Genomic DNA, 57,671 nt, shown 5'->3' on the forward strand with positions numbered 1-57,671 from the left:
AGTGTCTTATTGGCCTTTGACGGACTGATCGAAACTTCGGCGGCAATCCGATCTAGATCGGGAATGCAGCGAACAGTCACGTTGAATCCGCTTTCGCCGCCAACCCCAGTTCCAACGGATCCTCCGTTACTACAAGTGCTTGAACTGTGCATTCGAAGAGTCTTCCTCTCCTCGCCACGTATCCATGAACGGAGCTCAACTCGCAGTTCGGCATAGCGAATGTTCCCATCCTTCGATGGAGTGTCGTCGGCTGAAGCGGAATGACCAGTCATGATCGAGAGTGCCATCATCAAGACTAGATGCCATGTCACATTCATTGCGTTTCTTCCCAAGTTTGGTATTTCGAGCTGGACTGAATTCGCCCTATCCCACACAGATAGGTCTCTTCGGTAAAAGCGAACTTCCCTGAACGGTTATCCTGGTAGTCCACATTGCTGGTCGCGTTGGCGGGCCAGACAGAAGCGGGCATAGAGGGCAGCGATTTCGATCGCACCTGAACCTCACCCACAGATTGGCTTGTTCCCCCTCGCAAAGTCCACCCGAGACCGATGCCAACCAGAAGAGACGCGGCAATCGCTGCTGGCAACCTAAACCGTTGTGATCTTGTGTCTGCGGAATCAATCGGTCGGATCAATTCTGAACTGGCTAACCCATCCAGTGCCGCAGCAAGAACATTGGCTTTGAGTTTGGATGGAATTTCCATTTCTCGGACTGTACGAAGCGCATCACGAAGGTACTGATCGTCGTTCCCGTCCAACTTTTCGTTGTTCATTTATGTGGCTCCGAATCAGATAATTCCTGTTTCAATTCTTGTTTTGCACGGTAAAGGTGACTTTTGACGGTCCCCATGGGCATTCCGCAGATCGTTGCAATTTCAATCATTGAAAGACCTTCGACGAAACGCAGCACAATGATTTCCCTCGCCACTTCGTTGAGTTGTCCAATCGCCTCGACGACCTTTGCTTGGCGTTCGTCGGCCAACAATCGCTCCATTGGTGAAGCCTGAGAGTCGGCGATCGCCATTGCGCGATCCATCGTACGCGCACTGCGTGATCGCATTCGATAACTATTGGCGCGAACGTGCCTTGCCGTCGAGAACACGAATGCACGCACCTGATCGTCACCACCGCGAAAGCTCGAAATGTTCTTGAGGATTTGAAAAAAAACCTCGGACGTCAGTTCTTCAGCTTCCGATGCGGTGGAGCCACGGCATACCAAGTATCGATAGATCGGCGCATGAAAGGCATCGACAACGGATTCGACCGCTTTCGATTCACTCCGCCGGAGGCGATCGGCGATTCCCGGCGCTAGTGGTTGTTCCATTCGACTGTTTTCCGTACCACGACGACGATCACCGGTCCCTCCGGCGACCTTACGTAGTGGCGGTCACGGCGAAAAGGTTGCACTGAAAACGATAAAGCAACCTAAAAATTACCAAGTTGAACGAAACCAATCGAGGATGAGACCGTGGTCAGCAGTAGAACAGCGATCATCGCGCCAGAACAAACCGGGCCATCCATGCGGTAACGGTCCGCTCGGCCGCAGCCCGCGAGGGACCGGAGGCACCGGTTTCATCGATTGCTAGCGAGGTGTGCCGCGGCCGAAATTGTTTGTGTGCTCAGAGGAAAAGCGTTGGGTGCCTAACCTGTATTCATACCGACTTGCATGCCATCGGGGGCGTAGATGCCACGTCCACCGTCGACCGGCAGACAGACGCCGTTGACGAAATCATTCTCGCAGAGGAATTGAACGGCGTGCGCCACATTCTGCGGCGTTCCGACTCGGCCGACCAACGTGCTTTCAGCAATCTTGCCACGCTTGTTGTCCGACACCGAATCGTCCAACAGCACGGGCCCTGGTTGGATGCAATTGACTCGGATTCCACGGTTCAACTGAGACAGTTCGACGGCCAGCGATCGCGTCATCACCTCGACCGCTCCCTTGCTAGGAAAGTACGCGGCGTGATCCAAGTACGGTCGACCGGTTGCCCAGTCACCGATGTTGATGATCGATCCGCCACGATCTTGTTTGGCCATGATCATGCCAGCGGCACGCGCACACAAGAACGACGCAATGGTGTTGATTTCAAAGTACCTTCGCATCTCGGCGGCGGTAACGTCGGCCAGCGGCGTGGGTCGCCATATCGCGGCGCTGTTGACCAAGATATCCAGTCGTCCAAAGTGGTCGCCAGTCTGGTCGACCAGCGACTCGGCGACGCCGTCATCGTCCAGTGCACCTTGCGTGACGATGACGTCCAGGGCGTGTTGCTGACGCAGTTCATCGGCGACCTGCTGGGCTTGATCGACCGAGGTGTTGGCATGCAGGGCCAGACGACATCCCAGACTTGCCAAATGCCGGGCAATCGCTCGCCCGACGCGCGGCGCACCGCTGCCGGTCACCAGCGCCACGGGGTCGGGAACACCAAAGGTCTCGAATAAACTTGTCATGATTCCTAATGTAGCGAGTTACCGGGAGAGTCGATTTCGGAAGTCGGTCGACAGCAACGATTGTGGCCTGCCGATCGAATCCAGGTTCCAATTTCGGCGGTAGCCGTTGGAGCGTTGTTCGTAGCGGAACTCGCCAATAGCTTGTCCATTGAATGAGCCGTTGGGCGATAGCCCCGGTTTCGTCACCCACGAATCGAGGCGATCGGCCTGCTGACTTAGTCGTTGCCGAGAAAGTAGCATTGGAATCACAACCCGGCGCGTAAGCGAGTGGCGACGTTGAATCCTCCGCTTACGCGTCGGCTCACGAAATCAGCAGGCCGCTACCGCTCAAACGGCTAACGCCGAAATTGGAAACTGGATTCAATCGAAAGTCTTGACGACTTCCGCTACGAAATGTTTGTATCGGTTGCAGGCGAGCATTGGCAGCCTACAGAAACTTTGCCAGTGCGTCGCCACGTGTCGCCCGCGCGTCGACCTTCGCTGTCACCTGCGGATCCTCGATCAATGGCGGGGCATGATGCGGTTTGATTCGCGCATCGATGACGAGCGAGCCTCGGCAACCCCAATGTTTGTATTCCGTACCAGCACCGATCCCATCCAGGTCGATGGCCGGGTTGCTGCGAGTGAATGTGGTCCAAAGCCAATTGCGAAAATGACTGGCCGCAAACTGGCTGTCGTCGACCAACGTGATCAAGGGGAATGAATCCAGCCCCGGTCCCGAATCACAGGTCGATGCAAAAGTTGCCAGCTGGCGTCGATCTTCCTCGGTGCGGCACGGGGGTGCTTCGATCGCCAAAATGCCAGGGATCACGACACGAGGATTGCGAAACCCATCGGGCAGCCTCAGATCGCTTGGCACGGTGTCGCCAAGTGTGCGGACGGGCGGTCCGGTTGCGGCGATCACGACTTTGGATCCTTGGTTGAAACCGCTGCCGCTGTAGTCCAAAGTATCGATCGTCGTTCGCGTTTGAAAATGCAGATCACGCCGCCAATCGACTCGGCTTAGCATGTGGTGAAAAAATGCGGCTTCGTCGTGGATCTTCAGCGTCTGGTCCGGGTCATCGGTGATCCACAGGAACTTGGCCAGCGATAGTTGGCCGTTGCCCAGGATCGCATTGGCCTGTGTCAACAATTCCTGGGGTTCGCTGCGTTGGATGTAGGGCATGTAACGCTCGCTACCAATCGCCAACAGCAACGGGTGCACACCGGCGGCATCGACCGCATGAACCGCTTTGACCCCGGGGATAACGGTGGGAATGATCGGGTCGGTCAATTCATGGATCAACTGCCCGAACGTCGTGTCTTCTTGCGGCGGGCGCCCGACCACGGTGAACGGCCAAATCGCGTCGTCGCGGTGCCACACTTTTTCGACGGACATCATTGGGAATGGATGCTGCAGACTGTAGTACCCCAGGTGATCACCAAACGGGCCCTCCGGTTTGGTGCGGCTGGGATCGATCGTACCGATGATCGCAAAGTCGGCATCGGCATACACCGGTGCATGCGAACCACGGACCATTCGGATCCGTCGTCCCGATAGGGCTCCCCCAAACGTCAACTCGGTCAATCCTTCGGGCAGCGGCATCACGGCCGCCAACGACATTGCCGGTGAACCACCCACCGTGATGCAAACCCGCAGCGGCTGATCACGATCCAGCGCCGCCCGGTGATGGACACCGATGCCACGGTGGATCTGGTAGTGCAATCCAATTTCGCGGTCGGGCACGTACTGATTCCCGCTGAGCTGGATTCGGTACATCCCCAGGTTGGCTCGCATCAACCGGGTTTGCTGGGATTCCCCCGCGGCGGTCGGATCGTCGCTCAGCACCTGGGGCAGCGTCACGAACGCGCCACCGTCGTCGGGCCACGATTGGATCGGCGGCAGGTCCGATATCTGACACTGGTTCGCTTGGACGGCGCCGCTGCGCACCGACCGAGGCAACATGCGAAGCGCCGTCATCGGCACGCCGGCATAGCGAAGCGGATGTTTCGGCAACACCGACGGATCCAGTTTGACCTCAATCAAACGACGCACCGATTCCAACGTGTCACGAAACAGGTACCTAGCCTGGTCCAAGGATCCGAACAGATTGGACGCTGCGGGGAAACGGGTCCCGCGGACACGAGAGAACAACAACCCGGGGCCGCCGCGGGCATAGACTCGGCGCTGGATCTCGGCCATTTCGAGGTGCGGGTCAACTTCGTCGGTGACCTCGATCAATCGACCATCACGGCGCAGGTCTTCGACAACGTCTCGGGTACTGCGGTGCTTCACGGGGGCCAAGGGGGTGATGGGGGCGGATTGCAGGGGGGCGGAGGACCAAAACCGAGCGTAACGGCGGAAGTTGGCCGGTGGCTAGGATAACCGCCAACCGAGCGCTAAACTAACCCGGTTCCTACAGGCACCGCATCGTTCGGATGATTGCGTTGCCGTCCTGAATCTCAACCCAACCCCACGCAATCGAATGCTTGAAAGCTTGCCGCTTCCTTCGCCCCAATTGACACTTTCCACCGATCCGCTCGGCGAAGACGCGGATGTTTTGGTGGTTGGCTTGTCTGGCACTGACAACGCGTCGCCGTTGATGGTGGAACTGGACAAACGAACCGACCATTGGCTGACGGGGTTGGTCGAAAAACAGCAGTTGAGGAGCAAAAAGGGCGAGATGAGTCTGATTGCGTCACCGCTTTCGACCGGGCCCACCATGTTGCTAGTCGTCGGGCTGGGCAACAAACCGATCTGCCGTGCCGATGCCTTTGATTTTGCGTCGGCCGCGATTCGTCATCTGTCGGATCGGCATCGCAAACGAGTCGTGATCGCGCTCGCAGAATCGATGTCCGATTCGGTGCATGATTCGCTGGTTGCCGGATCGATCGCGGGATGCGAAGGCCAAGCCATCTATCAAGCCGAACCGACCGCGAAAGTCCCCGTCGCCATTGCCTTTGCGGGCATCGAACAAGCATCGATCCGTCGTGGCGAAGTGATCGGGACATCGATCAACCACACTCGTCGTTTGGTCAACGAGCCGCCGGCGATGGTCTATCCCGAAAGCTTCGCCGCAGCCGCAACCCGCATCGCGGATGACTCGGGTCTGCAGATCGAAATCTGGGACGAAGCCAAACTAGAGGCCGAAGGGTGCCGAGCGATCATGGCGGTGGGCAAGGGATCCGCAGCCAAACCACGACTGGTCATCCTGAAACACAACGGCGGTGGCGACGAAGCACCGATCGCCTTGGTCGGCAAGGGAGTCACGTTTGACAGTGGCGGACTGTCGCTGAAACCTAGCGACGGCATGATCGACATGAAATGCGACATGGCCGGTGCAGCAACCGTGGTGGGCGTGATGCGGGCGATCGCCAAACTAGGCGTCAAGCAAAACGTGATCGGCCTGTGCGGCTTGGCCGAGAACATGGTCAGCAGCAACTGTTACAAGTTGGGCGACGTGATTGAAACGCGTAGCGGAAAGACGATCGAAATCCGCAACACCGACGCCGAGGGTCGAGTCGTTTTGGCGGACACCCTGGACGTCGCGATCCAGCACTCGCCGCGTTCCATGGTCGACCTAGCCACTTTGACGGGGGCCTGCATGGTCGCTTTGGGAAACGAAGTCGCTGGCCTGATGCCCAACGATGTTGAACTTTGCCGAACCGTCGAAGCCGCTGCCGCCGAAGAGGGCGAACCGGTTTGGCAGTTGCCGATGTTGGAACTGTACAACGAGAAAGTCAAAAGCAAGATTGCGGACATCAAGAACGTTGGCGAAGGCCGCTGGGGCGGCGCCATCACGGCCGCAAAGTTCCTAGAAAACTTCGTCGGCGACGTGCCCTGGGTCCATATCGACATTGCCGGTCCGGCGTTCGCCGATTCCGCAAAACCGAAGCGAGACGCAGGGGCCACCGGTGTGATGGTTCGCACGTTGGTCCGGTGGATCGAAGACGGCGGTGGCAAACCCGTTTCCAAGTAAGGTTTCGGGGCTGCCACGGCCCACCTCGGGTTACTGCTTGACGCCGGGCCAGAACTTTTTCCATTTGCTCTCGCTCGCCTTGGCTGGTTCTTCGCCAGCCTCGGCTGCGGGCGAGGAACCCTTTTCCAGCTTTTCGGCCAGTTCGCGAATGCCTTGAGTGATCGCCGCCTTGGGTGCCTGCACGATCAACGGGACCCCGTTGTTGCGGACTTCGACCATGGTGCGGTAATCGTTCGGAAGCAGCGCAAAGATTTCACGTCCCAGTGTTTCTTTTGCTTTCTTCAGACTGATTTGTCCGGTTTCCAGTCCGGCGCGGTTGACCACGATTTCGACTTTGTTGTGCAGGTCATCGATTTCTTCGAATCCCATCATCAAACGCACAACATTGCGCAAACAGGGCAGGTCCAACTGGGTGACCAGCACGACGCGAGTCGCGCTTTCGATGGCCGCCATATCGACACTGCTATAGGTCTTCGACAAGTCGATGATCAGGTGCGTGAACGATGCCTTCAGCAACCCGATGACTTTGCGAATGCTATCGTCGGTAATCGATAGTGTGTCTTGTAGTTCGACCGGTCGCGGCAACAGGTACAGACCGCTGCTGTGCTTGGTCAACGATCGTTTCAGCAGCTGAATGTCCAGGCGAGAAATGTTCTGGACGACGTCGGCCAAGGTGTAGTCGGGAATCGAATCCAAGAACACGTCGGCGTCGCCGAGCGCAAGGTCCAAATCCAACAGAGCAACACTGTTTTGTGGTTCCGATGCTAGAACGCATCCCAAATTGACGGCCGTACTGGTCGACCCAACACCGCCGGTTGCACCTGCAATCGCATACACTTCGCAGCTACGTCCGCCCGCATCGGCCGATCCGAACTTCATCTGACTGACACGTCGCAGCGCTTCGTCAAGGTCGTCGCTGGATAGCGGCAACGTCAAAAATTCGCGTGCACCGGCTCGCATCGTACGCAGGATCAACTGACCATCGGTCTGTTCGCTGGCTGCCAAGATCGCCGTGTCGGGAGCCGAGGTTGCCAGTCGCTGAATCAGCTCGATTGCCTTTTCAGGATTCGAATCCAACGTGATCACACCAACATCGGGCGCCGTCTGTTCAATGACGTCCGGAAAGAACTCGTAACGAGAACAGTCGGCTTCTAGCCAGATCGTATCCATGCCCAGAAGTTTACCCTTCAGGGCTTCGCGTGATCCGTCACTGGGATCGACCAGCGCGATTCTTAGAACGTTACTCATAGCGGGTGACCGATGGGATTATTCGAACGACAGGTGGGTGCAATGAAGCAAAGGTTGGTCGGCTGCGGACTAGCCATCCGGCTAGCCCTTGGACAGCGACAAGGTTTATTCGGGTGCACTGATGGTGACCCCATCGCCGACCTGAACCGGCTGTTGCCCCGGTACAATCGCACCCGGTGGCAGCACGACGCCACCGTGAATTTCGTTGGGCTGGATGCCCGAACCGTATCCATTGCCTGTGCTGTAGCCACCTTGCCCGGGGTAGTTGCAGTCTTGCATCAGATTGTTAGGCACTTCGATGTGTCCCTTCAGGAACAGTTCGCTGTCGGTGGGCGAGGTCGTATTCAAACCAGGTCCGCCGGGTGGCACTTCATGAGCATCCATGGCACTGACAAATTCAGGCGTCACGGTGATCAACAGTTCGATATCGTTGCGTTCTTCGCGAACACGGCGGAACATGGTTCCGATGAACGGCAGTTCGCCCAACAGCGGTGTGGCCCGTGTGACCGATTCCGTTCGGCTCTGCAGCAAACCAGCAATCGCGAACGTCTGTCCGGCTTGCAGTTCAACCGCGGTTTCGACATAGCGTGAACGGAATGCGGTGACCGAAACGCCGCTGGCCGTGATCCCGTTGGACGCATCCGGTTCCGAGACTTCGGGGCGGACTTCCAATCGAACACGTCCCGGTCCAACCACGAAGGGCAAGAAATCGACTGCCGTGCCGTACTCTTCGTACTGGACGGTGATCGAGCCGTTTCCGGACGGAACCAGGTAAGGCACTTTACCACCGACATTGAAACGTGCTGGGCGACCGTGCGTTGCAACCACGGTGGGTTCGGCCAGGAACTTGATCAAGTCTTGACGCCGCAGGGCAGCGATCATGGCGGTGAAGTCGCCACCACTGGCAAACAATCGGTTGGTACTGTTCAGCACGCCTTCGGTGGACGGCAGCAGACCGCCGGTGGTGCTTTGACCCAAGTCGACCAGACTACCAGGCGACGAATAGAAGAAACCATTTTCAGTAAAGCTTCCCCAGTCGATCCCCAGGTCGCGAAGTTTCGTTCGCGAGACTTCCATGATCTGCGTGTGCAGCAGGATTTGCTGGACACCGACCACACGGATGTTGTTGACCACGGTGGGATAGAATTGTTCGACGATGGCAACCGCACGGTCAACTTCATCAACGTTGGTCACCGATCCCGAGATGATGGCACTGTTGTTGATCGGCAGCACTTTCAAGGATGCAAGTGGCAACTGCATCGCCAGGATGCCTTCGACTTCCCGTGCATCGGGCATGACGGTGACGTCAACCGTGTACAGTTTGTCGTTGGTATCCCAAAGGTTTAGTTGAGTCGTGCCGGGCGCCTTCGCAAAGATCTGAACTTGGTTTTGCGAAATCGGCGTGGCGCCCAAGATGCCTTCGTTGTGCACTTGGAACTTTGGAATCCGATCTTCCAAGGTGAGGATACGGCTGCTCTTGACGAGCATTTCCAGACGTTCGACCGATTGCGAGATATTTCGGTTTACCGCCGAAGTATCCGATGCGAGTCGCACCGGATTCCCTTGAGCAAACGCGCTACCCGGGCTGACGCTAGCAGCGACAGCAAGCATGAGGATGGCGGCGAATGACCTTGCCGTCGATCGTTTCATTTCCATTGCAAAAGCATCCTTGCGAAACCTAAGTCGAATCCTTCCGACGGTAGATCACTTGCCGATCCTGCACAGATGGCAAATCATCAACGGTTTCAGTGGGTAACGATAGTGAATTGTAATAGGTTATCGTCGACTCAGCACAATGCCGTGGCGGCGACCCTGACGGGGCTCAATCAGTTGGTGGTCGTACTCGGGCCACTAGGCGGCTGGTAGAACGGACTGTCTTGTCCGGTCAGGTAGGCGCTGGAATCTTCTTCGGCGGTCGCATCGGCATCGACCGGGTCAACGGCATCGAGGACGGTTTCGGTTTCGGTCGTGTCACCGACTTCGCCAACTCGTACAGGCAATTTGCCAGGCACGATCCAATATTCGATCATCCGTCCTTCGGACATCTTGAACATGGCGAAACCATTCTCGTCACGCTTTTTGACGGCGACGGCTTCGGGCCGAGTGTTCCGGCTGGCTTCCATGGCGCGTCGTTCGCGTTCTTTCAGCAACTCGGCTTGTTCTTGTGCTGCACGATGATCTTCCAACCATGCCAAGAACTCTTTCCCGGCTTGGTTGGACCCATCTTCGGTGCTGTAGTCAGCATCGCTGCCCAGACTCAATCGGACGTTCCCTAATTCTTGGGCGTACTGCCAAGCGTCGGTGTCCTTTTCATGGATCAGCAACTGAATGTTTCGTAGGTTTTTGTTCTTGTCTTCGCCGGCACGACGCTCTGTGTCGCCGTCCAATGCGTACACTCGCACACCCATCAGCACGGTTTTGCTCATGCTTTGGGGGATCAAGTCGCTCTTGGTAAAGTAGGCCAGCACGTCGACCCGGTCGCCCGGTTGGATCAGGTTCGCGATCGAAACGTCCGTGGCCTTCAAAGCGACGACCCGGTATCCCTTAGGAACCGTGGTCCAGTTTTCGTCCATCAATTTGACGGGCATGATCGCTTCGCCAACATAGAAACGCTGCTTGGCGTACTTGCCCTTCAGCACTTCGAAGTCGCCGCTGGATCCCTGCGGGATGCGGTCAGATGGCCATTGTTCCAAGCGAACACGTTCGGCCGTGATCGCTTCGCCAATGTCGATGGCCGCCGTCGCGACGAAGATTTCGGTCATGCTGCCGCCACCCGCGCTGCTGGCTTGTGCCTTAAGCCACTGATTGGCCAGAACCGTAGCAACGGTTCCACAAACCAGAGCGATCAATAGGTAAAGGGATTTTCGCATGACAACTTTGTGGTCTTTGAGTTGCGGACCGTTGATAGTGCCGCAGCAAACGTTCCTCAAACGAGGGACGGAAATGGTCGGCTAAGGTAGTTGTTCGGTGCGGCAGGACCTTTCCCTGTAACCGTTGCGTTCCCTGAGGCACTACTGATACGACCCGTGGGGTCTACGCAACCGCGCGACCCCACGTAATCGTTAGTTCTTGACAACACGATCGAGGAATGTTCCACGACCGTGTCGAGCGTTTTCCCGTGGCCTAAACCAGCATTCCAGCGATGGCAAAGTAGAAAATCGATCCGATTGCCATCGGGATGCCGTACGGCAACAGGTACATCGTTGGCTTACGCTCGCGAGCGATCGCGGCGAGTGCCTTGGGCTTACGAACGGTTTTCCATTCGTGCAGGATCTTGTGGGCCATCGCAAAGTGCTTTTCCCATTCGCCTGATCGCCAGATCATCACAGCGGCCATGATGCCACCGACGATTGCGGTCGCGGCAAATGCGTACAAGGTGACCACCGCACCGAGCCAAGCACCGACGCCGGCCAGCAGTTTCACGTCACCGGCACCCATGCCGCCAACGTTTCGCAGCACTAGCAACAACATCATTCCGACGAATGTGCCCAACAGGCTGTACAACAAACCGTCGGTGCCGAATCCGCCCTGCAGCGTCCAGTGAACCCAGCCCATCATGATGAATGGGAAGGTCAACCAGTTCGGAACTTTCAAAATCTTGCCATCAATCACAGCGGCAACCACCAGAACGATGGTGACGAACCAAACGGTCCAGTTTTCGGCAATGCCGTTCATTAAGGTGGTCATCTCTGTATCCCCGTGAAATTGGTGTGAGGCCGTGCGTGCGGTAGGCCCGTCGTGAGTGCCATTTTCGCTGGCAAGCGTTCAAGTCAACGTGCCATGAAAACAATGGTCGACGGTGAATCGGTGGGTGTTTGGGTTGGATCAGATGGGCATGCCATCGGATCAGCTTTAGCGTGGACCGATCATCCAACTGAACATCGCGAACAAAAGCGTCACGAGACAGCAGGACAATTGCCAGGCGTAGGCGGCTGCATCAGCAGGTAGCAGTGGATAATTCATCGATCTTTTCTCCCGCTTTGGTGTGGATTGCGGGCCACGACGCGATTGCGTCTGATGTTCTGAACCAATTCTGACCGGTGCAAACGAGAGCTTCGTTCGGATCAGAACGCAAAGCATCCCGGCGCGACGGTGCGAGCCCTAAACAGACCCGCACCGTTTCGCGACGAGATATCTTGGTGGGCTGGCTCGAAAGTCAGCCAACGGCAACTAGTTGCCGATCGCGGTGCCGACAGCTTCGAACTTGGCGTTGGCGTTGGTACCGATAGTACCGACCGAAGCCAAGCAAACGACGACGATCAGTGCCAACATGACGGCGTACTCGACTGCAGTCGGGCCATCTTCTTCTTTCAGGAAGTTAACAATGCTTTCGGTGAAGTTCTTCATCTCAAAAATCTCGCGAGTGAGAGGCATATCACAATTGCGATATGCGACGACGACTTAAATGGATGCGATTAATCAAACGCAACCGGTTTAGGGGCAGCCCCGTCTTTCGACTTTCGTCCGACACGCCTTGGCTTCAGCCGCCACATAGTGACGACCATTCCCTTGGCAGCCCGGCATTCCTGAGGTCGACACGATTGCTCGTGAGACCCACGGACCCGATAGCTTTGCGCCCCGCCTTCTCAAACGGGTTGCCTTTGTCATGGAAAGCAAGGCTGACCGAAGTTCCCTCAAACACCACTTGTGATTGACTTCCCTTCGGCAGCAGATCGAACACCGATCCGCTCACTTCTACAGGAAACCTATGACACAAAACGCGACTGTCAAAAAACTCTGGTCGCGGAAACCTTAACGATCAGGAATTGGGCGCGGCTGTGACGGTTGTGCCGGCCAGGACAGTCCCAATGGCGAATCGCCGCCGATCCATCCCCCCAAACGTCCTATCTTCGGCCGGTGTTCCGACACAGCCCCGATCGGCCACGGCTGGAAAAACAGAAAACGTCGCGATTGCGTCAAGTTTGCGATCCAGACATCAAGATGAACCGGATAATCGGCTGTACCGGTCCAAGGCGTGCATCAGTACAGGCGTGCGCCCGCACCGACGGACTCGCGTAACGATCGAATTGCGTAGCGATCGAAGTGCGTAGCGATGGAATTGCGTAACGATGGAAGGCTCGGCAACAGACGGGCAAGCAAACGGCTAGGAACCGGCAGCCCGTTGGACTCGTCGTATTCCTAGACGGTTTGTCGATTGAGTCGAACTTTCAACGGCAATTGGTGATCCGCTGGCCGCGAGGCCCACGGGCTTGGGGGGGGATTCCCGGCCGCTCACGCGATCACGGCTCACTCAATCGACAAAGCGTAGCGGGGGGCCTGCGACCGAAAATGCGATCGGGGCCGACGACGGGCCTATCCCTGGAATCGCCTACAAGAATCGCCTAGAACGAACCCGGGAAACTTCGGTTCACCATAGAGAGCGGCACATCGGTTTGCCATCGTCATCACAGATGGTGCCTCGATCGATTGCATCGGTTGCCGATTGGACACCGCCAAGCGAGTTTGCTTCGCGGCAAACCGCATGCCTCTCCAGACGAATCAATCGAGCCAACCGATATCACCCGACATGATCGAGACCGCGATATCCAACCGCGGCCTCCGATCGTCTAGGCACCCACGTTTAGATGTCCACCTTTAGACATCCAGGTTGCGGACGTCCAATGCGTGCGTTTCGATGAACTCGCGGCGTGGTTCGACTTTGTCGCCCATCAGCAAGCGGAACATTTCGTCAGCCGCACCGGCATCGGTCAGATTGACCTTCAACAGCGTTCGGTTGGCGGGATCCAGCGTCGTTTCGCGAAGTTCTTCGGCGTTCATTTCGCCCAGCCCTTTAAAGCGAGTCACTTGCAGACCTTTTTCACCGGCCGCACGCACTTCGGGCAATAGGCCTCGCAGGTCTTCCAGTGGACGCCGGATGTCTTCGCCGCGAACCAGTTCGAATCGAGCGGTCGTTGAACCGGTACGCTCGGCCGGGATCAGGTCATCGATACTGAACCCAAGCACCTGCAGATCTTTCAGACCACTGTTGATGGTCCGAACCTCGTGCAGTTCGGCCAAGTGAGCCAGGTTATCCGGTGGCGTCACAATCTTCGGTTCCGCTGGCGTTTCGCTGGCTTCGCCCTCGACTTCGATGACTTCGTCCTCTTCCTCTTCGATCTCCAACGTCAGTCCACGTTGGTTCAGGAATTCTTCGACCGCGTCTTGGGTCATGAACCAATGCTCTTCGTTGCCGTGGGTCAGCAACAGAGCCGGCAGTTTTTCGGCGACCGGGTCGTAACGCATCGCGTGGATCCGCAGGCTGATGCCGCGTTGTTCCAGGGCCACGACCGCGTCTTCCATGGATGCCAAGGAAGTACACAACTCTCGCATTTTTTCGCCTTCGACGCGGCGACCATCCTCCGCTTCGAACACGGTGTCCGACAAACCTCGTTCCAACAACTGAGTCTTCATCTCGCCATCGGTTTGGATGTAATACCGATTTTTGCCCTGCTGGACGCGGAACAAGGGGGGCTGAGCGACGTAGACGTGGCCGCGAGCGACCAGTTCGTACATCTGACGATAGAAGAAACACAACAACAGCGTCCGAATGTGGCTGCCGTCGACGTCGGCATCCGTCATGATGACGATCTTGTTGTAACGCCGTTTGGTCAAATCTTGGTCGGCGCCGATCCCGGTGCCAATCGCTTGGATCATCGACTGGACTTCGGTGTTCTCTAACACCTTGGCTTCGCGGCTCTTGTAGGCGTTGATGATCTTACCGCGAAGCGGCAAGATCGCCTGATACTCGCGCATCCGGCCACCTTCGGCCGATCCACCGGCCGAATCACCTTCCACCAAGTACAGTTCGCAGACGTCGGGGTTCTTGCTGATACAGTCGCGAAGTTTGCCCGGAAGTCCGCCACCGGAAAGTGCGTCCTTTCGTTTCCGAAGCAGGTCTTTTGCCTTGCGTGCCGCTTCGCGCGCTTCGGCCGCCAACATGCCCTTGCGTACGATCGTCAACGCAACGCGAGGGTTTTCTTCCATGTACTTGGCCATCTGTTCGCCCACAGCACCGCTGATGATGCCGTCGACTTCGCCGTTGCCCAACTTGGTCTTCGTTTGGCCTTCGAACTGGGGTTCGGGGACGCGAACACTGATCACCGCGGTGATGCCTTCACGGAAATCGTCACCGCCGGGCGCCACGCCCTTGAACAGGTTTTCTTTCTTGCCGTAGTTATTCAGCGTCCGGGTCAGTCCACTACGGAATCCGGAAACGTGCGTTCCGCCTTCCTTGGTATGGATATTGTTGACGTAGGACTGAACGTTTTCGGTGTACTCGGTGCTGTACTGCAACGCGATATCGAACTGGACGCCGTCTTTTTCGCCCGCGATTCGAATCACATCGGCGTGGAGGGTATCACTGGCTCGGTTCAGGTGTTCGACAAACTCGACCAAGCCGCGTTCGTACTTGAAATCGCCGCCTTCGCCGTTGCGTTCGTCCAGAAACTTGATGTGCACGCCACTGTTCAGGAACGCCAGTTCTTGCAATCGCTTGTACAACGTGTCGTAGCTGTACTTGGTGACGTTGAAGATCTGGCTGTCGGCTTTGAACGTGACCTTGGTGCCGTTCTTTTTGGTGACCCGGCCCTTCGCGACCGGCCCAGTGGGAACGCCGCGCTCGTATTCTTGCGTCCAGGTGTACCCGTCGCGGCTGACTTCGACTTCGGCCCATTGGCTCAGAAAGTTCACAACCGTGACGCCGACACCGTGCAAACCGCCCGAGGTTTGGTAGGCACCTTTTTTGAATTTGCCGCCGAACTTCAGCACCGTCATCACGCCTTCCATCGTCGTGACTTCGCGGTCAAGTTCTTCGGAAAGCTGGTCGTGCCGCGTCACCGGGATGCCACGGCCATCATCTTCCACCGTGACGCTACCGTCGGTGTGGACGACGACCGAAACCGATTTGGCGAATCCCGCCATCGCTTCGTCGATCGAATTATCGACGACTTCGTAGACCAAGTGGTGCAAACCACCGGCTCCCGCATCCCCGATGTACATGCTGGGACGCTCGCGGACGTGCTCGAGGTCCGAAAGGTGCTGCAGGTCCTTGGCGTTGTATTCGGAACTGGCCGCCGGAATCGTCGAAGCCTGAGTCGTCGACGCCTCATTGGCAGCGGAATCCTGTGCCGGCGATGGGGTCTCGTCGGGAGTCTCTGAGGTGGCAGCGTCGCTCATGAAAGCCTGCAAAAAGACGAAGAAAAGGGACGGGTGCACGGGCGGTGTGCGAAGCCGGTTATTCTAGCGTTTTTTCGCGTTTCACGTAGGCCCAGACCGCCCCCGATGATCCGGAACAGGGGTGGGAATCAGGAAATCGCACGCCGGGGCTGCCAATGAGGGGTCAGCACAGGCCCATTTGGCCATTTCGGCGGCCCGATTTGCCGGTTCGGCGAACCGATCGCGTCTAACTCTTCGTCAGATAACGCTGGTAGGCCTGCACCGCCAACACGTCACAGCGTTCGTTTTCCACGTGACCGGCGTGGCCTTTGACGTGTTCGTACTTGATCGTGTGCGTCTGCATCAGAGCGTCCAACGCCTTCCACAGCTCGACGTTCTTGACCTCGGCAAGCTTTTTGCCCTCTTTTCGCTTCCAACCACGCGACTTCCAACCCGCCATCCAAGTCTTCATCCCCTGCAGCACATACGTGCTGTCGGCAAACAAGGTGACCTCGCAGGGTTCTTTCAGGACTTCTAAACCGCGAATCACCGCGGTCAATTCCATCTTGTTGTTGGTCGATTCGGGCTCGCCGCCGGCCCGTTCAAGCTCTTTGGCAGTCGAGTCACAGCGCAGGATGAACGCCCAGCCGCCCGGGCCAGGGTTTCCGCTGCAAGCACCATCGGTGTAGAGGCTAACTTTCTTCATGCCCGGCAAGTTACCGAAGATGCCTGGGCGGTACAATTCGGATGCCCAAATTGCCACACTCACCAGCCCCCCACCCCGCACGGGAATTCGCCTGAATTCCCCCGCCCCCCCCTTCAAGCAATCCTCACCTATCCGTTGGAAGACCATGATGCACCGTGTTTTGATTCTCTTGATTGCACTGCTTGGATCGACCGGCGCTAGCGCCATGGCAGCAACCGGCGAACCGCTGGCGCTACAGAAATGGCCGAGCGGCGAAATATCCGTCGAATCTCATTCGGGCCAGACCGTTCGAATCAACGACCAGGGCAAATGGGTCTCTGGCGACCAAGATTGGGTGCATTCGGTGTCCATCGGGACGGGCGACACCGCGGCCCAGAGTGCCGTGGCGACCGATATCCGCGGCGACGGGGTGACGATCCGGATGGTCAGCGCGTCAGTGACCGATCAACTTGGCGGCCAACAACTGCCCGCCGACGTGCAGCCCGCCGATGCAAAACTGGACGTCTTGATTTTGGCCTCAACCAATGCCGACGCGTTGGTATCACCTTCGATCCAAACGCTAGTGACTCGCTGGGATCCTCTCCTGGTCGTGTTCAGCGGCTTGCAGCCGGGCAGCGATAGCTTTGCCAGCGTCAGCGAGCAGTACCTATCGGAATCACAATCCCGATCGATTCCTCACAACACGTTGGCCATCTGCGCGGCGGATCCGGAAATGCCACGGACTCGCCAAGTGATCGCGATGGGCGACCAAGCTTGGCAGATGCCAGCGGACCTAGAGAAGTTGTTCGCCGCGATGGAATCATCCTGCGAAAATTCGCAACAGGTATTTGCCAAACTTTCGACCGCGCAAATGAACTTCAAACCATCCAACGGCACCCACACGCCGCGTTGGAACACCGAACACATGATGGGTCGCCAACTGCAGTTCTTCTCGCAAATTTACCACGCCGTCGACCCTGTGGTCCCGGTGATGAACTTGAATCCGAAACAGATGCCGCCTGATTATCAAGCGGCTCATCCGGAATGGGATGGTGCGGCAGAGGCCAAGCAGATGCAGTTGGTCAGCGACTTTTGCCGCCGGTTTGCCTACCTGTTGGATGGAATCGGACCGGATCAGAAGGCGCCCGGCAGCCGCTGGCCCTCGCTGCGTGCGTTATTGGTTCAAATGAATCATCACTACGACGAACACACAGCCAACACCGTCAAAAAGTTCGAATTGCCCGATTGGCCAGCCAAGTAGCCCGTAGCGCAAGTCGCCAAGACTTTCGGCCATTCCACCCAAAACCGCCCACGCGCACACGCCGCGGATCGCCCCCACTCAGACCGAAACTCTTGGCGAGTTGCGCTACGGCATTCACTACCCCCAAAACCGCCCCCGGCCACACGCACACGCCGCGGATCGCCCCCAATTAGGCCGAAACTCTTGGCGAGTTGCGCTACGGCATTCACCACCCCACCCAAAACCGCGTTCGGCCACCTGGCCACACGCATCGAAGGTCATGGGATTGATGATTGCCTTGATAGGCGCTAGCCTTGATGGCTGTCGCCGCTCCGTTTCTAACGACCCCAACAACGCACGATGCACCTGCTGGCCTCCGCGATCGAAGAAACGCCAATCGAGCCCTCGTCGGCAGGCATCATGATCCTGTTCGCGATGATCATGATGGCGACCTACGTCGGCGTGGCCGTCGAACGGTTCCACAAAACCGTCGCTGCACTTAGCGGTGCCGTGGTGCTGGTGGCACTTAGTTTGTGGCTTGGACTGTACGACTACCCAAAGATCTACGAGTTCTTGAAGGAGGACTTGAATATTTTTGGCGTCATCATCGGTACCGGCATCTTGGTCGATGTGGTGGGCAAAAGCGGGCTCTTCCACTTCATCAGCATGTGGATCGTGCGGCTGACCGGTGGCCGAGCGTCGACGTTGTTCCTGACGCTATGCCTGGTGACATTCGTCTTCGTGGCTGTGCTGACGATCGTGCCAGCGATGTTGATCCTCAGTTCGTTGGTGTTGGTGATCTGCCGATCGCTGGGCTACAAACCCGCCCCGCTGCTGTTAAGCGTCGCCATCTGTGCCAACAGCGGTGCGATCGCGACCTTCGCCAGCGGATTGCCCAACATCATGATCGGCACCGCAGCAGAGATCCCCTACGTTCGCTTTCTGCAGGTCTCGTTGCCATACGCCGTGATCAGTTTGGTGATCGCGATCGCCGTGCTGCGGTTCATGTTTCGAAACGATCTGCCCTGGCAACAATCGGCCGAAGAACAGCAACAACTGCGTGTCCAGATCGAATCCTTTGACCCCTGGGCGATGGTCGAAGACCGCAAAGTCCTCTATCGCAGCGGCAGTATCCTGATGGCGACCGTCGTCGGGTTTGTGTTCGCACAACAATTGGGCGTCGGCATGGACTTCATCGCCATGGTCGGTGCAACCGCGGCGCTGCTGTTCGCCGGCAAGGGTGTCGAGGATGCGATCGGCAAGGTCAACTGGACCGTGATCATGTTCTTCATGGGGCTGTTTGTGATCATCGGCTGTGTCAAACAGACCGGGGCCCTGGCGTTTGTCGCCCAGCAGGTGATCGCCGTCTCGGACAACCGAATGGAATTGCTGATCCCGTTGTTGGGTGTTTTTTCCGCAGTCGCCAGTTCGATCGTCGACAACATCCCGGTCGCTGCGACGTTGATCCCGATCGTGCAAGACATCTCCGGCAACGGCGTGCCCGCCGAACCGTTGTGGTGGACACTGATCATCTGCTGCAATCTAGGCGGCAACGGAACACCGATCGGTTCGATTTCGTGCGTGATCGCGATCTATGCGCTCAAACGCGAAGCGAACCAGCACATCGGATGGGGGACATTTCTAAAGCTCGGTGGTACGATCATGCTGTTGCAGGTCGCCGGCGCAATCGTCTACGTGATGATTGTTTACAACCAAGGCCTGATACCGGAGCTGGTGAGTCATGGGTAACGAATCTGAATCCAACGAAATCGACCGCGACGTTGACGAGTCGATGCGGATGTTCGAAAGGTCCAAGGTCGGAACGTCGCATGCAATCGCTCCGATTCGGCCGTCTCGCATCTTGGTGGCCTTGGATGGGTCGCCACAGGACGTGACGTCGCTAGATGCAGCGATGTACCTGCGCGAACGATTCAATGTCGAATCCATTCTTTTGGACGCCCGCGACAAGGCTGATGATGATTCGTCGGACCTGGCCATCGATGCGGCAACCAAAGTCACCGGATCACGTCCCGCGATCCGCAGCGAAGGCGATGCCTACGAAGCGATCTTGAAGGCGATCGAAATTCACGATGTCGATCTCGTCATCCTGCCATGCCCGTTCGGTCGCAATTTCGAACAGGTCGGCTCCGATAGCGCCGGCACCGTCGTCGATGTGATGCTCTCGCGATGCCCCTGCCCGATGTTGATCATCCGCCGCGACGACCAATCGCTGCGACGCTGTGCTGCCCAAGTCCGATTGGTGATCGGTGGTGAATGCGACGTCGAAGAACGCGCCGCCGCATGGGCATTTGGAATGGCCGATGCCGGTGCCATGGTGACGTTGAACTTGGTCGTCGAAAAGGAACAGTATCAGAACCTGCGAGCCATCTTAGAAGCACTGCAACCGGGCAAATCGATCGAACTGGCACAGTTCAGCGATGCCCTGACCAAGACTCATCAATCGCTGCACGGCGCGATGTCAAAGTCGGCGACAGAACTGGGCATGCAATACTCGCTGCGTCCGCAAGCGGGCGAAGTAGCACCGCCAAACCCATTGAACGAATCCAACGCGATGTTGATCGTGATGCCGATCGAAGTGGACGATCGATTCACCCAAGGATTCGTGAACGACCGTATCCGCCGCAGTCCTCATCCGGTCTTGGTGGTTCCCGGTCATGTGCCCAGTTGATCCTAGTGACGATTCCAGGGTGACGTGCCGATGACGTCGCTGGCCATTGAACCGATTTACGGGTCGTTGTTGCTGGCGATGTTCGCAGTCGCAGCCACCGTGGCGGTGATCGTGATGGTCAAACCGCCAACGACGGCCCCCAAGCAACAGCGCTGGCTGATCGGTTTGCGATTGGTCGCCGCTGCAACTCTGCTGCTGGCACTGCTGCGGCCGACCTTGGTGCGCACTGACAATCGCCCGGTGGATGCCGCGTTGATCGTTGCCGTGGACACGTCCCAAAGCATGACACTTCCCGATGGCGATGGTGGCGACCGCTGGACGACTCAGCAAACCGCTTGGCAGGAACTTGCGACCCGATTGGCCGGCAACGATGCCTCGCTGAACATCCGGCTGATGGGCTACGACGCTCTGTCGCGGCCGATCGCGGGAACCGACGTGGACGCCTTGGATAACGTCCGCCCCGACGGCAAACAAACCGACCTGCAGGGTGCGATGGCCGCGACCATCGGGGCCGCCGAGGGCCAGCCCATCGCTGGCGTTGTGCTGATGGGCGATGGAACGCAAACCACGCCGATCACCGGCGGTGGTGCCGGACGCGTGGTCGAAACACTGGATTCCCTAGGCGTTGCCCTGTGGACGGTTCCAATCGGGCCGGCCCGCAGTGAACAGGAATCCCGAGACGTTGCCGTCGATGCGTTGCCCCAGCAGTATCAGATGTTTGCTGGCAACCAAGTCGACGTTACCTTTCAAGTCCATTCGCGGGCCATGGCGGGAACCGACGTCCCCGTTCGATTGACGTGGATCGCCGAGGATGGAAGTCGCACCGAATCGGCGGTTCGAAGCGTGCTGGTCGATCGGGCGATGGATACCCAAGCGGTCACGATTGCGGTCACCGCGCCACCGCCTGGTGCCTATCAATTGGAGGTCCGCGCCGACGTCCAGGATGGCGAACTGGTGATCACCAACAATCGCCAAGTCGCTTTTGTAGACGTCCGCGAAGGCGGTGGTCGGATCCTGTACCTGTTCAGCAATCTGGACCAGGAACAGGCATTGATTCGGCGTTCGCTGCGGCGTTTCCCCGACCTGGACTTGACGTATCGATGGATCCCCACCGACACCCAATCGTCCTGGCCCGTCCCACTGGGCGATTGGTTCAAACCAGGGAAATTTGACGTCTACATGCTGGGTGATCTGGATGCCGCAGCGATCGGCAACCAACAACTGGACCAATTGTCGCAAGCGATCGCCGCCGGCGCTGGCCTGGTCACGTTGGGCGGTTTCCAAACCTACGACATCGGCGGCTATGCCTCGTCACCGCTGGCCGATGCATTGCCCGTGCGAATGGACTCGGCCCGGCGCCGCCCCGTCGGCAGCCCCCCCGTCGCAGAACAAGACGCTGCACCGGAAAAAATCCAATTGGCTCGCAATCACCCAATCACCGAACTCGGTGGCGATGACCCCGCATCGGTTTGGTCCCAGTTGCCGGCGATGCTCAGTGGCACACGCCTGTTAGGCCCGAAGGTTGCCCCCGGTGTCCAGGTGTTGCTGGAAAGCGAGCGTGGCGACCCGCTGCTGGTGATCGGCCAATATGGGCGCGGCCGTGTCGCATCGCTAGCCTTCGAATCGACTTGGCGTTGGCGACGCCGCGGCCAAGATGATGCTCACCGCCGCTTTTGGCGACAGGTGATGTTGTGGGTTCTTTCACGCGAAGAAACCGCGCAGAACAACATCGTCGTGCAAATGGACTCACGCCGATTCAGCGCCGAACAACCGCCATCATTTCGAGCGATGATCGACGGCAGTCAAGGCGTTTCGCTGGTCGCCGAAATTGTCCCTGCCGGCGCGACCGCAGAGGATCCAAATTCGCCGCCTGGAACCGAATCCGCCTCGGTTCGCCGGTTAGAGGTCACGACCGAGGTGCCCAGCGATTCGTCCGCCGACTCGCCGCGGCAAGCGATCCGTGGAACGTTGCCGGAATTGGCACCCGGCATGTACCGACTGCGGGTGCGATCCGCTGGGGCAGGAACGACTGGGACGGGCAAGACGATCCCGCCAACGGAACTGGCGTTCCAGGTCATCGACCAGAGCCGCGAACTGGCCCAACCGATGGCCGATCCGATGTACCTGCGACAGCTAGCGGGGCTGACGGCCGACCACGGCGGCGCGTCCTTCGATCCAGGCCAGATCAGTGAACTGGTCGACACCATCCTGGATCGCCGCAAACAGGCTCAATCGCCAGTCGTTGAAAAGCTGCGACTGGGCGACGGCCCCTGGACCGGTTGGCCGCTGTTCGGGATTTTTGCGGTGGCGATGTCCGCCGAATGGTGGCTGCGCCGGCGATGGGGCATGGCTTAGTCGACGCCTACGGGCCGATCGGCAGTGGCGGTATACTCGCGTTCTTACAGGCGTTCCCGATGCCGATCGTGGCCACAGGGACCTGATGCCGACCACCCACCCTGCACTTGAACTCTGCACTTTCTTCGGACCCATCTTCCATGGCAACCAAATCTCCTTTTCCCGCACTGACCGAATCACGCAACGCAGAATCGATTCGCAAGGCCATCCTGGCTGGCGAATTCGTACTGATCAGCGTGGCCGACGACGAAGTGGCTGATGAAGGCGGCGATGACGAAGCTTACGGTGCTCTAACGGCAGAGATCGAAGACTTCGAAGCTCTAGTCGTTTTCACCTCCGAAGAAATCGCCGGTGAATTCGTCAACCAACAGGAAGACCTGTTCGGCGAAGGCGAAGAAGTCGAAGGGATCGTGGTCGAAGGCAACGCCCTGCTGGAATACCTTCCCGAAGGTTACGGAATGCTGTTCGATCCCGAATTCGAAGACGCCAGCGTCGTGGACCCAGCCTTGGCCGCCGAAGTCTTGGCCGGCGGCGACGACGAGTAAGGATCGTGCGAGAACCCCCGATCCGAACCGTTCGACCAGAACCGCTAGACGGGTAATTTTTTTCTTGACCCGACACTGCGCACGCGTACACTTTCGACCGCCACTTTGGCGGCGGTCAATTCAGTACGCAATCGTAAGGGGATCGGGGCAATGGCGCGACCATCAGTATTGGATGTGGGGCTTGAAACGGTGACCGGCGACCCGAAACAGATCCTGGCTCAGCAATTCGGGATGGACCGCTTTCGCGATGGCCAATTGGCGGTGATCGAGCGGCTTCTGGGCGGCAAGAACGTCGCTGCCGTCTTCCCGACCGGCGGCGGCAAAAGCCTGTGCTATCAATTACCGGCACTGATGTTGCCCGGCACCACGGTGGTCGTTTCGCCACTGATCGCGCTGATGAAAGATCAATGCGATGCATTGGCCGCACGCGGCATCGGAGCGGCCCGCCTGGATTCCAGCTTGACGACCGAGGAATTTCGCGACGCCATGCAAGGCATCCGCGACGGATCGATCAAAATGCTGTACGTCGCCCCCGAACGGTTCTTTAACGAACGGTTCCTGGCATCGGTGGGGACGCTGGATGTGTCTCTGTTTGCAATCGACGAGGCGCACTGCATCAGCCAATGGGGCCACAATTTCCGGCCCGACTACCTGAAATTGGCGGAACTGGCCAAGCAGCTTTCGGCCAAACGTGTCTTGGCGCTCACGGCCACCGCGACCCCCGAAGTGTTGGCGGACATCCGCGACGCGTTCGCGATTGAACCCGAAGACGCGATCCGAACCAAGTTCTTTCGCCCCAACCTGCAACTGCGCAGCAGCGTGGTCGATTCGGAAACGCACTACAGTGTGCTGCTAGATCGGATCAGCACCCGCCCGCCCGGACCGACCCTGGTTTACGTCACGCTGCAGCGGACGGCCGAAGAAGTCGCCGAACAACTGGTCGCCGACGGACATCCAGCCACCGCCTATCACGCCGGGATGAAGCCGGAAGTGCGATCCCAGATCCAGCAAGATTTTATCCAATCCGACAGCGGGATTGTGGTCGCGACGATCGCCTTCGGAATGGGCATCGACAAGTCGAACATTCGCTACGTCTATCACTTCAATCCGCCCAAATCGATGGAATCCTACGCCCAGGAAATCGGCCGCGCCGGACGCGATGGCCAGGATTCCGTTTGCGAACTGCTGCTGTTGCCCGACGACCGCGTGGTGCTGGAAAACTTCACCTACGGCGACACCCCATCGCGTCACAACGTCGGCCGACTGATCGACCTGATCGCTGGCCAAGCCGACACGTTCCACGTCTCGCACTACAAACTGTCGTCCGAAACGGACATCCGCATCCTGGTCGTCCGGACCTTGCTGACTTACCTGGAACTGGATGGCTACATCAAAGCCACGTCGCCCCGCTACGACACCTACAAGATCAAACCGCGAGTGACTTCGCAAAAGATCCTCAGCCACTTCAAAGGCGAACCTCGCGAATTTGCCGCCGGCGTGCTCTCCTCACTGACCAAGGGCCGGACCTGGTTCCTGCTCAATACCGTCCTGGCCGCTCGCAAACTCGGCGCCGAACGACAACGTGTCGTCAAAGCCATCGAACACATGGCGGAACAGGGGTGGCTGGAGGTCCAGACGTCGGATCTGGTCCACGGGTACCGCTGGGTCAACCGACTGGACGATCCCAAGACGCTCGCCGATGACCTGCACGGCCGTCTGGCGCGGCGCGAAAGCGGGGAAGTCGGGCGACTGGAAGGCGTCTTCGATCTGGCGCGTTCGGAAAGCTGCCTGGCTGACCAACTGTCCCAGCATTTTGGCGAATCCCTCGACCAACCTTGCGGCCGCTGCACCGCCTGTCTGGGTGAAGGTCCGCAATCGATCCCCCAGCCACCGTCGCGGCCGCTGGGATCATCCATCCAGCGAGTGATCGAGAACCTGGTCCGCGAATACCCCGACCGATTCGTCACCGCCCGCGACCGAGCCCGATTCCTGTGCGGACTCTCCTCGCCCGGATTCATCCGCTCACGGCTGACCCGCCACGATAGCTACGGGGTTTGCGATCGGATCCCGTTCGCACAGGTCCTGACCCAGGTCGGCGGAACCAGCGACTAACCCCCGCCGTCGCCCAACAAGCACCACCCCAGCCAATCCGGTTTCAACTTTTCAGGTTAGCCGTTTGGGCGATCGCCCCGGTTCTTCGGTGACGAAACCCTGGCTTGCGCTTCAACGAAACGCTAGGAAGCATTTCGTAGCGGAAGTCGTCAAGACTTTCGGTGATCCCACAGCCCCGGCCAAAACTTTCGGCCGCCTGTTGATTGAGTCGAACTTTCAGCGGCAATGCTGGCTCGCTGGCTGCGAGGCCACTGGCATTGGGGAGGGGGGGGATTCCCGGCCGCTCACGCGATCGCGGCTCACCAAGCAACGATCGATCAACCACTGGCGAATTCTGCATGCAAAAACCGCCCAAAACGTGTGGATGAAATGCTTCCCAACGTCGGCCGGAACCGGCGAACCTAATCAACAGCCCGGAAAGCGTCCGGTCCTGCAACGTTCTGCCATGGTTCCATGGCCGGGTACCAGCGCGTGCTTACGGATGCACTGCGGACGTCACCAGGCCCCCACTGGAACGACTAGCGGCCTCACGAGCCACATCGGCGGCCCGCCGAATCAGCAGCCCACAGAGCTCCCTCAGCGGCTGACTCAAGCAAGCACCACCGGCACCCGCCCCCTATCCAGCGGGGAATCGTCGTCGGTTCGCAAAAAAGTCCTCCAACCGCCACTTGACGCACTAGAAATCAACCTGCTACTTTCTGCGTCTCTGGCGACGGCGCGAACCAACCGTTTTGGTACGTGTCCCAACCAGAAGCCGCTACCCGAAGCGGCAAAAACGGGGGATTAGCTCAGTTGGGAGAGCGCTACAATGGCATTGTAGAGGTCATCGGTTCAAGTCCGTTATCCTCCATTCAAAAAGCCGCTTGTGATTTCACAGGCGGCTTTTTTCGTGCGCCGATCTCCTCGCGCACCCTTTTCCGCACCCTAAACGGAACAGTCACGTGGCCACGTGAGCCGAAGCCCTACTCCCCCAAAACCCCAGAACCGCTGGGCCTGAGCGCCAGCTCGAAGACTCTAGCCGCAGTCAACAAGGCAGTTCCGGATCAGCTATCATCAAGGCTCGCTAAGCAACGAGTGATAGTCCCGACGTATGGCTGCTTATTTCAGAAGTCTGTGATGACCAACCCCTTTCCGCATCCGGATTCTGAACATGATGGCGAGCGTGAAACAGTTGACGAGAACCAAGCGGTCGGTGGTGATTCGGGGTTTTCAATCGCTGGCGAAGGCCCTTCGCAGCCGGCTTCAGTATCCGCAGAACTTGCCACTCATCCACGCTACGAAGTGCTTCAGGCAATCGGGCAAGGCGGTATGGGCAGCGTCTATAAATCGCGACATCGCCTGATGGATCGCTTGGTGGCGATCAAAGTCATCAAACCTGAGTTGATTCGAAATGCAAAAACGGTTCAACGCTTCCAGCGAGAAGTAAAGGCCGCGGCTCGGCTGTCCCATCCGAACATCGTCACGGCCTTCGACGCCGAACAGGTCGGTGAACTACATCTGTTGGTGATGGAGCATGTTGATGGTATCGATTTAGCCGAACTGGTGAAGCAGCGAGGACCTCTATCCATTCCTGTTGCCTGCGAGTGCATAGTCCAGGTCGCTGCCGGCTTACAGCATGCTTTTGAAAATGGCATGGTCCATCGCGACATCAAACCCCAGAATTTGATGTTGATGTCCGAATCGAAGAACCACCTTCGTGAGAGCCCTTTGAAGTTGCCTGGTATCACGATCAAAATTCTCGATTTCGGCTTGGCTTCCTTTGCCATGCCAGACGATTCAGGCGAAAACGCGAAGGCCGCAACCCATAGCATCACCGCGATTGGAACGTTCATGGGAACGCCGGATTATGTGGCACCTGAACAAGCTCAAGATGCACGTCAAGCGGATGTTCGCAGCGATCTTTACTCACTAGGAGCCACACTGCATTTTCTGTTGTACGGCCGACCGCCACGTGCGAAAAAAGAAGCGGAAGAGCTTGGCGTTGATCAAGCCAAAGCTGCTTCGCTTAAAGATGCGATCGATCAGCAGCAAGTGCCGGGCAGCTTGCGAGATGTCATCAAGCGGATGATGTCTCCTGACCCCAAAGATCGCTTTCAAACGCCCAGCGAAGTGATCGAAGCGTTGACTCCATTCACCACCGTCGATCAGGACACATTGCCGACGAGCAAAAACGACGATACTCCTGCGACCGCGCAACGATCGGTGTGGCGGCGGTGGGTGCTCGGGGCGGTCGTCTTGGTGTGCAGCGTCACTGTGCTCTTGCTGTTTTTCGGTCCTTGGCTCTTCAAATCAACAAAGGTCGGATCCTGGGCATCCAAACCGACACAACACGGTACGCCCCCTATGCCGGCGGCACCGAAAGCCAACCAAGAGTACCCACACATCGATGCGATCAAGAAGATTGACGTGGTCCGGGACAGCATCATTGGTCAGTGGCGAATTGAAGCGGATCAATTGATGACACCAGACTTCAAGCGTGGGCTCCGCGCCGTACTGGAACTGCCTCTCGACGTACCCGCTGAGTACGATCTGAAACTCGCAGTCGCACGTCGCAGCGACGCCAACGAACGCTTCGGTGGCTTGAACATTGCTTTCCCTATTGAAGACTCACGAGGCATGTTGGCGGTTGGTACTCACCGGGACGTTGGTGGCTGCTTCATCGAACGCATCGACGGAATCGCAGCGCACGAATTGTTACCAACCTGGACGGAAGGTTTCTTCTTTGAGATTGACGAATTACGCATCGTTGAACTAAGGGTCCGCACGCATGAAATCGTGGTTCTGATTGATGGTGCCGAAGCGATTCGATGGAGTGGAGAGCCAGCTCAAATTGAAATGCCACCGGGCTGGGAGATCCCCGACAGACGGTCCATTTTCCTTGGTGCGACTGGCGAATTCGCCCTAGAGAAAATTCAATTCACACCGGTTTTGAATTAACCCTGCAGAGTTGCAACCCCGCGACGGAAGGGCCAATTTTTTTGCTCAGTGGCGATTGCTCTCCCAGTGTCATTTCGATTCAAGACTCCTCTGGGACATCATCAAAAGCTTTTCTTTGGTTTCCCCAAGGCCTGGACCGTGTGAAACAACCTTACCATCAGAATCAACGAGGATGGAGTACGGGAAAAACGTTACCGGAAAACCTGCGATGGGAGCAGTAGGACCTCTCTCGTCGGTCGACAGGAAGGTAGGGTAACTCAGATTCATACGGTGGATCGCCTCTACAACCTCCGGCCCCTCCGTCCCGGCTGGGTGCATCCCGATGATCACGACATCCTCGCCAACCAAGTTCTGTAAATCGATAAGGTACGGATCACAGACCGAGCACCAGGTCGCCCAGAAGAATAGCAAACGAGGTTTGCCAGAAACGACGGGTTCTGTCCCGCCAACCCATTGCCCCCCAACGAAAGCTGGCGTTGATTGGCCGACCATTGCTTCCAGTTCTCGTTCTGACGCCGTCCATTGCTGCTGGGTCACCGGGTCCATTGGCGGTCGGAGGTAAGGAAACCCAAGCAGAAATGCGAGCACAGCAACGGTGCACACGAAGATCGATGCAAGCAGCAGAAGCCAGGTTGATACTGATCGGAGACGCGATGCGTCAGCGTTTAACTTCACGTTAGTGCCGGAGGATTTCAGTCGGATGGACGTCGTTGCGTCTGCGCATTTCAACAGCGTCAAGCAGATCGCCGCATGGAGAAAACGCAGTGAAAGTTCCGACGTCACAATCATGATCGTCTAGTCTAAATGTCGCATCCCGAGATGTATCGTTCACAGGGTGATATTCCCCAGTCTTCAGGGTACCTGATTGTGTGAACTCAAGCGTGTCGCCCACGAAAACAGGTTGCCGCCGCTCGCCTGCACCCCACGGTTCTTGCGATGGGCGTGCGGGGCAAGTGAATCGCGGATGGGAACCGTTCCGCACACGCCATCGACGCGACGCGGCCCACCATTGGCCAACTACTCCAAGGGGAAATAATACGCCGAACGTGGCGACCATCAGTCTTGAAACCACGTATAACAGGTGCACATTGCCACCCCATCGAGGGCGTGAACGAACAGCCCAAACCCGATACACAATGATTTCAGATTCCTCCTCCGTCGCTTCGAACGCTCGCGTGAAACCATTGGCGAAACGGGCGCTGGTCCCAGGGAGCCCGTCTCGCTTGAGTGGCCCCAGGCGCCTTGCCTCAGGCGAATCAGAAGTGAGTGCCAGTTTTTGAGTCCTGGAACCTTTGTTTTTTCATTGCCCCCCAACGAAAGCTGGCGTTGATTGGCCGACCATTGCTTCCAGTTCTCGTTCTGACGCCGTCCATTGCTGCTGGGTCACCGGGTCCATTGGCGGTCGGAGGTAAGGAAACCCAAGCAGAAATGCGAGCACAGCAACGGTGCACACGAAGATCGATGCAAGCAGCAGAAGCCAGGTTGATACTGATCGGAGACGCGATGCGTCAGTGTTTAACTTCACGTTAGTGCCGGAGGATTTCAGTCGGATGGACGTCGTTGCGTCTGCGCATTTCAACAGCGTCAAGCAGATCGCCGCATGGAGAAAACGCAGTGAAAGTTCCGACGTCACAATCATGATCGTCTAGTCTAAATGTCGCATCCCGAGATGTATCGTTCACAGGGTGATATTCCCCAGTCTTCAGGGTACCTGATTGTGTGAACTCAAGCGTGTCGCCCACGAAAACAGGTTGCCGCCGCTCGCCTGCACCCCACGGTTCATGCGATGGGCGTGCGGGGCAAGTGAATCGCGGATGGGAACCGTTCCGCACACGCCATCGACGCGACGCGGCCCACCATTGGCCAACTATTCCAAGGGAAAATAAGACGCCGAACGTGGCGACCATCAGTCCTGAAACCACGTAGAACAGGTGCACATTGCCACCCCATAGAGGGCGTGAACGAACAGCCCAAACCCGATACACAATGATTTCAGATTCCTCCTCCGTCGCTTCGAACGCTCGCGTGAAACCATTGGCGAAACGGGCGCTGGTCCCAGGGAGCCCGTCTCGCTTGAGTGGCCCCAGGCGCCTTGCCTCAGGCGAATCAGAAGTGAGTGCCAGTTTTTGAGTCCTGGAACCTTTGTTTTTTTGGAACCTTTGTTTTTTTCGTTGTCCTCCATTCAAAAAGCCGCTTGTGAAATCACAAGCGGCTTTTTTCGTGCGCCGATTTCCTCGCGCACCCTTTTCCGTCCCCAGAACGAAACCCGCCGCCCCCCCCGCGAAACGTTTCCGGTCGCGTAGGCACGAAGCCTCGGTCAAACCTTCTTGCGATATCGTCGCACGATCAATCCACCGGTGCTCAGCAAACTCAGCACCGCAATCATGGACGGTTCCGGAACCGCCGTTACGGAACCGTTGACAACGAGTCCCGGCGATCCGTTATTGAAGTTGACGAGACCGAAATTGCCGGAGGTCGACGTTGAGTTGAAAGCGGCCAGCGTGAAGTCGACTCGGTCACCCGGTGTCAGCGTGCCCAACCCGCCAAGATCGATGCCGAAGAAGTTGACGGGATTCGGTTCACCACCGAAGTCATGCGAGAAGAGCGCAAGCGCGGCACCACCATTGACCGAGGCTTGAATTTCGAAGGCGTCGGGCCCGCTGAAGTTACGCACCAATCGAATGTCCATCCCTTCCAAATTCACGACGTTTTCGCCTGAATTGACCGAGAACCCCCAGGTCCAAAAATCAAACACGGCTACGGCATCATCAAACGAATTGGACGTCGGATCCCAGTCCCCAAAACCGTAAGAATTGGTCAGGCCCAGACTCCTCAAGCCACGCTCGGCGGTCAGTGCATCGCCCGTGATCGACGGATCCACATTGGTCGGAGCGATCGTGAATCCGCCGCCCCCGGATGAATAGTTCATTAAGATAGCTGCATTCGCAGTTGACGCCGACAAGGCGACAGACATGCAAAACGCGGCGAGTGGGGATCCAAGTCGCAGGAATTTCTTAATCATCGGATAGCCTCAAAACATTTTCGAAAAAGGGGGACACAAACAAGTTTAAAAACGGACGGCGGCATCAATGGGCGCCGCCATTGATCGCCAAAGCACGATGTACTTGACGATTCCGTCGTCGGCATGCGAGACGAACGAAGCGGGATAGAAGTCAGCGGCTTTTCGCGCTAAGAGTTCAGCTTCGAATTCGGCGGTCGAAAGATCGCTCGAGACTTCCCATGCGACCGCATCGCTGTTTTCGCGAAACGTGCAGGCAATGCGAAAATCTTCCGTTCCCGTGTTGGCTTGCATCAGAATCGGCCGCCAATCACGTGCACGAAAGAGTTTTAGTTTGCCTTTGAACTCGTCCAAAGAAAGGCTTGCGTAGGCGTGGCAACCGACCCCCGGCAAATAAATGTGCATGAAGTGGGTGCTGACCTTATCCTCGGAACGCACATGGCAAATTGAGATCGGCATCCAGGCTTCGCGGCACGATTCTGCTAGTTTGGCATTCGGATCGTCCGGGCCCAGGTTGTAAGTTCCCCAGTCCTTTCGCCCCGTCCGCCAAATTGATAAAGCCTCGCATTTCAAAGGCGGCTTTCCGAATTTTGGAATGATCGTCCGCCAGACTTCACCGTGGGTCTGGTTGAGCCGTAGGTAGTTCTTGCCCGCCGCGTCGTCGTCCGCCATCGCATCGAATCGCCAATCGGCTTCCGCGCTGGGAACGCTTCGACGACGATCGACCGCGACCGCGTCAAACAGATTGGTGTCGTCGCCGTGTCGCAGATTGATTGCGATTGGGACATGGTTGCCTTTGAGGCGTTCAACCCATCGATTTAGGTTTTCTCGATCGACGCCATGAACTTCGCGAAAGGATGTAACCCGAAGGCCATTTGGTTTGGCGCGTGCATGCAATCGCCTTCCCGTTTCGACGCTCATCGCCAATCGGAGGCCCACGATCACACCTGGTTCGATATCCGGGGCATGAGAAAGGCTTGAACCCGATCGCCCCCGCACCGGCGGATAGTAGTAGTCGCCTCCGCGGATCAGGTGATAGGTTCGGTCCTTACTTTTGGTGGACAACGGATTGACTCGGATCACTTCTTTGGCATGGTTGGATCCGTCACTCGCGTTAGCAGAGACAGAAGCGGCGGCGGGCGGCTGACAAAAATCGGAAACGAACTCTCGGACGTTGCCGTGCATATTTCGTAGGCCAAACGGATTCGGCTTACCGTTTTCGACATCCCAGGGACTTCCATGAAACATCAGAACGTTCTCGCTGGCCGCAACCACTTCGGAGCCATCGCCGGTCCAGTACGGTGTCTCGGTTCCCGCGCGGCACGCGAATTCCCATTCGGCTTCGGTGGGCAGTCGGTAACCGATGGCCGGGCGAACTTCCTCGACCCAGGTTCGTTCGGGACCGTTCCAGGACGTGAAACCGTAACGCAGATTCAATCGATTGATGCAGTCCTGCATTTCGGAAAATGCCATCGATTCGACCGGCCACTTATCGGTATCGACGTCGAACACCGAATCCGATCGATAACCGTTGGCGGAATAGCGAGAGGGGTTTTGCGACATCACCGATTCGTATTGCTGCTGCGTCATTTCGGTCACCGCAAGGTAGAACGGACGCGTCAGTGCGACCTGACGAACGGGCGCATCGATCACGACGACTTCGGTGTGCGACGAATTCCGTGACGCCATCTCAATTTCCTGCTGAGGACTCCCCATCGCGAACTGGCCCGGTGGAATCAGCCGAAACTCGATTCCTCGCGGATCAGTGAAATCGACGGGCACGTCAAAGTACTCAGCCCATCGTTGCTGATGCTGCACTGCCGCATCAGTATTGAACGGAGCCATCGCGACCGACGGTGCATCACGCGGAAGAGCCCCCCAAACATCAGACACGGATGCATGCACCGGAGCCAGCTCAGTGATTCCGTCTGACGGCAAGTTGTTGGTTTCTTCGGTCGCCGGGAAGTTTGTGATCGCCGATGCTTGCTCACTCTGGTTCCACCAAAAAACTGACGCCACTGCGATCGCAATCAGTGGGGCGAATGCGATCACGGCCCAGATCGATCTGCGCCATCTGTGACGGTCAAAAACGCTTGGCGGCGGATCAGCGACGGGCATGATATCGGGCATGACATCAGTCGGGGCGGCGGCCCGATCATGGGAAGTCGCGACCAACAGTTCTTTCAAGTGCTCGGCTGTTTGAATCCGGTCGCCCGGCGACTTCGCCATCAACCTTTCGATCAGCCGACTAAGCAACGGCGGGCAGTCGGGAACCAGTTCCGAGATCGGACGCGGCTGAGCCTGAGCCACCCGCTGCATCACGGCCATCGATGTCGGTCCGCGAAACGGAGGCCGGCCCGTGACCATCACGTACATGACGCTGCCAAAGCTGAACAAATCAGCGCGTGCATCGACCGGCTTTCCAGTCGCTTGCTCGGGTGCCATGTACATGGGTGTTCCGATGACCGCGCCCGTCTGTGTCAAACTGGCATCGTCGACTGTCCGAGCCAAACCGAAATCGGTCAAGATGACGCGGTGCAAAGCCGAGTGTTCCAACAGGACGTTGCTGGGCTTCAAGTCACGGTGAACCAATCCGCTTCGGTGCGCGGCGGCCAACCCATCAGCCAGTTCGATCGCGATCCGCAGAACTTCGTCGATTTCCAGTGGTCCTTGATTGTCGAGTTCTCGTTGCAGCGTTGATCCTTCGATTAACTCCATCACAATCGCGGGTAACGGATCGTCCTCCACGCCGTAAACGTGAACCACGTTGGGGTGGCGGACCGCCGCGCACGCACGAGCTTCACGAAGGAACCGTTTTCGCGGCGGTGACGTGACCGCAAAATGCGGCATCAAAACCTTGATGGCGACCTCGCGTCCCAGTCGCGGATCAGAAGCTCGAAAGACCATCCCGAAACCGCCCTGGCCGATCAGTTCCAAAATTTCGTAATGTGCTAGCCGCCCGAGACTGTTTTCGACTTTCGAGGGGGCCAGAAAACTGAGGTCGGCCGTCGAGCCCGTCATCTCAGCCGTGGGCGAATCCGTGGTCACTGAATTCAGGCTAGGCGAATCCAACGTGCCACCAGGTTCCAAGTCTTCGTCGTTCTTTTCAAGGAAGTTTCCCACGCCTGCCGAGGACCGAAGCAACGAATCAATTCGCTGGCGCAGCGGTCCGGTGCTACCGCAAACACGATCCAGGTATTCGTGTCGGCCAGTCGGATCCTCGATCGATTTAGCAGTCAAGAACAGGGTTCGCTCTCGCATCGCAGCGTCTTCCGAAAAGGGGCTCTAAGAGATGCGACGTTGCGAGCGGTCGTACGCCAAAGAATTGAAAATTTCCGCTAAGAAAGTCCTTCACGCCGCCGGTGCGTCGTCGCACGCATCACCAAACATTTCGCGGTGCAACCATGCCCTTGCGAAACTCCACGATCGGCAAACCGTACGCGAAGAAATTCCCAAGGCTTCCGCCGTTTGCTCGATCGATAGGCCGGCAAAATATCGCAAGTGAATCACTTCGACCGCTGTTGGATCAACCTGCTGGAGTCGATTTAGGCCTTCATCGAGCGCCATCACATACTCGGGATGCACAAGACGGTCAGATTCAAATCCACCCAGCCCCGCCAACGTTTCCGGATCCAACGGAACGCGGACAAGGTTGCCGCCGCGTTTGAAACGATTTTTGGATCGAGCGTGTTCAATCAGAATGCGTCGCATCGCAGTCGACGCGATCGCAAAAAAGTGCCCCGAGTCGACCCACTGAGTTGAATCAGAGCCGACCATTCGTAGGTAAGCTTCGTGCACTAATCCCGTCGGATCGAGCGTGTGCGAAGCTCTCTCGTTGCGTAAATGACGCTTGGCCATTCGGCGAAGCTCGGTGTACACCAGTGGCAACAGATCACTGGACGCTTGTGCATCGCCGGATGCAATCCTGGACAAGAGTGTGTTGACATTTGAATCGATCATGGAACCAATACAAAACGGGTGCCGCTACAGTAACGGCCGCGTGCCGCCATTCCCACCAAGGGGCCTGACACCCCACTCGCAGACTATTAAACACACTGGTCGAGAGCGAAGCAAACCAATGTCGTGCTGAACCGGAATGGCTCGACTTATCATCGTCGTTGGACGGAGGAGTCTATGGACCTGTGCATGCGTGGAAATTCCAAACGCGAGAACCGGGAGATCCCATTGGCGCCTAAGCAACTTGCTCAGGCCGGTCAGGGAACCACTCAGTGGGAAAGCCTGACATGAACGCTGGTGGGGAGTCAGACGACTTCGTAATACCGCCGAATCGGACGAACAACGCAGGCACTGAACCTGTTGCGGAGTCCGCCGAGGGAAGGGAGCCGGCAAAGAAGAACGCAGGTCAAGCCGACTCGCCCCGCGCACCGAAGCGGAAACATGGCAGGTCTTACGGTTTGGCAGGCGTGCGTGAGACAGCTCGGGCTCAGCCCGAGTTGAAGTTCACGTCGCTGCTGCATCACGTCAACGGAGACTTACTAATGTCGCCCTTCTTCGACTTGAACAAGACCGCTGCGGTGGGCATCGACGAAGTGACGTGGCACGACTACGAACTGGAGCTTGAAGAACGTATCGTCGATCTTCAGGGTCGTATTCATCGGGGAAGCTACCGAGCAAAACCATCAAAGAGAATCTACATTCCCAAACCTGACGGGCGGCAACGTCCGATTGGTATCGCCTCGCTGGAGGACAAGATTGTCCAGAAATCGGCCGGTTGGATTTTGCAGTGTATTTACGAGCAGGGCTTTCTCGGATTCAGCTATGGCTTCCGGCCCGGCAAGAGCCAGCACAAAACGCTTGATGCGCTGAGTGTTGCCTCGACGAGCAAGAATGTGAGTTGGGTACTGGACGCCGATGGGGAGGGCTCCTTCGATCACTCATCTTGATGCCCCTTTCGACAACCCATTTTTTGCTGAAACGTCGTAACAATGGCCTGGAAGTCCGAGACGGTCTCTGGCGTATCGGGAAATAGGTAAGTTTCCTGGGTTATAGCCAATTGCGTCATCCTGGTTTCGCGACGGATCGGCGGAGCGATCCGCGACTTTGGAGTGGTTCCGATGTTGGGTGAGATGTTCGACACGAACGCGGATAGGTTTGTTGGTGAGCAGATGCATCCGCACCGAGCCCGATCGGTAACTTGGAGGGGTGCAAAATCATCAGTCCTCCCAAACCGTCGCCATGGGGCGGGCGCGCTGTTGTGAGCGATCCCGATGGCCATCGGGTTGAGTTGACCACTCATGCGAGCAATGTTCGAAAAACTACTGGCGACTTGAGTTCGAAGCCACTGAACCCCAAAGCAATGGCCCCAGAGAACCAAATAGCCCGACCGCGTGTAGAGGACTGCTGCCTGCTGAAATCGGAATTCGCTGAGACCACGCACCCTGCCGAGACCGTCGTTGGGGTATTCAACGACCGCTACGACATCGATCCGGAGGAGGTGATTCATCCCACGCAGTTCGATGGGCTTTCCGTCCTTCCCGCGTGCGATGCTCTTAAGGTTGAGAACGTCGCCAAACCATCAACAATCGGCGATCGCGGATTGGTGCTTGCAAGGTTTCTTCGGGACGCGTCGCACCTGTGCCAGCAGTTCATCGGCACTACGAGAATCCTCCGACCAGTTCGTCACCAAGAAGAACCAACGCGGCATCAAGTTCAACTGCCCCGTCTTGGAATCGGGCTGATCGACCACAACGAGGATCAAGCGTTGGGCGTGCGCCCAAGAGTCGACCTGGTAGGAACCAAGCTCAACGGTGTACTCGTAGCCGCCCGCCGGTGGTCGCCCCGGCGAACGGGCGATGTGTTGGGCTGCCAGCGTGTCGAGTTTCTTGTTCGTCTTCAGCCGTCCGACAAAACGCCTGTTTTTCGAGCTCAGTTCATCCATCACGCTGGGGATCGTGTAGCCCGCATCGAGTCGATAGTCAACGTGCTGGGCAATCGCGTGCGCGTGGGCATCGGTCTTGTCGACAAAGCGTCTCATGCCATTGGCGGTGTGAACTTGCACATTGCCACCCCATAGAGTGTCACGGAACTCCCAAAAGGGACCAGCGACGGGCGTTCGCACCCACCTCGAGAGGGGGCGGGAGTGCAAAAAGGGGGTAGGGGCCTATCGAAGACACTTGGGATCGACCGGAAAAAATGACGCCGAACTCGCTCGTCCTACTCTTTGCTTTACCATGTTTGCTCACGCAACTTATCTTCACTGCCCTGAAGCTTCCTCATCTGCTGATGCCATGCCGGATGGCACGAACGCGCACACCAGTCCCGAAGATAGCTTTGCCAGAGCTCAGCAAGTGAGCGTTCGGCAATCACTTCGGCAGCCCCGATTTCCTGAAGGGTCTTGCCTTACAGACTGACTGGATGGTTGCGCTTGCAAGCAATCCATGCTTGGATCCGTCGGCTGTTTAACAATTGCGAGAGAGAGGTCGTGAGCGTGCGGAGGCAGCGGAGTCCATCACGCTCTACAGTGTTGCTATAAGTCTCTGCTTCGCTGACCTCCAAAAAAACGTTCGAACTGGCCCCCCAGCAAAGCAACTTCCATTGCTGGTACTGCGAGAGCTTTAGGCACGGCGGTCGCCAAGCTGATCCCATCCCGTATCGCCACGACCAACGAGCATGTCCGGAACAAATCGGTGCATACCGCAAGCGCGTGGAAGGCTTGCTGAACCTTTAATGCGTCGGATCGTGACTTAGTTCGACCAGGAATGCGAATACAAAGAAGCAAGAGCCGATATCGGAGCCCCTGGGACTGCGTAAGCACTTTGAATCGAAATACTTTCGCACCGAAATTTTCTATCGCAAGGCTGTTCAGCTTTCTGCAAACGAACACCGCACTCCGTCATTGATTTTTTTGCAAATTTCCAAATGCAGTGAGCGGGTCAGCAACACTGGACCTTTCGTAGGTGGTAGTTTCACTCACTGCGGGCACTTGCAACTGGGGGGGGGCTTGAATGACGTGGCAACGAATTCAAACGGTTAGCCGAGGCTTTTCTTTCGGCAGATTTTCTCAAATCTGCTCTACACCAGCTCCATTCTGCGTGCTCCGTTCGCACCAAGAGACGCCAACATGCAGCGCGTTTCAACCTTCAGATCACCGCATTTCGCGCAACCGATACGCGAACACAGGCTTTCGATCATGGCCAGGACGTGGTGAGAACCACTCGCACAGAAACTCATTTTGTCGGCAAGGACGAGGTTAAGAGTAACAATGCGTTTTCCCAACTTTTCAACAACATCCCAATCAAGAAAATATCGCCGGGCGTCAACCCGAGCCATGCGCAAAGAGCGACTTCGCCGAATGATTTGCGAGACGCTTGAGTCGCGTCGGCTCCTCGCTGTCATATCTGACTCGATCACGCTCGATGACAGTCACGACTCATTCTCGCCCGGCAGTTTTGTTGCAGTCGACGGACAAGGATATGAAGACACGTTGTTCGAGTCCGACGGGTTGAGCGGAACTATCTCTGCGGAATGGATCTCCGATCTACTTGAGGCAGGTGAGTACGAACTTTCTGCCACGTGGCATAGCCACAGCAGTTCGGCGACGGATACGCCATTTTCTGTATTCGACGGGCAGGGTATCGCACTGGCTGGTCCCCTTGTTGTTGACCAGTCTGTATCACCCGACGATTTTTACCAGGATGGAGTTCACTGGGAGACGATTGGTCAATTTTCGGTCAGTTCGTCTCCGATCGTCATCGGCGTAGGGCATTCGTCCAGCAACGGACTCTCCAGCGCCGACGCAATCATGCTTCGTCGAGTCGACCCTAGCAGCAGCACTCCCAGCAGCTCAGATGCGACAGTCTCCATTGAGGAGGATGCCGAATTTGTCTTCACTGCTTCCGATTTCCCTTTTTCAGATCCGGATACGGAAGATGACCTGCAGGCATTACAAATCGTATCCGTCGCACCACAGGGCACATTACTTGTTGGCACCGGTCAAGCCGTGCCAGGGCAGATCATCACTCGCGATGAACTTGATGCAGGGATGCTGCGTTTTCAACCTGCACTCAATGCGTCAGGCACGAACCATTCTTCGTTTGCGTTTCGAGTTTCTGACGGAACTAACTTTAGTGGCCAGGCCACGACGACCATAGACGTGACTGCGGTCAACGATGCGCCGGCGTCCAGTGGCAGCATTTTTTCGGTTCCCTATGCGGCGACTTCAGCAGCGATTGTCCCCTACGTGTTTCAGTCCACAGATTTCGGTTACTCCGATGTTGAAAGTGACGCGTTGGCTGGGATCCGAATTGAGGCCTTGCCTGCGCGAGGACTGCTTTTCTTGCAACAGCAGCCGACTAATAGCATTGCGAAAGGAGCATTCATCTCCAAGCAATCGATCGACAATGGTGAGTTGCGATTCAAGCCAATGCCGGGGGATTTGGACGGTTCCTCTTCGCGAATCGCATTTCGCACCGACGATGGAAATTCGGAAAGTCGGGTCGAATGGATTGACTTTTCCATCACCCCGCCTGCTGGCGTGCCGATGACGGAAGATACGGAGGTTGTGCTCGCCAGCGACCTGCCTACATATGTGTTTCGTGACACGGATTTCAAATTCTATTCAGACAGCGGAAATCTCAGCTCCATTCGAATCGATAGCCTGCCGAATGCGAATGAGGGCGTTCTCTACTTAGACGGTGCTCTTCTGCAATCGGGCGATATCGTCTCATTCGCTGATGTTCAGGCAGGGCAGTTCGAGCTGCGACGGCCACATTTTGCGCCAAGCCCCTACACAAATTTCCCTCTTGACGCGTCTTTCCACTTCTCTGTCAGCGACGCTGTAAGCTTTGGACCGTCGAGCACGATGTTGCTGCATTACAGTGACTTTGCAACCGACGATGTCATCCCTGTAGGAATGCCCGTTGAGTCAGACTTAGGGCGATCTCTGGAGCAAGCAATCGCACTAGCAAAGGCACTGGGTCCGGAACGTAACACGATCGCAATCGATATCGAAACGTCAACCATCGACGACATGTCCCTTTTACGGGAAACACTTGTGATCGACACAAACGTGGATATCGTCGGAGCGAGCGATCGAGTTGCGATCCGCCCTCATGGGGATGATGCAAATGTTCCATTCTCGCTGATCCGAATCGAAAGTGGGATCGACGCGAGCCTGAAAAACCTTCAGATAACTGCAGGTTGGACCGAGCTAGCCCCAGGTGCTGGAATTAGCAATCAGGGCACGCTTCGCCTGGAAGATGTCATCGTTGACGAAAACCACTCCAACGCTGCAGCGGGTGGCATCTACAATTCGCCAGGAGCGAATCTCACCTTGGAGAGAACCACTGTAACAAACAATTCGAGTCTGTTGGGTGGCGGTGGAATCGAGAACCGCGGAGACCTGCTCCTTAACGCGAGCACGGTCGATAATAACATTGCCAATGGTAATGGCGGCGGTATCTACTCCTCAACTTCCACTGCGACCGTTTCCTTAATCAACACAACGATTTCTGGAAACTCATCTCGGCGGGGCGGTGGCATCTTCAATCTTGGCGACTTGAATATTGCCAGTACAACCATCGTGAAGAACCAATCACTTGCTCGTGGCAGCGGCGTGGTTAACGAAGGCTACGCAGCAATCGCCAATACGATTCTGGCAGAGAACCGCGGTTATTCTGATGGCAATGGCGTATTCGTATCAAGCGGGCACAACCTCCTTGGAATCTCCACTGGCGCCAGCGGATTCCAGTCGACGCTGGGTGACCAAATTGGATACGGCGTCGCTATTGACCCGACCATTGGGCCCCTACAGGATAACGGAGGACCAACCCGAAGCCATGCATTGCTAGCTGGAAGCTCAGCGATTGACGCTGGATCCTTTACGTCCTCACTTTCTTTCGATCAACGAGGTGCGCGCCGGGTAATTGATGGCCCAGAGCCCTGGGCATTGAGCGACACGACGGCGGTGCAGGATATCGGGGCCTTCGAAATGGGGACGTTCTTTGTCAACGTCGACTTCGATGCTGTCGACACAACTTCGCGGGGCGACGGAGCGGTCGATGCAGACCCCAATACACCCGGCGACCAAGTGTCGTTCCGCGGTGCCGTACAGGAACTCAATGCACTTGGCGGCTATCTCAACGAAACCTCGATCGACGGAGCGGAGTTCCAGGCGATCATACAATTTTCGTTGGACAAAACCTATCTCTCCATTGATGGCGATGAAGAAGACGGTGCAGCGACCGGAGACGTAGATGTCTTTGGAAATCTTCTAATCCTCAACGAGGCAGAATCCCGCCCCGAAGTGCAGGGGTTGCGATACGTGGAAGAGGTTGACTACTCAATCTGGGACAAGGAGTTTCGTGACCGGTTGCTGCATGTTCTGCCCGGGCAGCATTTGGTATTGGACGGAATCGTGTTTAGCCAAGGACGCGCGGTCACTCTGCCAGATACACAAAACGCACCTTACTCCGGATATGGCGCCGGCATTTTCAACGAAAATGCAACACTGGAACTGCACAATACGCAGTTTCGCGAAAACGAAGCAGACTATTCGGGCGGCGCAATCTTTACGCTCGATGGCAGCACGACAATCGATACCCAGAGTCACATCTTCGCGAATCGAGCAATCATGGGTGCGGGGGTCTCGGCCATCGACTCAGCAACTGTCTTAACTGGACAGTCCCTCGTCGAATCGAATTACACGCTCAGTTCAGGTGGCGGTTTCTATATCGAAGGCGGGACCTTCGAAATGCGTGGTCAGAGCGAAATTCTCAACAACCGAATGTACTTTTATGAAGATCGGCCGTTTCTGTATCCATATGAAAGAATTGTCCCCGCCCCAATCCCAAGCCCCAGAGGCAATTCGGTCTACCTATCCGATGCAGTCGGATTGATTCACGAAGAATCGACCCTACGGCTTAACAACCAAAATGGCGTTGATTCTTACGAAGCAATGTCCGTTTTTATGGGGGGGCACATCTACAGCGACCATGAGCTAACGGTCATGGACTCCCTGTTTGATGGCAATATGCTCGCCTACTATGGCGGGTCAATCTACAACGCCGGAGAGTTGCGAGTAGAACGATCAACGCTGAAAGACATCCAGTCATCGGCGGGAGGAATTTACAATGCAAACCATAGCTATTCTTACATCGCCGACACTCTTTTTGACAACAACACGATTAACATCGGCAATGGTGGTGTACTCGGTGGCGGTGCGGTACTTAACAACAATGGCAAAGTGGACTTCATTCGATCCGAAGTGCGTGGAGGCACATCTTGGATCGAAGCCGGAACGATCTGGAACCATGATTTAGATGCCGAATTCAACTTGATCGACAGCACGATCGCGGGAGCGAATGCAGGCTTCTTCAGCGGGACTGTCGGAAATGATTTCGGCACACTCAATGTCGCAAACACAACCTTCGCCAGCAATTATTCAGGCACCGATTCAATTGAGGCGTACGCGGGCGCGGCAATTTACAATGCGTCGCAGCACCGTCCGCTTTCGCAATGGGAACTGTTTGAAGTACGCCTGGCTGCTGACATCTCTCCTACCCAAACAACCTTCACCATTGATGTTCCGCTAACAATTGCAGCAGAAGACCTGCCAGCACAACTGTTCATCGATGGAGAACAGATGATGGTGCTTGCAACTGATGAATCAACTAGCACGCTCGAAGTTCGGAGGATTGCGGGGGTAAGCCACAGCGCCGGCGAACAGATCCATTTGGATCTGGACCTCACGAACAAAATCGGAGTGAGCAGTACGGAACCATACACTCGATTTGATTTGCCGCTGACTATCGCGGTCTGGCCAGACTCAGCTGACGAAAAGGATGAAGCGTTTTGGTTCACAACTCAGGATTCGTCGAGCCAGATAGGCAGAGAGGAACTAACCGCAGCGTCCAGCAGCGAAATCTTGAAGTTCAGTTTCCCTGTCGAGCTTGAGACGACAGGCGATGGAGGATGGGTTTCTTCGGAATTCGATCTAGCTGAGTTGCTACCAGCTTCAGCCAACATCGATGGGATCACCTACGTCAGCGACGACACCCTCTTTGAAGGCAGCTACCTCTACGAAGGCGACGTCTTGTTCTCACTTGAGGAGACGATCGTCTTTCAAGGCAACACGTTTACGGAAAACGATGTCATCCTTTTCCGTTCCGACAGGCGGGGGGACTATTCAAGCGGCCAATTTACGCTGTTAGTCGACAATCTCGTGGGCGGGGACTTAAACGATTTCTCTCTCGTCTCGCAATCGACTTATGTCAACGACAATGGCTGGCAAACCGGAGCGACACAGCCAGGGAGCTCGTTACAAGCAGGATCACTGATCTACACACACCAGGACCCGCTTGACGCCGCAGTTTCAAGCAATGCATACGTCTTCAATGGGACGCAGCATCAACTGCTTCTGGATGGCACGAGCCTTGGCTTAGACGGTGTGAGCATTGTCGGCATCGAACTTGGAACGCAAAGCCGGGAAGTCGTTCTGAGCGACGGGAATTCACAGGTTGTCTCGCTTGGAGGCTTGTTCCTGAGTGTCGATCAATCGGTAAATTCCTTCGCTGGCTCTGAACTATCGTTTGGTCCGCACGATGTCATTGTCTTTTCGAACTACATCGATACTTTTGGACTCGATGAAACGGGGAACGCAGTACCGGGCGGCGGAGCGTGGGCTAAGTATTTTGATGGCGCTGAACGAGGACTCACCCCACAAGACGACATTCTGGAGTCCATAGCGTTTCCGGACACGAAGAACCCGTTTCACTACGAAAACCCCGAATACATGGTCGTAACGGATGTCGATATCCAAAACGGAACGATCACGGTCGATCGCGACGTGCGCGACTATCGCGACTTGGACATGTACTCGCTTCGCGCGCCGACTGCCAATGATCCAGAAGTGCGTACGGTACTGAACCCTTACACAGGCGACTCGCAGCTTACTTATAGCATTACCGGGGCTCCCGGCGAGCTCAATCTCACCACATCGACCTTCACGGACAATCGCAGCGGAAACCCTCTTCCGGTAATAGACATCTACAGCCAGCCAGGTGCTGTGCTAAATGTCTCAAGCCGTTTGGACGGCCCATCTGTAATTGAGAACACCTCCTTCGTCGATAATTCTGGCGACAAAACGCCAGCCAGTCTTTGGTCCGAGTTCGCGCCGAATGCACTTCGAGATTCTTTCAGCTCGGCAGATTATCTTCACTACGACTTAAACGCAATCGTATCGGAACAATGGCCGGACTATGTTGGCAGCGAGAGGTTCGTTTCTGACAAGATTCCAATTTCAGTTGGCGGCTTTTGCGAGTATGCCAATCCTGAAAATCCGAATCCCGAGGAGTGCGTAGGTAACACTGCATGGATTCCCACATACAACCAGCCAGGTGGTCTGCACGCTGAAAATACGGTTTGGAGCGCAAGCAGCCTATACGATGGCAGCGTGAGCCTTTTCGGTCAAACGAATATTGGGCAACTCCCAGCGACTGACTTGCAGACGCACCTCGATCAGGGAAACTACATCGAGAGTGCTTTCTATGATGTACCGGATGATTCCGAAGCCTTGTCTTTCCAAAGCCTTGCACCGGCACAAATCGGAAGGACCGAAGACCTTGGCGGCTGGACGCCTACACGCGAGCCAGATCCAAGCAGCCCTCTTATCGATTCGGGGAGCCTGTCCGGCTACTTCGGAGCTTACGCGCAAATCCAAAGCCCGCTGCAGGCTCAGTACGGTCGCTACCGAATTCAAGTTGACGATGTAGGCGAGTTGTGGCGCGAGTTCCTGTCTCAAAGAAAAGATCTTTTCGGAGCATACGACCCCACGAACGATCTGACGCTCTCTCAGAAGATCAGCCACGGATACTACGATGATGCATTCACGATTGGCTCACTATCTCCCGCTTGGCTAGGTGGCGAACGAGTCTGGATCACGGATATCGACCTACGAAACCATACGATTGAAATTGAGCGAGCCGCAAAGCGAGGTACTCCGCTCGACCATCAGCCAGGTGCTGGAATTGTCTGGGGTGCGGTGGGACAAAGTACCAAGCTTGTCGGCAACATTGATGCACAGGCAACAGAAATCGTCGTCGCAACAGTTCATGGCCTGCCCGCAGCCGCTAAGTTTGACCTCCGTGTTGGGCGTGAAATGCTGGAGGTCTACCAAGTCGTGGACCACAACGATGGGACAACCACGCTCTCTGTCACGCGTGGCCTGAATGCGACTGCAATCGAGAATCACCAATCAGATGCATTTGTGATGATCGTTGCCGATCAACGCGGCGCCAAACGCGTTCATGACAGTGATGGAGATGGCGATCTGGATTTGGACATCGGTGCGGTTGAGGCAAGAAATTTCTTTGTCACGAGCACCACTGATGCTGCCGATTCACAACTTCACGATGGCAGGGGCTGGAATGCGACTAGTTCAGCGACGCTCCGTGCCGCTGTGCAGGAAGCGAACGACACCTTTGGGCGAGCGACAATCCACTTGGGCGAAGGCGTTTTCAACCTTTCGCTGTGGGCCGCCGACAATGCCTCCGCCGCGTCGGGCGATCTGGATATCACGGAAGATCTGATCATCATCGGTGAGGGTGCCGACAAGTCGATTATCGACGCCTCCGCCCTGGGAAGCAGAATTTTTGATGTCCACCCAGGCGTCAAACTGCAACTCATCAACATTACTCTACGCAGCGGCGTCGATGATGTAGGTGGGCTGATCCGAGCCACCGATGCAGAAATTGATCTACGAAACGTCTACTTGGACAACGGCTTTGCCAACCACGGCGGTGCAATTGCTGCAATTGACTCGACTACTCAGATTACGTCCAGCACAATTGCCAACGGAACGGCTCAGTTCGAGGGGGCAGCTGTTTACCTGAACGGCGGCCAAACCCAGATCGCCGGCAGCACTCTTTCCGGAAACTCGGCCGGGACAGATGGTGGAGGAATTTGGGCTGGTGTTCAAAATCTGCTGGAAATACGCAACAGCACAATTACGAACAATACAGCAGCCGTTGCGGGAGGCCTCTGGAGCAGTTCGGATGCCTTGATTTCCAATACGATCCTCGCGGAAAACCTAGCGAGCGCTAGCAATAACGACTATTCGGGATTTGTCCATAGCGAGGGCAATAACCTGATCGGAGAGAATGAGCTGCTTATAAGCTCGCTCGCCGAATTGACCTGGTCGGTCGATGGGGCATTCTACGATGACACGTTCAAGGTCACCGATGATATCGAATTCCCCCCGGTTCCATTCCATGCCACAATCGGCTCGGAAGACGTATGGGTCGTGGAAATAGTGGGGCCGAATGAGTTCCGCGCTGACCGTACGTATTTTCGCGAATTTGACAACACATCGCCCTTTTTGGCGTACACCGCCGCAACCCCGGTGGTCATCGACCTTTTCTGGCGACCGGACGATCAATACGGCACATCTGCGGCGCCGCTTGACCCAGGCTTGATGCCACTGACTGACACGTTCTTGGGCGTGCCAATCCATCCACTCAGCGTGGATAGCCCCGCGATCGACGCAGGAGACGACGAAACGTTTGTTGGCCTGGAGGACTACCGGGATCCGCTCGGGCTGATTAGCTACCCCGTTTCGAAAGGAAATACTGCTCTCGGCACGACAGACCTACGGTCGTTCCCGCTATGGACATTCCGTGGTCGAACTGGAGAATTCGACTGGGATATCGATCCGTCTAGTCCACACGTCGTTCAGCTAAGCGACGTCAGCACGATGTGGATCGGAGTGGATCACGATACAAAACCACTCACTGCCCTATCGGATCAACGCCTGCTGCCGCGAGTGATCGATGGCGATGCGGATGAAGACGCAGTCATGGACGTCGGCGCAGTAGAATACAATCCAGGAGTCTGGATCTTTGAAACGGAACGCTCGATCATCGAAGGCAACCCAAACCAGGCCTCTCGCTCAACGGAATTTAAGATCTATCGATCCGACATCTCCGGGGAGCTAGACATTGACTTCCAACTGCTGATTAGCGGCACAGGTGCAACCCTGGCAAATGACTTCGCAGATGGAACGATACCAACTGGCCAACTCACTTTCGCAAATGGCGAGACATCCAAGACGCTAGCTTTCGAAACGTCTCGGGATGTGATCTACGAACCACGCGATGTGATTCAGGTTGACATCTCGTCAACGAATCCGCCCTTACCGATTCTGCGCGGGAGTGCCTTTGGGGCGATCGAAAATGACGACCACGCTTGGATTGAGATCGGTGACGCCAGTGTTGTTGAGGGAAACAATGCATACGACGAGAAATTCCTTGTGTTCCAGGCTGAACTTTCGGGCCAGGTCGACACACCGTTCAGTCTCATGTACTACGTCGAAAGCGGTACAGCCAAAATCAACCAAGACTTCGGGCTAGGGGAAGACTTCGGATTACCAGAGTTTTGGAGAAACAATGCCCCCAGCAACGTCGGTGAAATTTCTTTCAGCGGCAACCACGGAGAAATTGTTGAAATCCGAGTCCCCATTCTTGAGGATTTGGTGGTCGAGGAGTTCGAGACATTCTTCCTGCATGGCTTGGCCATTCACTCCCTTGATGCTCAGATTGCAGCACAGATTGAACTTCCCGACGGACCGGCAACCGGCACGATCATCAACGATGACAGCGCGATCGTCACGGTGACGGACAATTCAATAATTGAAGGAGACTCGGGCGTAACGACAGCAATCCTGTCGGTCGACAGTTCCAGCGAAATTGACCGCAACCTCATTGTCGTCCTGCAAAGCGAGGACGGTACCGCAACCGCAGGCGCCGACTACCAAGCGTTCCAGGATTCGGTTGAAATTTCGGCGGGAGCTACCGAAGCAAATTTTTCCGTGAATGTTATCGGCGACTACGCCCTCGAAACACACGAGACCGTTGAATTCTTAATCACGCAGTTACAAGCAAACCAATTCGAGGCACTGGTCCTTGAAGATGGCTCGCCTGCGGTGACAGTGGCAAGCGAACCCGGTCAACTATGGATTGAGGATAACGAGGAAGCCCATTTCGTTTTCTCCGATGCAACCGTGTTGGAAGGCGATGCGGGGGCGACACAAGTCGACCTCCAAGTCGCGCTGCAAAACGCCTCGACCGAGGATTTCACAACGTCGATCAAACTGGCTGACCTGACTGCAAAACACAATGATTTCGATTTCGATTTACAGAGCGCTCTAGTTACTTTTCCTGCCGGGTCTAACGCACCGATTACGTTCAGCTTCACTATCAATGGTGACTCGCGCGTTGAGGCGGACGAAAAGGCTGTTGCCCAACCTACCCTGCTGTTGGACCCACAATTCATTGGACGAATCACTTCCACCGGTGGAGAGATCACGATCGAAGACGATGATTCACCGGCTGTCTCCATTTCCAACGGAGCTGTCATTGAGACAAACTTGAATCAGTCCGAAATCATATTTTCAGCAACGCTCGATTCAGACGTGCCTGAGGGATTCGACATCGAAGTCTTCACAAGTGACGGAACAGCTGTAGCGGGCAGCGACTACGTTGCGACTACAAAAACGCTTTCGTTTTCAGGCGTTCTAGGAGAAACCGTTAGTTTCTCGGTTCCCATTCTCGGCGACGAGATCGTAGAGACTCAAGAATCCTTTGCAGTGTCAGCACGCGTGCCCAGCGGAGGCATTTTTACGTCGCTGCACGTCATTGACGGTCAAGGCGTGATCATCAACGACGACAGTGCGGTCATCACGATCGACTCTCCGTTTGTGAACGAAGGCGGCCTTGATTCGGGAGGAATAGCCGAAAACTCTCAGCATGCGATCGCGGTTACCATTTCCAACCCGATTGACCGCCTTCTCTCCATCAATGCATCGACCAGCACCAGCCAGGGGCAACATCCGGCAACAGCGCTGACTGACTACAACTCCTCATCTTCCAGTATCAATGCAGCTCCGCTGCAAACCCAATTCTCGTTCACGGCTCACATCCTTGGTGATAACACGGCCGAGTTTCACGAAACGGTCTCGCTCGATTTGTCGGTAGGCACTAACGATCTAGCTGGACTGATCCTGCCGGACAACTCGCCTGCGGTAACAGTCGTCAGCGGGGTCCTGACCATCTTGGACGACGACCGACCGACACTCGTTATTTCCAACGAGCAAATTGTCGAATCGGACTCTGGGCAACAGCTGCTGCAGTTTACAGCAACACTAAGCCATGACGCGGCAACTGCGTTTACTGCTGATATACAGCTCTTGGACCAGAGCGCGATAGACGGCATCGACTATCAGTCCCCAGCCACCTCGCTTAGCTTTCAAGGCATCGCTGGCGAGTCGCACTTGTTTTCGGTACCTGTCCTAGGCGACGAAGATGTCGAACAAAATGAAACTTTTTTGGTCAGCGCGATCATTGATACTGCCTCTGCACCGTTCATCAATGTTACGCCTGGCGTTGGCACAATCACGAACGACGACACGCAGGTTGAACAACAGTTTTGGATCACCAAAGTTGCAACAGGGGAGCTGAACGAAGGAAACGACTCTGGCAGCACCAATGCAGTCTTTGAGGTCCGACGATCAGATAGCACCGGAATAGCATCCGTGGATATTTGGACCGATACAGGTTTCGCCAACTCAGCTGACGGGGCTGACATTCTGTCCGGCTCGCTGCCAGCTGGACAAGTGGTGTTTCCCGATGGAGTGAACCTGCAAACGATAACGATTCCCATCCTTCGAGACTCGATCGTAGAGCGTGACGAAGTGCTGGCGCTGCGATTGTCCAACCCTAGTGCAGGCTATGTAATCGCTGGAAGTTCAGCGGATTCAGAATTGATCTTAAAGAATGACGACACGGCAACGATTTCGATCAGCAATCTTGCGAAACTAGAAGGCTCGGTAGGCCTAACCGAATTTAATTTCACTGTGCAATTGACGGGAACCATCGACCGAGGTGTAACGTTTCGAATTGGAGCTTCGGAGCTCCCCGAATTCGCGAATTACGCTGCTGCAGGCATCGACTTCTTCACAACAAATGAACTGATTGAGTTCACTGGAGTTAGCGACGAATCGATTATTCATACCGTTTTCGTAGGTGGCGATAGCCTCGATGAGGCTGACGAAGTTTTTGCGGTCGCCGTTGAACAAATTTCAGCAGGTGGACTGGAAGCTTCAATTGTGAGCGAATCCGTAAACGCGATCATTTTGAACGATGACTTCTACGGGGACGGGGACGGGGATGGGGACGGGGATGGGGATGGGGATGGGGATGGGGATGGGGATGGGGATGGGGATGGGGATGGAGATGGAGATGGAGATGGAGATGGAGATGGAGATGGAGATGGAGATGGAGATGGAGATGGAGACTCGTGCGGCAGCGGCTCTGACTCGGGGTGCGGCTCTGACTCAGGGTCAGGAACAGATTCAGGGTCAGGAACAGATTCAGGATCAGGAACAGATTCAGGATCAGGAACAGATTCAGGATCAGGAACAGATTCAGGGTCAGGAACAGATTCAGGGTCAGGAACAGATTCAGGATCGGGAACAGACTCAGGATCGGGAACAGACTCAGGATCAGGAGGAGACGGGGATGGAGACGGGGATGGAGACGGGGATGGAGACGGGGATGGAGACGGGGATGGAGACGGGGATGGAGACGGGGATGGAGACGGGGATGGAGACGGGGATGGAGACGGGGATGGAGACGGGGATGGAGACGGGGATGGAGACGGGGATGGAGACGGGGATGGAGACGGGGATGGAGACGGGGATGGAGACGGGGATGGAGACGGAGATGGAGATGGAGATGGAGATGGAGATGGGGATGGAGACGGAGACGGGGATGGAGATGGAGATGGAGATGGAGATGGAGACGGAGACGGGGATGGAGACGGGGATGGAGACGGGGATGGAGACGGAGACGGAGACGGAGACGGAGACGGAGATGGAGATGGAGATGGAGATGGGGATGGAGACGGAGACGGGGATGGAGACGGAGATGGAGATGGAGATGGAGATGGAGATGGAGATGGAGATGGAGATGGGGATGGAGACGGAGACGGAGACGGAGACGGGGATGGAGATGGAGATGGAGATGGAGATGGAGATGGAGATGGAGATGGAGATGGAGATGGAGATGGAGATGGAGATGGAGATGGAGATGGAGACGGAGACGGAGACGGAGACGGAGACGGAGACGGAGACGGAGATGGAGACGGAGACGGAGACGGAGATGGAGATGGAGATGCCGCCACGACGCACGGACAAGTCATTTCCAACACGGTGCCGTTTGAAGAACGAGACTTTGAAGTCTCGCATCGCGGAGAGCTGGCCTTTAATCCCATCGCGACGTATAGCGTTCCTGCCGACGCCAATCTCGCTGGTGGAGAAGACCAATCGATTTACTTGTCGGTCGCCAAGCCTGGCGGCGGATATGCCAATATCGGTGACTCCGTCCAATTCACGTTTGGCCAAGTCACAGTGAACGAGAACTTCACGCTGACCTATACGCCTGATTCAGGGTTCCGCGACGACCCGAGTGTGCAAGCCGAGACAGACGCCAACGGAACGATCGTTCGATTTACAGGCGTCGAAGATATCAAGGCGGTGGTTTTGGCCATTCTGACCGACAATTCTCGTGAGGTGATCGCATCACATGACTTCGACTTGGCCGTCAGCAATCGAATGCCCGTGTTGATCGGCGACCGAACGCACCATAGCCAGATTCCCGCACGCGACGAGTTCGGAAACGACGCCGTTGGAGGAACGGGATACTTTGAGATCGCTGAGAGAATTGTTGCCGATTTTGAAACCAGTTATTTGGTTGATGTTCGTGACTTGTTCTATGACCCAGATGGCGATGAGGTCCGGCTGGAAAAGTTGTCACTGGACGGATTCAATACAACGATTGAAGAAGATGTTTTCGCCAAGAAGGTTTGGGAAGTCCAGGACCTGAATCTCTACGACCGCCACTTGTTCTTTCGAAAGAACGATAGCCACGTATTCCAGTTCCATAACCAGATCAGCTACTCGGAGGCCGCTGGGCGTGAGGGCGAGATCGGTCCGACTACCGTCTATGCGAATCTCCTTGTCTCGGACGGTCAGAACGTAGCGGGCGGACTGCGTTTCGTCTTTGAGACGGCGATCGAAATTGAGCCGCGATTTGAACACACGGACCTTCAGGCAGAACCGCGTCCGTTGGACTTGATTTCCAGTATCGCCCAGGAGTCCAAGCCCAATTTGTTAGAAGTTCACGGCGTGCCGGCAACGGCTAACACAGACGTAGATCCTTTCGAGGTCGAGCCAGCTGATTTGCCAAGCGATGTTGATGTCGAGGGTTGGGAACTAGAGGCCAAGCCGTATGTGACCAATCGTGCGGTCACGGCAATCGGTGGCACCTCCGTTGACTTGCAGTCAGGGCAATTCCAGCTCTTCCATCCATTGACGCTTGACAAGTCAGGTGGGCAGTCGGACTTAGCCATTCCGGGCCTGGTATACGATTCATCCACTGTTTATCGGCATGATCCAACATCAACCAGTGACTACGAAAATACGCCCACGGTTCAGGCGAGGTTGATAAGAGATAGCGGCCAGCCAGCCGCGCAGGTCATCAAGGCCAAGTTGACTTGGTTTGATCACATCAACACGTCGGCGGAAAGGAGACGAGAAGTTATCTCCGAAGTGAAAGAATTTCGATTCGACGCGGATACCGAAGTCTATGACATTGCGATTTCGGCAGCGGACCGTCCGTTAGTCTCCGGCATTTATCGGTGGAGGCTGGATTTGGAGGTGGTGATTGATCCTGCGAAAGACTCGCTCGAACTGTCCAATCATGGACAAAGTGTTGTGGTTGTCAATCAATCCGTCGAAGAAGGACAGTTTCATTCAGCTAGCCCCGTCAAATGGCAAAAGGAATCCATCTTTGGTAACGGATGGAGTCTCGCTGGCGTCCCCACGCTGACGCTTGATCGCACCGAAAGCTATCAATCGGAACCCAACTTTTTCATTGACAAGGATGCATCTCTTGACAACCGAGCCATTCTTGCTTTCCCGGGCCAAGAACCTAAAGTCTTTGATCTATCGGGGTTGGTCAGCGAGAACTATGGCAATGACACGGTCTTTTGGAGTAGTCCAGTCATCACGCCGCTTTCATCCTTTGCCAACTCTGGAGAATACGGCACATTGACTGGCAGGAAAGCGATTGCTGGCGACGTAAGCCCCGAAGGCGCGTGGAACGGATACGACCCTGATGAATTAGTCTACCGAGACGTAGATGGCGTCGAGTATGTCTTTAAACGATTCCGTTTGAAAACGTCTCCTAGTGCATCAGAGGCCTCGAATCAGTACTTGCTGGACCGAATCGAGCCACCGGCGATCGAGTTCTTGCCTCGCGATGCATCGAACTTTACCGTATCCACGAAGCGTCATGGCGTGACGTTCGAACGTGACTGGGATAGCTCGCAGAACACCTACGGTCGCCTAGAAAGCATCATTTCATCAGACGGTCAGCGAGCGGACTTCACCTACGCTGGCAGATATGTTGACAGGATCGATGTCGGAAACAGAAGAATCGAGCTGAGCGTCGATTCAGAACCGGGGCCGAAATTCAAAGACGGTGTCGTTGCGGGAAGCGGATTTTCAAGCACGGTGATGAAGCTTTCTGAAATCAAAGAAATCAACCAGGCTCCCGACGATCTTTCAGGGATCGAATCGAAGGATCGAATTCGCAAGCTGACCTACACGCAGGGTTTCTTGATACAGGAAGAATGGACCGATGGGTCATCCGCCTCGGCTAGTATAAGCAAGTACTACTTTGACCGGGCCGGGTTACCCCAATTTGGTTTGTCAAAAATCGAACTGGGCGAACCCGGCACAGGTATCGAAGCCCGTTTGTCCGGGCCAGATCAGGCAAGCAATCAGATTGTTTATGAGATCGTTCCGTCCGCACTTCCTAGTCAAATCCTGAGAGAGTCAGACCGGGAGAGTGCGAAGCTTCAAGGAGCGGTCGCGAGAATTTCAAACACACCAGACTACTCCAAGTACGACGAAAGTGCCAAGTCAGCCGTCGGCCTCAGTGGAAACATGGAAGACTTTTATGAGTTGTCACTCGACGGTCGAGTAGAAGCACAAGAGTCAAAGTTCAACGGTCGTACAATCAGTCGCGATGAGTGGGAGTACAACCCTGCTGGAGATGTGTCGTTGTACATCGATACTTCAGGCAACGAGACCCGATATCGATACGACTACGAGGTTCCAATTTACTATGCATCCAGTAGTCAGACACATGATCCAGGTGGATCCCAGGACACACTTGAGCCACGGCTCTACGACATGGATGACTATCGTGGCAACGTGATTCGTATCGACAACGAAGTTTCGACGCTGCTCTACTACGAGACGGACGATGAACGCGAGCACTCGGTTGGGAAATTGGTCAAGCAAGTCGTCAAGGCCAATGAAACCGCAGGGGAGTCTAGTGACTTTGCTGAGATCGTCACTGACTACGAATACGATGCGTACGGCTATCTGACGTCTCAAACGACGCCGCGTTCGAACGGCTCGGATGCATCTGAAAGCTGGACTTACTACAACGGCAATGGTCTTCTGCAGCAGCACACCAATCCGCTTGGCCTGATCACTGAGTACTCCGCCTATTCAGACTACAAGCCAACGGAGATAAAGGTCACTGATTCCAAGTTCAGTTCGCCCGAAGTCATAACGACCTTCGCGTATGACTCCTATGGTTATCTTGATACCGAAACGTCAAAATCGGGCGCAACGACGTTCGCGATCACCGACTACGACTATGACCGAATCGGCGATCTCCGACGCGTCAGGCAGATCGGCAACGTACTTGGTGCTACTTCAGGACAGCGTGTCTTGGCAGACCGCCACTACTTCTACGCCGCTGATGGCAATATCATCAAATCGAAGGTCGCCGACGAGGACACGCTGGCAACCTACATACCGTCAGAGAGTTTCAGTGCAGTGGATGGGCGAAGCCATGTTTTGTCAACTTCCACGTATGACACTGCAGGTTTCTTGATTCAAACGAACGTCGCAGTAGGAGAAACCTACACGACCGAGACAACCAATTCCCTTGATTCTGTCGAGCAAACGACGCTCTACTTCTATTACTCCGATGGCAGTCCGCTGAGGACTCGGTTCAACGACGGAGCAGAAGTGAAGACTTACTTGGATCCTGCCCACCAGTCCGCTGGGAGTCGCGGTTCAGCTTCTTGGAGTTTGACAACCGATGTGCGAACCAGCAGTTCTTTTGGCGATCACGTAATTCGAAGCAACTACAGCTACGAAGGCCAGCTTGAGAACACAAAAGACTTGTTGACTGGCGATGCCGTTGAGTATGTATACGCTGACAAAAAGGCGTCGCAACCAATATTGGTGAAACGCAAGGTCAATTTGGGAGAGGACTCCGGCGGCGTCGTAACAACCAAGACAGCGTACGAGTACGATGCACTGGGGCAAACCAAATCGACACAGACTCTAGGGAACTCAAACGCCCTTCCAGCAGTTGCACAGCTCGCGGGGCCCAAGACGCTTTACACCTATGACGAGCTTGGCTATGTCATCGATTTGACAGTACAGGTGACATCCGACTCAACACCAAGCACGGGTGTGTTCTACGACAAGGAGGTGAAGACAGAGTTCAAGACGGATCCGATGGGCAATGTGTTGGAGGTCACTGAGAACCGCTACACGCTCTCGCCATCATCGGACCTGAGTGCCGTCCCACCAGTCGTGACCTGGGATCAAAGCACGTTGAAGACGACATCGGAGTACGACCGATCGGGAAGACTGCGTCGAGTCAAGGATGCTTTGGCTGGAAGTGAGTCAGGTACAGCAACAGCCGAGTACAACTACAGCGTTGACGCTGCGGGTTTCCTTGTGATGACGACGATTGATCGAAATCAAGTTGAAACCAAAACCTGGGTCAACGGATCCGGTCAGCCGGTGAAGTCCGTTTCCCAGTTTGATGCTCAAACCATCACAGAATATGACTCGGCAGGACGCGCCATGAGGCAAACTGTCTCAGATCCCGGCAATGGCGATTTCAAAGACATCGTTTCGGAATTCCGCTACGACGCCTTAGGACGCCAACGCGCTGTCATCGCCGGGACCGGTAGCAATCAATCGTTTGTCGCCACGGACTACTTTGTCGGTGGCCCATGGGACGTGATGACGTTGCCACCAATTGCCGGAACGCCAAGTGGCGGCACGGACCGCGTTGCGATGGCCACTAAGTATGCACAGGATTCTGAGGGGACAGTATACAAGACCGAAACGCCAGCTTCGGAAGGCATCACGCGACAAGACGGCAATACCCAGGACTACTCAGCAACGACAACAACGATCACGGTTGACTACAACAGCAGTGATCTAACGATTCAGTCGACCAGCGTTACTCCCAATGCGAAGCTTGAAGGCGGCGTTGCTGAAACTCTCACGCAGAAGAGTCTCGTAAACACAAACGGACAAACCTTAACCTCATTCCAGCCGTTGTACTCGGGGAATTCGGGTGGCGAACTTGTCGCCCAAGAGTATTCGTACGATCCTCATGGAAGACTATATCGAGTGAGTGATCCGATCGGTAGCGGAACGATCTACACGGCGTTCGACCCGATTACTGGTCAGCAACTGGAGGTCAAGACTGGTAACATCGCGGCGGGAATCACTACTGCGACCCCAACGACATACATCTATGACACGGCAGGCAATGCCACGCAAATCACTTACGCAGACCAGCAACCGACCAGCTTTGTCTACGACCAATTAAGTCGAAAGATCAGAGAAACGACACAGACTCAGCAGAGTGCCGGCGGGTCACTAGTCGAAAGTGATAGAAGTTGGATCTATGCGGGGCTGACTACTCGCTACTTCAATCGTTCTAACGGAATGATTGAGGTAACAACGTCACCGACTGACCGTGAGTCCGTAACTACCTTGACAACTCTCATTCCGCCATCTCCTGCTGGAGCTGCGGGCCCATCGCAATTAGTTGTCGACTCCACCGTCACTACGATATATGACGCGGCTGGCAATCCACTTGAGATTGTTGAGGCCGGGTCGGGTCCTGAGAGTTCAACCGTCAAAAGAACCTACGACGAGCTTGGACGTCTCGACGTCGAAACTCAATACGCCAGCCTCGGCGCCTTCAACGTCCCTCGTTTCGATGCCAACTATTCGTACCATGTTGGAGGCGGTCGAGAAACCGCTGAATTCAGGCTTCAAACCGGAACCAATGTAGGCAGCGCCGGCACCCTCGTTATGCGAGAAACCGCGGGGTTTGACTCGATGGGACGCCCCATGTCACAACACATTGAC

The 57,671-nt window shown here is 56.0% G+C and carries 27 protein-coding genes, 1 tRNA gene and 1 riboswitch (2 of these 29 only partly in view); of the genes, 11 read left to right on the forward strand and 17 right to left on the reverse strand.

The genetic code is table 11. The features are described 5' to 3' along the window. From K227x_RS24995 to K227x_RS25015, 5 genes are all read right to left on the reverse strand, one after another. A protein-coding gene (locus K227x_RS24995) for a hypothetical protein (RefSeq protein ID WP_218933511.1) crosses the window boundary here: on the reverse strand, positions 1 to 80 show its beginning. The gene continues 637 nt to the left of window position 1, outside the view; only the first 80 of its 717 coding nucleotides appear in the window; it begins with the start codon at positions 78 to 80; its stop codon lies off the left edge, out of view. Positions 81 to 313: 233 nt separating this feature from the next. Next, a complete protein-coding gene (locus K227x_RS25000) occupies positions 314 to 772 on the reverse strand; it encodes a hypothetical protein (RefSeq protein WP_145174413.1) in 459 nt (152 codons plus the stop codon). Beyond that, complete coding sequence (locus K227x_RS25005; RefSeq protein WP_145174416.1) at positions 769 to 1,323, reverse strand: RNA polymerase sigma factor; 555 nt, start codon at positions 1,321 to 1,323, stop codon at positions 769 to 771. Before K227x_RS25005 ends, K227x_RS25000 begins: the two co-directional genes overlap by 4 nt. A gap of 317 nt (positions 1,324 to 1,640) precedes the next feature. Beyond that, a complete protein-coding gene (locus tag K227x_RS25010; protein WP_145174421.1) occupies positions 1,641 to 2,447 on the reverse strand; it encodes an SDR family NAD(P)-dependent oxidoreductase in 807 nt (268 codons plus the stop codon). A 427-nt stretch (positions 2,448 to 2,874) separates the two neighbouring features. After that, the gene (locus K227x_RS25015) at positions 2,875 to 4,722 is read right to left on the reverse strand and encodes a UbiD family decarboxylase (RefSeq protein ID WP_145174424.1); all 1,848 of its coding nucleotides are present in this window, start codon (positions 4,720 to 4,722) and stop codon (positions 2,875 to 2,877) included. 190 nt (positions 4,723 to 4,912) lie between these two features. On the opposite strand from K227x_RS25015, the gene K227x_RS25020 reads away from it, so the two are divergent. Continuing rightward, a complete protein-coding gene (locus K227x_RS25020) occupies positions 4,913 to 6,406 on the forward strand; it encodes a leucyl aminopeptidase (protein WP_145174427.1) in 1,494 nt (497 codons plus the stop codon). Between the two features lie 30 nt (positions 6,407 to 6,436). Here K227x_RS25020 and K227x_RS25025 read toward each other — a convergent pair whose 3' ends face one another. The 7 genes from K227x_RS25025 to rnhA form a co-directional block, all read right to left on the reverse strand. After that, on the reverse strand, positions 6,437 to 7,654 hold the full coding sequence (locus K227x_RS25025) for an AAA family ATPase (RefSeq protein WP_145174430.1): 1,218 nt from the start codon (positions 7,652 to 7,654) through the stop codon (positions 6,437 to 6,439). Between the two features lie 105 nt (positions 7,655 to 7,759). Continuing rightward, positions 7,760 to 9,310, reverse strand: coding sequence for a type II and III secretion system protein family protein (locus K227x_RS25030; protein ID WP_145174433.1), 1,551 nt, complete (start codon positions 9,308 to 9,310; stop codon positions 7,760 to 7,762). A 170-nt stretch (positions 9,311 to 9,480) separates the two neighbouring features. Further along, positions 9,481 to 10,524, reverse strand: a complete 1,044-nt coding sequence (gene cpaB / locus K227x_RS25035) for a Flp pilus assembly protein CpaB (RefSeq protein ID WP_145174436.1) — start codon at positions 10,522 to 10,524, stop codon at positions 9,481 to 9,483. Between the two features lie 253 nt (positions 10,525 to 10,777). Then, positions 10,778 to 11,341, reverse strand: a complete 564-nt coding sequence (locus K227x_RS25040; protein WP_145174439.1) for an A24 family peptidase — start codon at positions 11,339 to 11,341, stop codon at positions 10,778 to 10,780. Positions 11,342 to 11,824: 483 nt separating this feature from the next. Then, on the reverse strand, positions 11,825 to 12,001 hold the full coding sequence (locus K227x_RS25045; RefSeq protein ID WP_145174442.1) for a Flp family type IVb pilin: 177 nt from the start codon (positions 11,999 to 12,001) through the stop codon (positions 11,825 to 11,827). A 161-nt stretch (positions 12,002 to 12,162) separates the two neighbouring features. Then, a riboswitch (cyclic di-GMP riboswitch) is annotated at positions 12,163 to 12,264 on the reverse strand. 985 nt (positions 12,265 to 13,249) lie between these two features. Further along, positions 13,250 to 15,829, reverse strand: a complete 2,580-nt coding sequence (locus K227x_RS25050) for a DNA gyrase subunit B (RefSeq protein ID WP_145174445.1) — start codon at positions 15,827 to 15,829, stop codon at positions 13,250 to 13,252. A gap of 226 nt (positions 15,830 to 16,055) precedes the next feature. Continuing rightward, a complete protein-coding gene (rnhA, locus tag K227x_RS25055) occupies positions 16,056 to 16,514 on the reverse strand; it encodes a ribonuclease HI (RefSeq protein ID WP_145178428.1) in 459 nt (152 codons plus the stop codon). Between the two features lie 145 nt (positions 16,515 to 16,659). Between rnhA and K227x_RS25060 the strand changes: the two genes are divergently transcribed. From K227x_RS25060 to K227x_RS25095, 8 genes are all read left to right on the forward strand, one after another. Beyond that, positions 16,660 to 17,754, forward strand: a complete 1,095-nt coding sequence (locus K227x_RS25060) for a DinB family protein (protein WP_145174448.1) — start codon at positions 16,660 to 16,662, stop codon at positions 17,752 to 17,754. A 339-nt stretch (positions 17,755 to 18,093) separates the two neighbouring features. Beyond that, positions 18,094 to 19,482 (forward strand): ArsB/NhaD family transporter, encoded by a 1,389-nt coding sequence (locus K227x_RS25065; RefSeq protein ID WP_145174450.1) that lies wholly within the window; start codon positions 18,094 to 18,096, stop codon positions 19,480 to 19,482. Further along, positions 19,475 to 20,422: a universal stress protein gene (locus K227x_RS25070; protein ID WP_145174452.1), complete on the forward strand. Its 948-nt coding sequence runs from the start codon at positions 19,475 to 19,477 to the stop codon at positions 20,420 to 20,422. Before K227x_RS25065 ends, K227x_RS25070 begins: the two co-directional genes overlap by 8 nt. Positions 20,423 to 20,452: 30 nt before the next feature. Then, positions 20,453 to 22,777, forward strand: a complete 2,325-nt coding sequence (locus K227x_RS25075) for a hypothetical protein (RefSeq protein ID WP_145174455.1) — start codon at positions 20,453 to 20,455, stop codon at positions 22,775 to 22,777. Between the two features lie 140 nt (positions 22,778 to 22,917). Continuing rightward, positions 22,918 to 23,322, forward strand: a complete 405-nt coding sequence (locus tag K227x_RS25080; RefSeq protein WP_145174458.1) for a hypothetical protein — start codon at positions 22,918 to 22,920, stop codon at positions 23,320 to 23,322. Between the two features lie 150 nt (positions 23,323 to 23,472). Beyond that, the gene (locus K227x_RS25085) at positions 23,473 to 25,434 is read left to right on the forward strand and encodes a RecQ family ATP-dependent DNA helicase (RefSeq protein ID WP_145174460.1); all 1,962 of its coding nucleotides are present in this window, start codon (positions 23,473 to 23,475) and stop codon (positions 25,432 to 25,434) included. 777 nt (positions 25,435 to 26,211) lie between these two features. Beyond that, positions 26,212 to 26,284: transfer RNA gene (locus K227x_RS25090), tRNA-Ala, on the forward strand. A gap of 266 nt (positions 26,285 to 26,550) precedes the next feature. Next, positions 26,551 to 28,371 carry a serine/threonine-protein kinase gene (locus tag K227x_RS25095; RefSeq protein WP_145174463.1) on the forward strand — a complete coding sequence of 607 codons (1,821 nt, stop codon included), beginning with the start codon at positions 26,551 to 26,553 and terminating at the stop codon, positions 28,369 to 28,371. Between the two features lie 69 nt (positions 28,372 to 28,440). On the opposite strand, the gene K227x_RS25100 is transcribed toward K227x_RS25095, so the two are convergent. From K227x_RS25100 to K227x_RS25115, 4 genes are all read right to left on the reverse strand, one after another. Beyond that, positions 28,441 to 29,160 carry a TlpA family protein disulfide reductase gene (locus tag K227x_RS25100; RefSeq protein ID WP_145174466.1) on the reverse strand — a complete coding sequence of 240 codons (720 nt, stop codon included), beginning with the start codon at positions 29,158 to 29,160 and terminating at the stop codon, positions 28,441 to 28,443. Between the two features lie 1,528 nt (positions 29,161 to 30,688). After that, positions 30,689 to 31,300, reverse strand: a complete 612-nt coding sequence (locus K227x_RS25105; protein ID WP_218933512.1) for a PEP-CTERM sorting domain-containing protein — start codon at positions 31,298 to 31,300, stop codon at positions 30,689 to 30,691. A gap of 138 nt (positions 31,301 to 31,438) precedes the next feature. Continuing rightward, positions 31,439 to 34,651: a bifunctional serine/threonine-protein kinase/formylglycine-generating enzyme family protein gene (locus K227x_RS25110; RefSeq protein WP_145174472.1), complete on the reverse strand. Its 3,213-nt coding sequence runs from the start codon at positions 34,649 to 34,651 to the stop codon at positions 31,439 to 31,441. Between the two features lie 90 nt (positions 34,652 to 34,741). After that, on the reverse strand, positions 34,742 to 35,350 hold the full coding sequence (locus tag K227x_RS25115; protein WP_218933513.1) for a sigma-70 family RNA polymerase sigma factor: 609 nt from the start codon (positions 35,348 to 35,350) through the stop codon (positions 34,742 to 34,744). Positions 35,351 to 35,889: 539 nt separating this feature from the next. On the opposite strand from K227x_RS25115, the gene K227x_RS25120 reads away from it, so the two are divergent. Then, the gene (locus tag K227x_RS25120; protein ID WP_246146216.1) at positions 35,890 to 36,294 is read left to right on the forward strand and encodes a reverse transcriptase domain-containing protein; all 405 of its coding nucleotides are present in this window, start codon (positions 35,890 to 35,892) and stop codon (positions 36,292 to 36,294) included. Between the two features lie 632 nt (positions 36,295 to 36,926). On the opposite strand, the gene K227x_RS25125 is transcribed toward K227x_RS25120, so the two are convergent. Next, positions 36,927 to 37,469 (reverse strand): transposase, encoded by a 543-nt coding sequence (locus K227x_RS25125; protein ID WP_315854324.1) that lies wholly within the window; start codon positions 37,467 to 37,469, stop codon positions 36,927 to 36,929. 1,143 nt (positions 37,470 to 38,612) lie between these two features. Here K227x_RS25125 and K227x_RS25130 point away from each other — a divergent pair. Further along, on the forward strand, positions 38,613 to 57,671 hold the 5' portion of the coding sequence (locus K227x_RS25130) for a Calx-beta domain-containing protein (protein WP_145174475.1). The gene runs 2,682 nt beyond the window's last position; only the first 19,059 of its 21,741 coding nucleotides appear in the window; its start codon is at positions 38,613 to 38,615; the stop codon falls past the right edge of the window.

This window comes from Rubripirellula lacrimiformis, from assembly GCF_007741535.1.
Classification (GTDB): Bacteria; Planctomycetota; Planctomycetia; order Pirellulales; family Pirellulaceae; genus Rubripirellula; species Rubripirellula lacrimiformis.

Bases quoted from the DNA above. Each gene is read 5' to 3' on its own strand.
- K227x_RS25000 (WP_145174413.1), bottom strand. From the start codon at position 772: ATGAACAACGAAAAGTTGGACGGGAACGACGATCAGTACCTTCGTGAT.
- K227x_RS25005 (WP_145174416.1), bottom strand. From the start codon at position 1,323: ATGGAACAACCACTAGCGCCGGGAATCGCCGATCGCCTCCGGCGGAGT.
- K227x_RS25010 (WP_145174421.1), bottom strand. From the start codon at position 2,447: ATGACAAGTTTATTCGAGACCTTTGGTGTTCCCGACCCCGTGGCGCTG.
- K227x_RS25020 (WP_145174427.1), top strand. From the start codon at position 4,913: ATGCTTGAAAGCTTGCCGCTTCCTTCGCCCCAATTGACACTTTCCACC.
- K227x_RS25025 (WP_145174430.1), bottom strand. From the start codon at position 7,654: ATGAGTAACGTTCTAAGAATCGCGCTGGTCGATCCCAGTGACGGATCA.
- K227x_RS25030 (WP_145174433.1), bottom strand. From the start codon at position 9,310: ATGGAAATGAAACGATCGACGGCAAGGTCATTCGCCGCCATCCTCATG.
- cpaB (WP_145174436.1), bottom strand. From the start codon at position 10,524: ATGCGAAAATCCCTTTACCTATTGATCGCTCTGGTTTGTGGAACCGTT.
- K227x_RS25040 (WP_145174439.1), bottom strand. From the start codon at position 11,341: ATGACCACCTTAATGAACGGCATTGCCGAAAACTGGACCGTTTGGTTC.
- K227x_RS25045 (WP_145174442.1), bottom strand. From the start codon at position 12,001: ATGAAGAACTTCACCGAAAGCATTGTTAACTTCCTGAAAGAAGAAGAT.
- K227x_RS25050 (WP_145174445.1), bottom strand. From the start codon at position 15,829: ATGAGCGACGCTGCCACCTCAGAGACTCCCGACGAGACCCCATCGCCG.
- rnhA (WP_145178428.1), bottom strand. From the start codon at position 16,514: ATGAAGAAAGTTAGCCTCTACACCGATGGTGCTTGCAGCGGAAACCCT.
- K227x_RS25060 (WP_145174448.1), top strand. From the start codon at position 16,660: ATGATGCACCGTGTTTTGATTCTCTTGATTGCACTGCTTGGATCGACC.
- K227x_RS25065 (WP_145174450.1), top strand. From the start codon at position 18,094: ATGCACCTGCTGGCCTCCGCGATCGAAGAAACGCCAATCGAGCCCTCG.
- K227x_RS25070 (WP_145174452.1), top strand. From the start codon at position 19,475: ATGGGTAACGAATCTGAATCCAACGAAATCGACCGCGACGTTGACGAG.
- K227x_RS25075 (WP_145174455.1), top strand. From the start codon at position 20,453: ATGACGTCGCTGGCCATTGAACCGATTTACGGGTCGTTGTTGCTGGCG.
- K227x_RS25080 (WP_145174458.1), top strand. From the start codon at position 22,918: ATGGCAACCAAATCTCCTTTTCCCGCACTGACCGAATCACGCAACGCA.
- K227x_RS25085 (WP_145174460.1), top strand. From the start codon at position 23,473: ATGGCGCGACCATCAGTATTGGATGTGGGGCTTGAAACGGTGACCGGC.
- K227x_RS25095 (WP_145174463.1), top strand. From the start codon at position 26,551: ATGACCAACCCCTTTCCGCATCCGGATTCTGAACATGATGGCGAGCGT.
- K227x_RS25100 (WP_145174466.1), bottom strand. From the start codon at position 29,160: ATGATTGTGACGTCGGAACTTTCACTGCGTTTTCTCCATGCGGCGATC.
- K227x_RS25105 (WP_218933512.1), bottom strand. From the start codon at position 31,300: ATGAACTATTCATCCGGGGGCGGCGGATTCACGATCGCTCCGACCAAT.
- K227x_RS25110 (WP_145174472.1), bottom strand. From the start codon at position 34,651: ATGCGAGAGCGAACCCTGTTCTTGACTGCTAAATCGATCGAGGATCCG.
- K227x_RS25115 (WP_218933513.1), bottom strand. From the start codon at position 35,350: ATGATCGATTCAAATGTCAACACACTCTTGTCCAGGATTGCATCCGGC.
- K227x_RS25120 (WP_246146216.1), top strand. From the start codon at position 35,890: ATGTCGCCCTTCTTCGACTTGAACAAGACCGCTGCGGTGGGCATCGAC.